The 56,632-nt window shown below is 62.8% G+C and carries 54 protein-coding genes (1 of these 54 running past the window's edge); 22 read left to right on the top strand and 32 right to left on the bottom strand.

Annotation, left to right across the window (positions count from 1 at the left end; all coding sequences use genetic code 11):
- Positions 1-648 carry the 3' portion of a DUF899 family protein gene (locus BLT65_RS34030; RefSeq protein ID WP_042314838.1) on the top strand. It extends 63 nt beyond the left edge of the window, so 648 of the gene's 711 nt are visible here — the last part of the coding sequence; its start codon lies off the left edge, out of view; its stop codon occupies positions 646-648.
- A 120-nt stretch (positions 649-768) separates the two neighbouring features.
- Here BLT65_RS34030 and BLT65_RS34025 read toward each other — a convergent pair whose 3' ends face one another.
- Positions 769-1,134 (bottom strand): hypothetical protein, encoded by a 366-nt coding sequence (locus tag BLT65_RS34025; protein WP_042314839.1) that lies wholly within the window; start codon positions 1,132-1,134, stop codon positions 769-771.
- Between the two features lie 212 nt (positions 1,135-1,346).
- A complete protein-coding gene (locus BLT65_RS34020) occupies positions 1,347-2,483 on the bottom strand; it encodes an MBL fold metallo-hydrolase (RefSeq protein ID WP_091786535.1) in 1,137 nt (378 codons plus the stop codon).
- Between the two features lie 417 nt (positions 2,484-2,900).
- Here BLT65_RS34020 and BLT65_RS34015 point away from each other — a divergent pair, with 417 nt between their 5' ends.
- The 3 genes from BLT65_RS34015 to BLT65_RS34005 all read left to right on the top strand — a co-directional run bounded on the left by BLT65_RS34015 (position 2,901) and on the right by BLT65_RS34005 (position 8,342).
- On the top strand, positions 2,901-5,144 hold the full coding sequence (locus BLT65_RS34015; protein WP_091786532.1) for an NADP-dependent isocitrate dehydrogenase: 2,244 nt from the start codon (positions 2,901-2,903) through the stop codon (positions 5,142-5,144).
- Positions 5,145-6,244: 1,100 nt separating this feature from the next.
- Positions 6,245-7,483 carry an MFS transporter gene (locus BLT65_RS34010; protein ID WP_091786529.1) on the top strand — a complete coding sequence of 413 codons (1,239 nt, stop codon included), beginning with the start codon at positions 6,245-6,247 and terminating at the stop codon, positions 7,481-7,483.
- Between the two features lie 46 nt (positions 7,484-7,529).
- Positions 7,530-8,342: an alpha/beta fold hydrolase gene (locus tag BLT65_RS34005; protein ID WP_091786526.1), complete on the top strand. Its 813-nt coding sequence runs from the start codon at positions 7,530-7,532 to the stop codon at positions 8,340-8,342.
- 6 nt (positions 8,343-8,348) lie between these two features.
- Here BLT65_RS34005 and BLT65_RS34000 read toward each other — a convergent pair whose 3' ends face one another.
- The 10 genes from BLT65_RS34000 to BLT65_RS33955 all read right to left on the bottom strand — a co-directional run bounded on the left by BLT65_RS34000 (position 8,349) and on the right by BLT65_RS33955 (position 19,082).
- Positions 8,349-9,848, bottom strand: coding sequence for an efflux transporter outer membrane subunit (locus tag BLT65_RS34000; RefSeq protein ID WP_042314489.1), 1,500 nt, complete (start codon positions 9,846-9,848; stop codon positions 8,349-8,351).
- On the bottom strand, positions 9,845-10,858 hold the full coding sequence (locus BLT65_RS33995) for an efflux RND transporter periplasmic adaptor subunit (protein WP_091786523.1): 1,014 nt from the start codon (positions 10,856-10,858) through the stop codon (positions 9,845-9,847). The genes BLT65_RS34000 and BLT65_RS33995 overlap by 4 nt, the downstream gene beginning before the upstream one ends.
- Positions 10,855-11,064 carry a DUF1656 domain-containing protein gene (locus BLT65_RS33990; protein ID WP_007746336.1) on the bottom strand — a complete coding sequence of 70 codons (210 nt, stop codon included), beginning with the start codon at positions 11,062-11,064 and terminating at the stop codon, positions 10,855-10,857. The genes BLT65_RS33995 and BLT65_RS33990 overlap by 4 nt, the downstream gene beginning before the upstream one ends.
- Before the next feature lie 34 nt (positions 11,065-11,098).
- Positions 11,099-13,261: an FUSC family protein gene (locus BLT65_RS33985; protein ID WP_091786520.1), complete on the bottom strand. Its 2,163-nt coding sequence runs from the start codon at positions 13,259-13,261 to the stop codon at positions 11,099-11,101.
- A gap of 5 nt (positions 13,262-13,266) precedes the next feature.
- Positions 13,267-13,776 (bottom strand): MarR family winged helix-turn-helix transcriptional regulator, encoded by a 510-nt coding sequence (locus tag BLT65_RS33980; protein ID WP_042314485.1) that lies wholly within the window; start codon positions 13,774-13,776, stop codon positions 13,267-13,269.
- Positions 13,777-13,932: 156 nt separating this feature from the next.
- Positions 13,933-14,514: a YdeI/OmpD-associated family protein gene (locus BLT65_RS33975; protein ID WP_091786518.1), complete on the bottom strand. Its 582-nt coding sequence runs from the start codon at positions 14,512-14,514 to the stop codon at positions 13,933-13,935.
- A gap of 79 nt (positions 14,515-14,593) precedes the next feature.
- The gene (locus tag BLT65_RS33970; RefSeq protein ID WP_091786515.1) at positions 14,594-15,826 is read right to left on the bottom strand and encodes an NAD(P)/FAD-dependent oxidoreductase; all 1,233 of its coding nucleotides are present in this window, start codon (positions 15,824-15,826) and stop codon (positions 14,594-14,596) included.
- A gap of 25 nt (positions 15,827-15,851) precedes the next feature.
- On the bottom strand, positions 15,852-16,205 hold the full coding sequence (locus tag BLT65_RS33965; protein ID WP_091786513.1) for a RidA family protein: 354 nt from the start codon (positions 16,203-16,205) through the stop codon (positions 15,852-15,854).
- A 16-nt stretch (positions 16,206-16,221) separates the two neighbouring features.
- A complete protein-coding gene (locus tag BLT65_RS33960; RefSeq protein WP_091786509.1) occupies positions 16,222-17,748 on the bottom strand; it encodes an amidase in 1,527 nt (508 codons plus the stop codon).
- Positions 17,749-17,795: 47 nt separating this feature from the next.
- Entirely contained in the window at positions 17,796-19,082 is a 1,287-nt protein-coding gene (locus BLT65_RS33955) for an MFS transporter (RefSeq protein WP_091786506.1), read from the bottom strand.
- A 123-nt stretch (positions 19,083-19,205) separates the two neighbouring features.
- Here BLT65_RS33955 and BLT65_RS33950 point away from each other — a divergent pair, with 123 nt between their 5' ends.
- The 3 genes from BLT65_RS33950 to BLT65_RS33940 all read left to right on the top strand — a co-directional run bounded on the left by BLT65_RS33950 (position 19,206) and on the right by BLT65_RS33940 (position 21,268).
- Positions 19,206-19,859: a helix-turn-helix domain-containing protein gene (locus tag BLT65_RS33950; protein ID WP_042314480.1), complete on the top strand. Its 654-nt coding sequence runs from the start codon at positions 19,206-19,208 to the stop codon at positions 19,857-19,859.
- 61 nt (positions 19,860-19,920) lie between these two features.
- On the top strand, positions 19,921-20,316 hold the full coding sequence (locus BLT65_RS33945) for an ester cyclase (RefSeq protein WP_091786503.1): 396 nt from the start codon (positions 19,921-19,923) through the stop codon (positions 20,314-20,316).
- 46 nt (positions 20,317-20,362) lie between these two features.
- Positions 20,363-21,268, top strand: coding sequence for an NHL repeat-containing protein (locus BLT65_RS33940; protein ID WP_244186846.1), 906 nt, complete (start codon positions 20,363-20,365; stop codon positions 21,266-21,268).
- A 23-nt stretch (positions 21,269-21,291) separates the two neighbouring features.
- On the opposite strand, the gene BLT65_RS33935 is transcribed toward BLT65_RS33940, so the two are convergent.
- Positions 21,292-21,717 (bottom strand): TOBE domain-containing protein, encoded by a 426-nt coding sequence (locus BLT65_RS33935; protein WP_091786497.1) that lies wholly within the window; start codon positions 21,715-21,717, stop codon positions 21,292-21,294.
- 252 nt (positions 21,718-21,969) lie between these two features.
- Between BLT65_RS33935 and BLT65_RS33930 the strand changes: the two genes are divergently transcribed.
- The 3 genes from BLT65_RS33930 (at position 21,970) to BLT65_RS33920 (ending at position 24,947) form a co-directional block, all read left to right on the top strand.
- On the top strand, positions 21,970-22,629 hold the full coding sequence (locus BLT65_RS33930; protein ID WP_091786494.1) for a M24 family metallopeptidase: 660 nt from the start codon (positions 21,970-21,972) through the stop codon (positions 22,627-22,629).
- A 6-nt stretch (positions 22,630-22,635) separates the two neighbouring features.
- A complete protein-coding gene (locus BLT65_RS33925) occupies positions 22,636-23,553 on the top strand; it encodes a LysR family transcriptional regulator (protein WP_091786491.1) in 918 nt (305 codons plus the stop codon).
- 191 nt (positions 23,554-23,744) lie between these two features.
- The gene (locus BLT65_RS33920) at positions 23,745-24,947 is read left to right on the top strand and encodes an NAD-dependent formate dehydrogenase (protein WP_091786488.1); all 1,203 of its coding nucleotides are present in this window, start codon (positions 23,745-23,747) and stop codon (positions 24,945-24,947) included.
- A gap of 68 nt (positions 24,948-25,015) precedes the next feature.
- On the opposite strand, the gene metE is transcribed toward BLT65_RS33920, so the two are convergent.
- Entirely contained in the window at positions 25,016-27,307 is a 2,292-nt protein-coding gene (metE, locus tag BLT65_RS33915; protein WP_091786485.1) for a 5-methyltetrahydropteroyltriglutamate--homocysteine S-methyltransferase, read from the bottom strand.
- 64 nt (positions 27,308-27,371) lie between these two features.
- Here metE and BLT65_RS33910 point away from each other — a divergent pair, with 64 nt between their 5' ends.
- Positions 27,372-28,325: a LysR family transcriptional regulator gene (locus tag BLT65_RS33910; RefSeq protein WP_208545848.1), complete on the top strand. Its 954-nt coding sequence runs from the start codon at positions 27,372-27,374 to the stop codon at positions 28,323-28,325.
- A 42-nt stretch (positions 28,326-28,367) separates the two neighbouring features.
- On the opposite strand, the gene BLT65_RS33905 is transcribed toward BLT65_RS33910, so the two are convergent.
- A complete protein-coding gene (locus BLT65_RS33905) occupies positions 28,368-28,682 on the bottom strand; it encodes a putative quinol monooxygenase (RefSeq protein ID WP_091786478.1) in 315 nt (104 codons plus the stop codon).
- Between the two features lie 57 nt (positions 28,683-28,739).
- On the opposite strand from BLT65_RS33905, the gene BLT65_RS33900 reads away from it, so the two are divergent.
- Entirely contained in the window at positions 28,740-29,153 is a 414-nt protein-coding gene (locus BLT65_RS33900) for a hypothetical protein (RefSeq protein WP_244186845.1), read from the top strand.
- 31 nt (positions 29,154-29,184) lie between these two features.
- Here BLT65_RS33900 and BLT65_RS33895 read toward each other — a convergent pair whose 3' ends face one another.
- The 7 genes from BLT65_RS33895 to BLT65_RS33865 all read right to left on the bottom strand — a co-directional run bounded on the left by BLT65_RS33895 (position 29,185) and on the right by BLT65_RS33865 (position 35,535).
- The gene (locus tag BLT65_RS33895; RefSeq protein ID WP_042314465.1) at positions 29,185-29,988 is read right to left on the bottom strand and encodes a family 1 encapsulin nanocompartment shell protein; all 804 of its coding nucleotides are present in this window, start codon (positions 29,986-29,988) and stop codon (positions 29,185-29,187) included.
- Positions 29,981-31,051 (bottom strand): Dyp-type peroxidase, encoded by a 1,071-nt coding sequence (locus tag BLT65_RS33890; protein ID WP_091786475.1) that lies wholly within the window; start codon positions 31,049-31,051, stop codon positions 29,981-29,983. Before BLT65_RS33890 ends, BLT65_RS33895 begins: the two co-directional genes overlap by 8 nt.
- Before the next feature lie 246 nt (positions 31,052-31,297).
- The gene (gene fae / locus BLT65_RS33885) at positions 31,298-31,831 is read right to left on the bottom strand and encodes a formaldehyde-activating enzyme (protein WP_007746889.1); all 534 of its coding nucleotides are present in this window, start codon (positions 31,829-31,831) and stop codon (positions 31,298-31,300) included.
- A gap of 158 nt (positions 31,832-31,989) precedes the next feature.
- A complete protein-coding gene (locus tag BLT65_RS33880) occupies positions 31,990-32,292 on the bottom strand; it encodes a hypothetical protein (RefSeq protein ID WP_091786472.1) in 303 nt (100 codons plus the stop codon).
- 90 nt (positions 32,293-32,382) lie between these two features.
- Positions 32,383-32,838, bottom strand: a complete 456-nt coding sequence (locus tag BLT65_RS33875) for a response regulator (protein ID WP_244186844.1) — start codon at positions 32,836-32,838, stop codon at positions 32,383-32,385.
- Positions 32,839-32,923: 85 nt separating this feature from the next.
- Complete coding sequence (locus tag BLT65_RS33870; protein WP_279634505.1) at positions 32,924-34,438, bottom strand: sensor histidine kinase; 1,515 nt, start codon at positions 34,436-34,438, stop codon at positions 32,924-32,926.
- A 233-nt stretch (positions 34,439-34,671) separates the two neighbouring features.
- Complete coding sequence (locus BLT65_RS33865; protein ID WP_091786462.1) at positions 34,672-35,535, bottom strand: STAS domain-containing protein; 864 nt, start codon at positions 35,533-35,535, stop codon at positions 34,672-34,674.
- A 378-nt stretch (positions 35,536-35,913) separates the two neighbouring features.
- Between BLT65_RS33865 and BLT65_RS33860 the strand changes: the two genes are divergently transcribed.
- Both BLT65_RS33860 and BLT65_RS33855 read left to right on the top strand, forming a co-directional pair.
- The gene (locus BLT65_RS33860; protein ID WP_042314460.1) at positions 35,914-36,204 is read left to right on the top strand and encodes a hypothetical protein; all 291 of its coding nucleotides are present in this window, start codon (positions 35,914-35,916) and stop codon (positions 36,202-36,204) included.
- 193 nt (positions 36,205-36,397) lie between these two features.
- Entirely contained in the window at positions 36,398-36,661 is a 264-nt protein-coding gene (locus BLT65_RS33855) for a hypothetical protein (protein ID WP_042314459.1), read from the top strand.
- A 133-nt stretch (positions 36,662-36,794) separates the two neighbouring features.
- Here BLT65_RS33855 and BLT65_RS33850 read toward each other — a convergent pair whose 3' ends face one another.
- From BLT65_RS33850 to rbsK, 6 genes are all read right to left on the bottom strand, one after another.
- Positions 36,795-37,811, bottom strand: coding sequence for a substrate-binding domain-containing protein (locus BLT65_RS33850; protein ID WP_042314458.1), 1,017 nt, complete (start codon positions 37,809-37,811; stop codon positions 36,795-36,797).
- 179 nt (positions 37,812-37,990) lie between these two features.
- On the bottom strand, positions 37,991-38,959 hold the full coding sequence (rbsB, locus tag BLT65_RS33845; RefSeq protein WP_091786459.1) for a ribose ABC transporter substrate-binding protein RbsB: 969 nt from the start codon (positions 38,957-38,959) through the stop codon (positions 37,991-37,993).
- 108 nt (positions 38,960-39,067) lie between these two features.
- The gene (locus BLT65_RS33840; RefSeq protein ID WP_091786456.1) at positions 39,068-40,024 is read right to left on the bottom strand and encodes an ABC transporter permease; all 957 of its coding nucleotides are present in this window, start codon (positions 40,022-40,024) and stop codon (positions 39,068-39,070) included.
- Positions 40,025-40,128: 104 nt separating this feature from the next.
- Positions 40,129-41,634, bottom strand: coding sequence for a sugar ABC transporter ATP-binding protein (locus BLT65_RS33835; protein ID WP_091786453.1), 1,506 nt, complete (start codon positions 41,632-41,634; stop codon positions 40,129-40,131).
- 10 nt (positions 41,635-41,644) lie between these two features.
- The gene (gene rbsD, locus BLT65_RS33830) at positions 41,645-42,043 is read right to left on the bottom strand and encodes a D-ribose pyranase (RefSeq protein WP_035989742.1); all 399 of its coding nucleotides are present in this window, start codon (positions 42,041-42,043) and stop codon (positions 41,645-41,647) included.
- Positions 42,040-42,930: a ribokinase gene (gene rbsK, locus BLT65_RS33825; protein ID WP_091786450.1), complete on the bottom strand. Its 891-nt coding sequence runs from the start codon at positions 42,928-42,930 to the stop codon at positions 42,040-42,042. The genes rbsD and rbsK overlap by 4 nt, the downstream gene beginning before the upstream one ends.
- A gap of 328 nt (positions 42,931-43,258) precedes the next feature.
- Between rbsK and BLT65_RS33820 the strand changes: the two genes are divergently transcribed.
- From BLT65_RS33820 to BLT65_RS33810, 3 genes are all read left to right on the top strand, one after another.
- Positions 43,259-45,154: an FAD-binding monooxygenase gene (locus BLT65_RS33820; RefSeq protein ID WP_091786446.1), complete on the top strand. Its 1,896-nt coding sequence runs from the start codon at positions 43,259-43,261 to the stop codon at positions 45,152-45,154.
- Between the two features lie 20 nt (positions 45,155-45,174).
- Positions 45,175-45,615, top strand: coding sequence for a MarR family winged helix-turn-helix transcriptional regulator (locus tag BLT65_RS33815; protein ID WP_091786443.1), 441 nt, complete (start codon positions 45,175-45,177; stop codon positions 45,613-45,615).
- A gap of 185 nt (positions 45,616-45,800) precedes the next feature.
- Complete coding sequence (locus tag BLT65_RS33810; RefSeq protein ID WP_091786440.1) at positions 45,801-47,465, top strand: ankyrin repeat domain-containing protein; 1,665 nt, start codon at positions 45,801-45,803, stop codon at positions 47,463-47,465.
- Between the two features lie 36 nt (positions 47,466-47,501).
- Here BLT65_RS33810 and BLT65_RS33805 read toward each other — a convergent pair whose 3' ends face one another.
- A complete protein-coding gene (locus tag BLT65_RS33805; protein ID WP_091786437.1) occupies positions 47,502-48,044 on the bottom strand; it encodes a carbonic anhydrase in 543 nt (180 codons plus the stop codon).
- 81 nt (positions 48,045-48,125) lie between these two features.
- Positions 48,126-49,112: a nitrilase-related carbon-nitrogen hydrolase gene (locus BLT65_RS33800; RefSeq protein WP_042314449.1), complete on the bottom strand. Its 987-nt coding sequence runs from the start codon at positions 49,110-49,112 to the stop codon at positions 48,126-48,128.
- 212 nt (positions 49,113-49,324) lie between these two features.
- Between BLT65_RS33800 and BLT65_RS33795 the strand changes: the two genes are divergently transcribed.
- Both BLT65_RS33795 and BLT65_RS33785 read left to right on the top strand, forming a co-directional pair.
- Positions 49,325-50,281, top strand: a complete 957-nt coding sequence (locus BLT65_RS33795; protein WP_091786434.1) for a GlxA family transcriptional regulator — start codon at positions 49,325-49,327, stop codon at positions 50,279-50,281.
- 605 nt (positions 50,282-50,886) lie between these two features.
- Positions 50,887-51,735: a hypothetical protein gene (locus BLT65_RS33785; protein ID WP_091786432.1), complete on the top strand. Its 849-nt coding sequence runs from the start codon at positions 50,887-50,889 to the stop codon at positions 51,733-51,735.
- 66 nt (positions 51,736-51,801) lie between these two features.
- On the opposite strand, the gene BLT65_RS33780 is transcribed toward BLT65_RS33785, so the two are convergent.
- Positions 51,802-52,809, bottom strand: coding sequence for a zinc-dependent alcohol dehydrogenase family protein (locus BLT65_RS33780; protein ID WP_091786429.1), 1,008 nt, complete (start codon positions 52,807-52,809; stop codon positions 51,802-51,804).
- A 199-nt stretch (positions 52,810-53,008) separates the two neighbouring features.
- Here BLT65_RS33780 and BLT65_RS33775 point away from each other — a divergent pair, with 199 nt between their 5' ends.
- Entirely contained in the window at positions 53,009-53,422 is a 414-nt protein-coding gene (locus BLT65_RS33775; protein ID WP_042314444.1) for a winged helix-turn-helix transcriptional regulator, read from the top strand.
- Positions 53,423-53,852: 430 nt separating this feature from the next.
- On the opposite strand, the gene BLT65_RS33765 is transcribed toward BLT65_RS33775, so the two are convergent.
- Positions 53,853-54,731: a hypothetical protein gene (locus BLT65_RS33765; protein WP_091786425.1), complete on the bottom strand. Its 879-nt coding sequence runs from the start codon at positions 54,729-54,731 to the stop codon at positions 53,853-53,855.
- A 198-nt stretch (positions 54,732-54,929) separates the two neighbouring features.
- Here BLT65_RS33765 and BLT65_RS33760 point away from each other — a divergent pair, with 198 nt between their 5' ends.
- Complete coding sequence (locus BLT65_RS33760) at positions 54,930-55,991, top strand: catalase family peroxidase (RefSeq protein ID WP_091786422.1); 1,062 nt, start codon at positions 54,930-54,932, stop codon at positions 55,989-55,991.
- Positions 55,988-56,521, top strand: coding sequence for a cytochrome b (locus tag BLT65_RS33755; protein WP_042314441.1), 534 nt, complete (start codon positions 55,988-55,990; stop codon positions 56,519-56,521). The genes BLT65_RS33760 and BLT65_RS33755 overlap by 4 nt, the downstream gene beginning before the upstream one ends.
- Positions 56,522-56,632: the final 111 nt, after the last annotated feature.

Here is a 56,632-nt window from a genome sequence, read left to right as displayed (position 1 = left end):
CCGAACGAGAGCGTCGAATACCGGCGCGCCCGCGACGCGTTGCTCGCGGAGGAAATCGAACTGCGTCGTCATATCGAACGCGTCGCGGAACAGCGCCGCGCGCTGCCGCCGGGCGGCGACGTGACGGGCGATTACCGCTTCATCGGCGAAGCGGGGCCCGTCGATCTCGCCGGGCTGTTCGGCGACAAGGACACGCTGGTGATCTACAGCTACATGTTCGGACCGCAGCGCGAGCGGCCTTGTCCGATGTGTACGTCGCTACTGAGCGCGTGGGACGGCGAGGCGCGCGACATCGCACAGCGCATCGCGCTGGCCGTGGTCGCCCGTTCGCCGATCGAGCGGCTCGTGGCGTTCAAGAAGGAGCGCGGCTGGCGCGATCTGAAGCTGTATTCGGACGTGAATGGCGAGTACAGCCGCGACTTCGACGCGATCTCCGACGACGGCGGCGACGACGCGGCGTTTCAGGTCTTCACGCGCCGCGACGGCACGATCCGGCATTTTTATGCGGCTGAGATGGGATTCCCGACCGTCGATCCCGGCCAGGACCCGCGCGGCGCGCCGGATCTGATGCCGATGTGGACGATCTTCGACATGACGCCCGAGGGGCGCGATCCGCATTGGTATCCGAAGCTCGATTACGCGCGGTGACGCGAACGCGCGGCGGGTCGTTGGGGACGCCACCGCGTGCGCATGGAGACAGGCATGAAGGCGAACGCAATCGCGCCGCGACCAAGCGGCGCTCGTACCGTTCGCAGGTGTGCGCTGGTATCAGTCGGCGAGGCGCTTGTCGGCGAGTGCGCGTTCGCAGTCGCCGAGCACGGTGACGACGAGGCGCGCCTGAGCGTCGAGTTCGTCAGTGTCGAGAATCTCTTCGACGGCATCGCGCGCCCAGTCGGCTTCGACAAACGATGCATGCCGCTGCGCGATGTCGAGCGCGAGGGCCGACAGCCTCGCGATGCATAACCAGTCGGCTGTGCGCCCGTGCCGGTCGAGCCACTTGTGCGCGGCCTCTACGTGAAAGGACGGTGTGGGCCAGGTCTCGTTCAGATACCAGGCACCCAGGCTTCCGCACGTGAGCCAGCACAGCAGCTCCACGCGGTCGCGTTGGCTTAGAAGATGGCGTACATCACTCATGGCGACGCTCGCGAAGGTAACGGATATGACGTGAGTTCCGCGTAGCAAAGCTCGAACCCGTGTGTGTACGACAATAACACGACGTTGTGCCTTGCACGACAGGGTTTAACCGAATTAGGGGTGTCTCGCGTGATGTTGAATGTGTGCTGACCGACAATCGGGTGTTCTTGCTGCGCTGCATTGCACAGGCGCAGTGCAGCGCGGCTCGCGTTTTAGCGCGAACACGTCGAGTGTGAATCGGCCGATGCGTCGAGGCGGATCATCTGGCCGTGATGGAGAACCGTGAATGCGTCATCGGGCAGGCCGGCTTCATGGGTCGCTTCGGCGAGTTTTTTCGGCGGTTCGTCGAGCGCCTCGTCGGTCATTTCGAACGTGCCCCAGTGAATGCCGATCGCTTTTTTCGCGTGTACGTCCTCGAAGATCTGCACGGCCTGCTGCGGGTCCACGTGCTGAGGGCCCATGAACCAGCGCGGCTCATAAGCACCAACGGGAATCAGCGCGAGATCGACGCAACCGAATGCGGCGCCGATCCGTTTGAAGTCGTTCGAGTAGCCGGTGTCGCCCGCGAAGTACACCGAGACCGGATGCGCGGCGCCCGCTGGCGTCTTCAGCACCCAGCCGCCCCACAGCGTCTCGTTGCGATCGGTCAGGCTGCGCGCGGACCAATGCGTCGCCGGCACGAACCAGAAGTCGAGGCCGGCCACGCTGGTTTCGTCGCCCCAGTCCAGTTCCTGCGCATCCGTGATGCCTTTTTTCGCGAGCCAGTCCTTGATGCCGAGCGGCACGAGAAAGAGCGGCGGCCCGCCAGGCTGCGCGTTTAGTGCTTCGACGCTCGCGGTGTCGAGGTGGTCGTAGTGGCTGTGCGAGATCAGCACGACGTCGATATGCGGCAACTCGTCGAGCGCGAGACCGGGCGGCACGCGCCGCTTCGGCCCGGCGAACGTGAAGGGCGACGCGCGCTCGGAAAACATTGGATCGGTGATCACGTTGACGCCGTTGATCTGCAGCAAGGCGGTCGCGTGGCCGATCCACGTCATCGTATCGTCGCTGCGGTTCGCCTGGATCCACGCGACGTCGGGGTGATCGACGGGAAACGCGTAACCGTTCGCGGGCGGTGGCGGCAAGCCGTGCGTCCAGCGGTTCCAGCGCCACTTCCATACCGAGCCGCGCGCGAGTGGTCCGTCGTTGTTCTCGTAACCGTGCTCGGTGCGCGGCGCGTGATGGATGCCGCTTTCGGCGAGCTTGTCGGGCGATGGATCGGGCTGCTGCGCGCCGACGGCGCAATGCGCCGACGCGGCGCTCAAAACGATGGCGGCGCAGACGAGGCGCGAGCGGAGCGGAAAGGGCATCGTGTATCGAATGAGCGGCAGCCGTAGAATCGATGGTGCAACAGTGTAGACCGGACGCCGCGTGCTACGCCCGCGCGGTGGCGGAACGAGCGTCACGTTCGATCGCGTCCTCGCTGCGGAATCGTTCATCCTCACGCCATCTGTCGGGCGCAATCTCGATCTGCGTCCGTTTGTCGCGAACACCGCTTAGCGGAACAATTGTGCCTGTGCCTGAATTGAAAAATGCAATGAAGTGCCGTTCGAAGCGACGAAAAAGCAGCGAAGCGGCGCAGTTCGTGCATTTTTTTGCCTTAAACGCGTTTCGACCGGCACGATTCAAACCGTCAAAATCCAAAATAAGGCAAAATTCGGGGCATTCGCGTCGGCCGTGGCGTCGCCGGCGGCATTTCCCAACCTTTCTCGACCAAGAGCAAAGCGATGAGTAACAAGCAACCTACGATCATCTACACCCTGACCGACGAAGCCCCGCTGCTCGCGACGAGTGCTTTTCTGCCGATCATCCGTACGTTTACCGCTCCGGCTGGCGTCAATGTCGAGACCAGCGACATCTCCGTGGCCGGCCGTATCCTCGGCGAGTTCGCGGAATTCCTGACGGAAGAACAGCGCGTGCCGGACAATCTGGCCGAGCTGGGCCGCCTCACGCAAGACCCGGACACGAACATCATCAAGCTGCCGAACATTTCGGCGTCGGTGTTCCAGCTGATCAGCGCGATCAAGGAACTGCAGTCGAAGGGCTACAAAGTTCCGGATTATCCGGAAGACCCGAAGAACGACGAAGAAAAAGAGATCCAGAAGCGTTACTCGAAGTGCCTCGGCAGCGCGGTGAACCCGGTTCTGCGCGAAGGCAATTCGGACCGCCGCGCGCCCGCCGCCGTCAAGAACTACGCGAAGAAGCACCCGCACAGCATGGCCGAGTGGAGCATGGCGTCGCGCACGCACGTCGCGCACATGAAGCATGGCGACTTCTACCACGGCGAAAAGTCGATCACCAACGACAAGGCACGTGAAGTCCGCATGGAACTCGTCACGAAGCGCGGCGAGACCATCGTGCTGAAGCCGAAGATCAAGCTGCAGGACGGCGAGATCGTTGACAGCATGTTCATGAGCAAGAAGGCGCTGGTCGAGTTCTATGAAGACCAGATGGAAGACGCACGCAAGACGGGCGTGATGCTGTCGCTGCACGTGAAGGCGACGATGATGAAGGTCTCGCACCCGATCGTCTTCGGCCACGCCGTCAAGGTGTTCTACAAGGACGCATTCGCGAAGCACGCGAAACTGTTCGACGAACTTGGCGTGAACGTCAACAACGGCCTCGTCGATCTGTACACGAAGATCGAAGCGCTGCCGGAATCGCAGCGCGATGAAGTGATCCGCGACATGCACGCGTGCCACGAGCACCGTCCGGCGCTGGCGATGGTCGATTCCGCCAAGGGCATCTCGAACCTGCACGCACCGAACGACGTGATCGTCGACGCATCGATGCCCGCGATGATCCGCGCGGGCGGCAAGATGTGGGGCGCCGACGGCCGTCCCGCCGACACGAAGTGCCTGATCCCGGAAAGCACGTTCGCGCGCATCTACCAGGAAATCATCAACTTCTGCAAGACCAACGGCGCATTCGATCCGAAGACGATGGGCACGGTGCCGAACGTCGGCCTGATGGCGCAGAAGGCGGAAGAATACGGCTCGCACGACAAGACCTTCGAGATCGCCGAAGACGGCGAAGCGCGCATCGTCGACAACGCGACGGGCGAAGTGCTGAGCGGCCTCACGCAGCAGGTCGAGCAGGGCGACATCTGGCGCATGTGCCTCGTGAAGGACGCGCCGATCCGCGACTGGGTCAAGCTCGCCGTCACGCGCGCGCGCAACTCGGGCATGCCCGTGGTGTTCTGGCTCGACCCGTACCGTCCGCACGAAAACGAGCTGATCCACAAGGTGCAGGCATACCTGAAGGATCACGACACGGACGGTCTCGAGATTCATATCATGTCGCAGGTTCGCGCGATGCGTTACTCGCTGGAGCGCGTGATTCGCGGCCTGGACACGATCTCGGCGACGGGCAACATCCTGCGCGACTACCTGACCGACCTGTTCCCGATCATGGAACTGGGCACGTCCGCGAAGATGCTGTCGATCGTTCCGCTGATGGCGGGCGGCGGCATGTACGAGACGGGTGCGGGCGGTTCGGCGCCGAAGCACGTCAAGCAACTGGTCGAAGAGAACCACCTGCGGTGGGATTCGCTGGGTGAGTTTTTGGCGCTGGCTGTGTCGCTTGAAGAGCTTGGTATCAAGTCGGGGAATGCTCGCGCCAAGGTGCTGGCGAAGACGCTGGATGCTGCTACGGGCAAGCTGCTCGACAACAACAAGAGCCCGTCGCCGAAGACTGGCGAGCTCGATAACCGCGGCAGCCAGTTCTACCTGGCGATGTACTGGGCGCAGGAACTGGCCGCGCAGACGGATGACGCGGAACTTGCTGCCAAGTTTGGCCCGCTGGCCAAGGTGCTGACGGAGAATGAGAAGACTATCGTCGGTGAACTGGCGGACGTGCAGGGTAAGGGTGTTGATATCGGTGGCTATTACCAGCCGGATTTCGCGAAGCTGGAAGCGGTGATGCGGCCTAGCAAGACGCTGAATAACGCGCTCGCTGCTGTTACTGTCTGAGTTTTTTGACTGCAGTGGTTTAGGCGGAGCCCGCGCATTCTGGTTTGGATGTGCGGGCTTTTTGCTGCGCAGCCGGTTTGGTTTGCTTGTGTTTGCGCTGGCATTCGCGGTTTGGCTTCGTTGCGCGGTCGGTTTGGTTTTTTGGGGTTTTCGCTGGCATCCGCGCTTTGTTAGCGTGCTTCACGCGTCGCCCCTGTGCGGGGCGGCACCTACTTTTCTTTGCCGCCGCAAAGAAAAGTAGGCAAAAGAAAGCGGCTAACACCGCTAATTCTTGTGTTTGCCTGAGGGCCCCCAACCGGTCTTACGCTTCACACGGCAATCACGTGACTCACGTTCGTTGCCAGCGCTCTTGCGGTGCGCCTCACCCGCTTCACACCCCCGCGTTTCAGCATGCCATGCCAGATAGTCCGCCGCCGCCCAGGTGGCAAACTGTGTGTAGGCTTTCAGGCCGTACGCGCACCACTCCGAACTGAAAAACACAGGCCGTCGCAACGCTTGCTCCACGAGCATTACCTGCTTCACACCCCCGCGTCGCATCCATACTGCGTCAAGCTTCCCACCTTCTAAAGTGGCAAACTGTGTGTCGGCTTTCAAGCCGTACACGCATCACCCCGGACTAAACAGCAAGGTCGGTGTCTCTGATAAGAGCCCCCTCGCGTACGATGCGACAACCTACACACAGTTTGCCACCTGGGCGGCCGCAACCGTTCGCTGTCGCTGGCCGTTGTACGGGTGCCTGAAGTGGGGGAGGCGCTTATTCAGAGCGATGGCAACGGGCGGGGAACAGCGCGTTATCATCTGAAGTGTGGGACCGGTTGGGGGCCCTCAGGCAATAACAAGTGCTGGCGGTGTTAGCCGCTTTCTTTTGCCTACTTTTCTTTGCGGCGGCAAAGAAAAGTAGGTGCCGCCCCGCACAGGGGCGACGCGTGAAGCACGCTAACAAAGCGCGGATGCCAGCGAAAGCAAACCCAAACCCAAACCCAAACCCAAACCCAAACCCAAACCCAAACCCAAACCCAAACCCAAAACACCAACAACGCCTGCACGAGCCAAAACGTCAAACGTGAGCCGCGTGCAACGCACAAACATCAACCAACTGCATGCGCGCTCAACATCAGGCGTTCTTCGCTTCGCTGTTCTTCTCACGGCTCGCGGACCAGATACTGCTTTTTCTAGTGCCGCTCGTCGTCTTCCAGACGACCCAAAAAGCGACATGGTCCGGCATCGCGTTCTTCATCGAGGCGTTCCCGCGCTATATCGTGTTTCCCGTGTGCGGCGCGCTGTGTGATCGCATGTCGCCCGTTACGGTGCTGCGCGCAAGCCAGCGCTTTCGCGCAATGGCGTGCGCGGCAGGCATCGCAGGCTTCGCGGTGGCAGGCGGCATCGGCTGGCTGATCGCGCTGTCCGCCGTCTGCGGCACCCTGACCAGCCAGGGGCTCGTCGCGCGCGAAGTGCTGCTTCCGCAGGTATTCACGTCCGAGCGCTTCGAGAAGGTGCTCTCGTATGCGCAGATCGCCGATCAGGTCGGCGTGGTGCTCGGCCCGATGCTCGCAGGTTTGCTGCTCGGCTGGTGGCGTTGGGAATACGTCGTCGGCGTCGCGGCCGTGCTGTTCTTCGCCGCCGATGGCGCGACACTCTTCTGGCAGCGCGCGAGCGCTTTCGAATGGACGCCGCACGGGCATGGAGGCGGCGACTGGTTCGCGCCCGTAAAAACGGCGCTGGCGCATGTCGTGAGGCTGCCGGGGCTGAGCCGGCTGGTCGCGCTGGCCGCCGCCGAAAATCTCGTGATCGGCGTGACGCTCGCCACCTCGGCGGCAATGGTCACTGGGCTGCATCGCCGGCCGGATGCGTTCTATGCGTTCGTGCAGACGGCGGGCGCAATCGCGACGATCGTGATCCTGCTGCTGATCGCGCGCGTGCGGATTCCGCGCAAGGCACTCGGGCTCGTGTCGTTTCTCGCGATCTTCGCGGGCGGCCTGCTCGCGGGCGTGAGTCCTTCCGTGTGGGGCTACGTCGCGGGCTTTCTGCTGATCGTCGGCTTCGACAAGATGTTCAGCATCTATATCCGCAGCGTACGTCAGGCGATCATTCCCGCGAAGGACTACGGCAAGACGCTTGGCGTCGTCATCATGCTCAACAACCTGACGCAGCCGCTGGCGGGCTTGCTGGTCGGCATGTTTTCGGGGAATGGACGCATGAGCGTGGTCGTTGTGGCGATCTCGCTCGGGATGGGTGCGCTAGGGCTGATCGTCGTGCTCGTGGGTCTCGGCGCGGAGCGGCGGCGATTGCATGTCGCGCCGCTGAGCAAGCAGACGCCCGACAGCGCCGACGGAGCGTGAACTGTCACAATGAACCGGTAGCTTTTCTTCACGGAGCGCGATCGACATGCAATCGGACGACGAACTGAAACACTTCGAAGCGCACGGCGCGGCGCCGCTGCCCGAAGCGCAGGAAGAAGGCTTTGTGGACAACGCGGGCGCACGCATCGCGTGGTCGACGTACGGCGCGGGCCACCCCGTGGTGCTGTTGCACGGCGGCCTCGGGCATCGCGGCAACTGGGGTTATCAGGTGCCCGCGCTGGTTGAGGCTGGCTACCGGGCGATCCTGATCGACAGCCGCGGACATGGCCGCAGCACACGCGACGCGCAACCGTACAGCTACGAGCTGATGGCGTCCGACATGCTCGCCGTACTCGACGCTCTGCACGTACAGCAAGCGGCATTCATCGGCTGGAGCGACGGCGCGTGTACCGCGCTGATTCTCGGTCGGCGCGCGCCGCAGCGCGTCGCAGGCGTGTTCTTCTTCGCGTGCAACATGGACCCCGGCGGCGCGAAGCCATTCGTGCCGACGCCCGTGATCGACCGCTGCTTCAGGCGGCATCGCGCGGACTACGAGGCGCTGTCAGCAACGCCCGGCGAGTTCGACGCGTTCGTCGCCGCCGTCAGCGAGATGCAGCGCACGCAGCCCGATTACTCGGCCGACGATCTCGCGCAAATCCGCGTGCGCGTGACCATAGCGATCGGCGAGCACGACGAGTTCATCAAGCAGGAACACGCCGTGTATCTGGCGCAAACCATCCCGGACGCCGAGCTGATCGTGCTGCCGAACGTCAGCCATTTCGCGCCGCTGCAGCGGCCTACACTGTTCAATGGCGTGATCGAGCGGTTCGTCGGAACCGCTTTCGAAGCGGACGACTGAAGCGGCTCAGTCGGCCTTGGCGCCGACTTTCTCGCTGGCGCTGCTGTCGTTCTTTTCTTCTTCCCAGCCGCCGCCGAGCGCGAGGAACAGATTCACCTGATCGACCGCAACCTGGCCTTCGGCCGCCGACACCTGCGCGGCGACGCTCGTGAGCGTGCGCGTCGCGTCGAGATCGTCGATGAAGGTGTCGCGGCCCGCGGCGTACAGGCGATGCGTTTCATCCGCCGACTGCACGGCCGACTTGTACGCGGTGCGCAATGCATCGGCGCGCGTCGTATCGGATGCGTAGGTCGACAGGCTCGTCTGCGTTTCGCGCAGCGCATTCAGCACGACGCCGTCGAAATGCGCGAGCGCGCCGCCCGTCGCGGCTTCCGCTTCGTGGACGCGGGCGCGCTGGCCGTTGATCGGGAATGTCCAGCTGATCAGCGGGCCGAACGCCCAGCGGTTCGTGGTCGGGCCGAACAGATCCTCGACGACGCCGACCGAGCCCGCCGATGCGCCAATGCTCACGGTCGGATACAGCGCCGCCGTCGCGACGCCGATGCGCGCCGTCGACGCCGCCAGCAGCCGTTCGGCCTGGCGCACGTCCGGGCGGCGCTTGAGCAGCGCCGCGCCGTCGCCGACGGGAATTGGCTGCTTCAGATGCGGCAGCCGGCTGCAGGCGAGGGCGGCGGGCGGCAGATCGGACGGCGCGCGCGCGAGCAGCATCGCGAGCCGGTACTGCGCGGCGCGGCGGCGCGCGACGAAGCGCGGAATGTCGGCGGCGAGCGTGTCGGCCTGCGTCTGGCCGCGCGTCACATCGGGCTGGTTGCCGCGGCCCGCGTCGCGCAGACGTTGCGTGAGCTTGACCCGTTCCTTTTGCAAGGCCAAAGACTTCTGCGCGATCTCCAGTTCTTCCGCTGCCGAGCACGATTCGACGTAGGCGCGCACGACATCGGCGACGACCGTGATGCGCGCGAGATCGCTTGCGGCCTCGACGGCTTCGTCGTCGGCCTTCGCGGCTTCCACGCCGCGCCGCAGCTTGCCGAACAGATCGATCTCATACGACACGCTCAGATCCAGCGCGCCTTCGTTGACGACGGGAATCTTTTCCGTCAGCAGGTACTGTTCGGCGGATTCCTGCGCGCGCTGGAAAGCCGCCGACGTCTTGCCGGAGAAGCCGCCCTGTTCGTTCGCGAAGTCGAGCTGGGCGCGCGAGCGCGCGAGATTGGCGGCGGCGACGCGCAGATCGGTGTTCGACGACAGCGCTTCTGTGACCAGCTGATCGAGCACGGGGTCGTCATACAGACGCCACCACTTCGACGGCACGGCTTGCTGCGTGACGGGCGCCTTGTCCGCGCCGTCGATGGCCGCGTTCGCATACGGCGCGTTGACGGCCGCGTTCTCCGGCAGTTTGTAGTTCGGGCCGACCGTCGTGCAGCCGTTCAAAGCGAGCGCGATGGGCAACAAAGCCGGCAGCAACGCCAGGCCGGCGCGCGTTGCCGTGAGGGACGGAAAGCGTTTCATTGCGATGCGCCCGATGCAGAATGCGTAGCGCTAGACGGCGCGGTGCCGACGATAGCCGCGCCCGCGGTCGAAGCCCCCGCGCCTGCCGAAGCAGCCGAAGCAGCCTTCGCATCCGATACCGCCGGGCGCCGTCCCATCGAAGGCCCGATGCCGCGCACCGACACCGTCGCCGTGCGGCCCGCGATCATGCGGAAGTCGGCGGGCACTTCGTCGAGTGCGACGCGCACGGGAATGCGCTGCGCGAGGCGCACCCAGCTGAATGCCGGGTTCACGTTCGGCAGCAGGTTCTGGCTCTGCTGGCGGTCGCGGTCCTCGATTGCGGCGACGATGCTCAGCACATGGCCGCGCAGCACGCCCGGTTCGCCCATCACCTTGATGTCGACAGGCTGGCCGATATCGATGCCGTGCAGCTTGGTTTCCTCGAAATAGCCGTCGACGCGGAACGAATGCATGTCGACCACCGACAGCACCGCGCGTCCCGCCGAAATGTACTCGCCCACACGCGGCGCGCGATCGTTCAGATAGCCGTCCACAGGACTGACGATCACCGTGCGCTGCAGGTTCAGGCGCGCCGTGTCGATCGCGACTTCGGCGTCGGCGAGCGCGGCCGTGGCCGTTTCGACACGCGAGTGCGTCTCTTCGACGACTTCACGCGCGACGAGATTGCCGAGCGCGCGGTTGCGGGCATCTTCGCGGCGCGCCTGATCGAGCGTCGCGCGGCGCTGCTGCGCGGTGGCCTGTGCGTTGCGCAGCGCGAGCGCATAGCGCGCCTGGTCGATCACGAACAGCACTTCACCTTGCTTGACCTGCTGGTTGTCGACGACCTTGACCTCGGTGATGAGGCCGGATACGTCCGGTGCAACCTGGATCACGTCCGCGCGCACGTGACCGTCGCGCGTCCACGGCGCGAACATGTAGTAGTCGACCAGCTTCCACAGCACGGCCGCTGCGATCACGACGACGATAAGAGTGAGCAGGATCTGCCCGACTGAGAACCAGGTTTTTTTCACGTTATGAACCGGTGCGAAACGATGACGACAAGCCCCAGCACCAGAACATAAATGCCGAGATCGAAAATGGAACGGTGCCAGATGAAACGGTAAACGCCGATGCGCGCGAACACGTTGCGCAAGACCAGGTTCACCAGATAGGCGATGAACATCAGCACCAGCACGGCTGGCACGAAGACGCCGAGAATGTCGATTTCGCCGATCATTTGCGTCGACAGAAAGTAAGAGATGGGTTTCGCATCAGGCTGCGGTCTCCGGTTGAGGCGGCGGATTGCTGCCGGGCGCGGGATGCGGCGGAAACAGCGACAGGCGCATGCCGACCAGCGCGTGCAGCGTCTCGCGCAGCCAGCGCTCGCCGGAAGGCGCAGCGGGGGCGGGCGCAGAGCCTTGTTCCGCCGCCTGTCCCTGCTGTCCCTCTTGCCCCTGCTGCGTGCCGCCTTGCGTCTGCGCGATGTTGCGCGTGGTCACTTGCGCGACGGCGGCATCGATCGTTTCGATCAGCGCGGCGGGCACCGGCTGCCGTTCGCGGCGCGCGATACATTGCTCGAAATACTGCCGCACACCGGAAAGCACGTCATCGATGGAGCCTTGCAAGTCGGCTGTCAGCTTGCGGCGCGTGCGTCGCAGGTCGAGCGCGTTCAGCGCGACGCGGAAGTCGCGGAAGCTTTCAATCGACGGATGACGGTTCGAGTCCGAGGCCGCGTGGCGCGGCAACAGTTGCATCAGCCGGTCGAGCATGCGCGAGTACAGATTGCGCTGGTCTTCGATGGCGGCCGTCGACGCGCTCACCACGACGTCGGCCCATGCGGAACGCGTGAGCCGCCCGGCGGCAAGTTCGGCGCCGAACGGCCGCGTGATGCGTGTCCAGATGAAAGCGAACAGCAAGCCCGCGACGCCCGCCAGATTGCTGTTGATGAACACGAAGAAGTCGGCCTCGTAAGCGCTCTGAATGCTGATGAAGGTCGCCGTGTTGACGGCCGTCAGCAACGTCACGAGTGTGAACTGCGGGCTCGGGATCAGCGTGCCGATGATCAGGAACGGCCCGGAAAAGATCAGGACCAGCATCGCGAAATCGTGGACGTGCGGCAGCACCACGAACACGTACAGCCCGGCCAGTACGACGCTCGCGCACGTCGCAAGGAAGAACTTGAAGACGGAGGGCGCGGGATCGTCGAGCGCCGCGAAGAAGCAGCAGGAGACGGCGGCGAGCGTGACGGCGGCTGCGCCGTCGTTCCAGCCCGACGTGATCCACAGTCCGCACGCGACGATCACCGCGCCGACGGCCGAAGCCGTCGAGAACAGCATCATGCCGTAGTCGAAGAAGCGCTCGGTGCCACCCAGCCGCCAGTGGCGAAAGTGCGGCCGCCACAGGACCGTTTCGTGAACGATGGCCGCGCGCAGGCAGCGGATGTCGCGCCAGACGTCGATGACCTGGCCCAGACGCCACAGCGCGTTCGACAGCAGCGCGCCGTCCCAGCTTGTCAGCGCCTGTGCGGAAGGCCGCAGCGCATCGACGCGGGCGCGCAGCGCTTCCGCTTCCTGATCGGGCTCGTCGGCGTATTTGGCTTCGAGCGCGGGCGCCTTGATCCACTTCGCGACGTCCGCGAGCAGCGCCTCGACTTCAGGCGAATGCGCGCCGCGCTGCCGTATCAGCTCGATCAGCGGATCGGCCATCGACGAAATCAGCGGCAGGAATATCTGCATGCGCCCTTGCAACGCGCGCGCGCGGCGCACGATATCGGGCCGTGTGTGATCGTAGGTCAATTGGCTCAGCAGGAATTCGAGCCCGTTGACCGTGGCCGCGAGGCGCTGGCGCGAAGCCGAGATCGTCGCGCCGGCAATATGGCCGGACAGCGTTTCGCTGGCGTAGAACGCGGCGTCGCGGAACCAGGCGTCGGTGCGCTCGATCAGCGTCGGCGCGAGCCGGCTCGGAAACACCACGCTGCCGACGATGCTCGCGACCACGATGCCGAGCAGGATCTCTTCCGTACGCGTGATGGCGAGATCGAAGACGGTGGTCGGATTGGTGACGGCGGGCAGCGCGATCAGCGGCAGCGTGTAGCCGGCGAGCAGGCACACATAGCTGCGCGCGGTGCGGTCGTTCAGCGACACATAGAGCATCGTGCCCGTCCACAGCCCGACGATCGTGCTGAACAGGAACGGCGACTCGACGAAGGGCGGCACGATCAGCACCGCGCCCGCCGCGCCGAGCGCCGTGCCGAGCGCGCGGTACAGCGCCTTCGAGCGGGTCGCGCCGACGAACGGGTTCGAGACGATATAGACGGTCGCCATCGCCCAGTACGGGCGGGGCAGTTCGAGCGCAAGGCCGATGTACAACGCGATCATCGCGGCCGCGAACGTCTTGGCGGAAAACAGCCAGTCGCGGACTGAGGGATAGGCCATGGCGGTTATGCGTTGCGTTTGCCGCCGGATCGTGCGGCAGCGGCTGGCTCGTCGGATACGCCCTTGTCGGAAGTGACTGTAGCATCCAGCGACGCGTTGAAGGCATTCAGCACCCGCAGCGTCGTCTCCAGGTCCTCGCGGCTCACGCCTTTGAGCACGCGCGCCCGCAGTTCCATCAGCCGCTCTTCCATGCGCGCGGTGACGGCGCGGCCTTCGTCGGTGAGGGTGATGGTCTTGGCGCGCTTGTCGTCGGGGTCTTCGTCGCGGCGCACGAGGCCCGCCGCGCATAGCTGATCGAGCAGCCGCACCAGCGACGGGCCTTCGATCCCCACATGTTCCGCGAGCGTCACCTGACGCACGGCTTCGCCCAGGCGGTTGGCCGTAAGCAAAGGACCCGCGCACGCTTCCGACACGTTGTAGGCGGACAACACGCTATGGCTCGTGCGGCGCCAGCGGCGCGCGGCGACGACCAGCGTGCTGCTGACGGAGCGGCGAAGAAGGTGGAGATTGACCATGGGCCGGGATTGTATGTCGATTTTTATTCGTTAGCATCCTATCGACCTACATTTTTTAAGGAAATGCTACAAAGTTCGCTTACCGTGTGTTTCATGGATGAGCGGCGGCGGGGCGTCCGCCCACCGCCCGCCGCTTTTAGAACTTTCCGGGCGGACTCACTCGTCGTTCAGACCCTTGCCTTCAAGAATCAACGGCATGCACTTTTCGATCCGCGATTCCCGCGTTTTCGATTGCTTCGCCGACGAGAAGTGCAGCAGATAGGCGCGTTGCCGTCCGGGTGTCAGCGCTTCGAAAGCAGTCTTCAGCTTGGGCAACTTGTCGAGTCTGGTCTGGAATTCCTCGGCGACTTCAAACTCTTCGGTCGATTTGTGGGCCACTTTCAGGCCGGCTTTTTCGACTTCGATAGCCGCGCGGATGTAGGTCTTCAGAACGGATTGCAGCTTGACGATTTCGTGCAGACTCGTGAATCGCACCTGCCGGGCTGACTGCACGTTCTCTGTCTGCTGGATCAGGATGCCTTTCGGGTCCTTCAGCAAAGCGCCCTTGACGAACAGAATCGCGCAGTATTCCTTGAAGCCGTGTATGAGCACGACGTTTTTGTCGTCGTGCGTGTAGCACGGAACGCCCCATTTCAACTCCTCAGTGACGGGGCATTCCAGCACGATCGCTCTGAGTTTTTCGGTTTCTTCACGCCACTGTTTGAGTTTGCCGATATAGGCGTCGACCTTGGGATTCATTTTTGTCCCTCAGAAAATAAGGCGAGCCTATGGTACCGCCCGGCGCCAGAGGCGGTAAACCGGGCTAGAGGCGATCGGGCTAGAAGCGATCGGCGCGGAACGGATGCGGGTCGGCGACGGGCGTGGCGCCCGTCATCATTTCCGCGAGCAGGCGCCCCGTGACGGGCCCGAGCGTCAGGCCGTGATGCGCGTGGCCGAACGCGAACCACAGGTCCTTGTGGCGTGTCGCGGGGCCGATGATCGGCATCATGTCCGGCGTGCAAGGACGGCGGCCGAGCCACGGACGCTCGTCGAGTCGCGCACCGAGCGGGAAAGTGTCGCGCGCGATAGGTTCGATCGCATCGAGTTGCACGGGAGTTGCCGGCGCGTCGCAGGCGGCCAGTTCCGCGCCCGTCGTCAGCCGGATGCCGCGCGCCATCGGCGTGATCATGTAGCCGATCTCGGTATCGAGCACGGGTTGATTCAGCTTCGCGCCGTCCTGCGCCGCGTAGTGCATGTGATAGCCGCGCTTGACCGCGAGCGGCAGCCGGTAGCCGAAGCGCGCGCTGACGGTATCCGACCAGGGCCCGAGTGAGATGACGGCCGACTGCGCGTCGATGCGGCCCGCCTCCGTGTCGACGCTCCAGTGCGGTTCGAGCGTCGACGCATCGCCGATGAAGATGCGGCCGCCAAGCTGCTCAAAGTAACGCGCGTAGGCCGTGACGAGCGCGTTGGGGTCGCTGACGGACTCGGCGTCGGTATAGCGCAACGCGCCCAGCAGCGCGTGGCTCAGCGACGGCTCCGCGCGCCTCAACTGCGTTGCATCGAGTGCGTCGAAGGTGACGCCGTACTCGGCTTGCCAGCGCTCGACGTCACGCAACGCGGCGTCCTGCTTGCGCGCGCTGCGAAACACTTTCAGCCAGCCGCCCGTGCGCACCAGCGCCTGCGCACCCGACGCATCGATCAACTCGCGATGCTCGCTCACGCAATGCTCGATCAGCGTCGCATACGAGCGCGCGATGGCCGTATGCCGGTCCGCACGCGAGTAGTGCCAGTAGCGGTACAGAAACGGCAGCAGCTTCGGCATCGCGCTGAAGTGATAGCGGACATCGAGCGAGCGGTTGCGCGCGTAGCGCAGCAGCGTGCTGGCGTCGCGCGGAAACGCATATGGGTAGACGCCTTCGCGCTGGATCAGCCCCGCGTTGCCAAACGACGTCTCGTTGCCCGGCGCCTTGCGATCGACGAGCGCCACAGTGAGCCCGCGTTTTTGCAGATGCACGGCAACCGACACGCCCACCATGCCGCCACCGAGTACGACGGTATCGAACTTCATTGCTGCTTATCCCCGCGCGATAACGTCATGCGAGCGCCGTCACGGCGATTTCGACATCGAGGCCCGGCTTCATCAACAAGGCCTGCACGCAGGCGCGCGTCGGCGCGTGGCCCGTCGGCACCCACGCATCCCACACGGCGTTGAATTCGTCGAAGTGCTTCGGGTCGCTCAGCCACACGTTCGCGGTGAGCACGCGCGTCTTGTCGACGTTCGCCGAGGCGAGCAGCGTGTCGATGCGCGTGAGGATTTGCGTCGTCTGGATGGTGATTGACGCGCCCGCTGTGTCCGGCACCTGGCCGGACAGATAGACGATGCCGTTCGCAATCACCACCTGGCTCATGCGGGCGTTGGTTTGCAGTCGCTGGATTTCGTTGGACATGATGGACTTCGCTGAGTTAGACGGATGACATGCCGGCCTGAGCTTCGCCGGTGGAATCGAAAATGGGCGGCGCGGTAACGATCGATTTGAGCGCCGGGTTCGGCTGCGTGAGACGCGACAGATCGGGACGCGGGCGGCGCAATGCGGGGTTCGTGTCGAAAGCCTGTTCCATCGCGCGCGCCACGGCCAGCGTCTTGAGGTCGCCGTGAAACGGCCCGACAATCTGCAAGCCGAACGGCATGCCTGCCGCATCGACGCCGCATGGCAACGACAGCGCGGGATGCGTCGTCAGCGTCACTACATACGTCAGCGCGAGCCAGCGGTAGTAGTTCTCCTGCGCGCGTCCGTTGATCTGCGCTGCGTAAAGCTCGCGCCACGGGAACGGCGAAACGGGCGTGGTCGGCGAGAGGATCACGTCGTAACGGTCCAACGCTGACTGGAAGCGCCGGAAAATGCGCGTCTGTTCCGCCTGTGCCCATGCGCTGTCGGCGAGCGTCATCGCGGCGCCCATCTCGTAGTTCGCGCGTGTGTTCGGACCGAGCGCGCCTGGGTCGCGCGCATACGCGTCGCGCAGGCCCGCGACGAAGCTTTCCGCGCGAATCACGTCAAAAGCCCGATGCGCGTCGCCGAGATCGAACTGGATCGGCTCGCAGGTTTTCACCATCGGCGCGAGCGCGGCCATGCGTGCGCGGAAGAGGGCACGGATGCCATCGTCGACGTCGCAGCAGCCGAAGTCTTCCGTATAGCCGACGCGCAACGTGGCGAGATCGAGAGCGGGCAGCGTGGCGAACCGGAGTGGATCGACTTCGTAGCTGAGGGGATCGCCTGTGGAAAGGCCCGCTGTCGCCGCGAGTTGCAGTGCCGTCTCTTCGACGTCGCGGCCCATCGGCCCGACCACGGAAATCGGCGTCCAGCCGAGCAGCCGGCGCGAGTTGGGCACGAGCCCAGCGGACGGCCGGAAGCCGACCACGCCGCATTTCGACGCTGGAATGCGCAGCGAGCCGCCTGTATCCGAGCCGGTGCAGACGGGCAGCATGTCGCAAGCGAGCGCCGCCGCCGAGCCGCCCGATGAACCGCCCGCGTTCAGGTCCGGATTGAACGGATTGCCCGTCGCGCCCCACACGGGGTTGCGCGTGTTTGCGCCCGCGCCGAGTTCGGGCACGTTGGTCTTCGCGACGAGAATCGCACCCGCCGCGCGCAGCCGCTCGACCAGCACGACATCGCGCGATGGCACATGGCCGCGCGACATCGGCGAGCCGTACGTGGTCAGCAGGCCCGCCGTGTCTTCGAGATCCTTCACGCCGAGCGGCAGCCCGTGCAGCAGGCCGAGCGGCTCGCCGTCCAGCACCTTGCGCTCGGCCGCCTTCGCGGCCTTGCGCGCGTCGTCGTAACAGGTGGCCGTGATCGCATTGACGGCAGGGTTGAGGGCTTCGATCCGCGCGATGCAGGCGTCGAGCAGCTCGACGGGGGAAATCTCTTTCGCGCCGATCATCCGGCGCAACTCAACGGCGTTGCGGGCGACGAGGTCGTCGTTATCAGACATGGTTCAGGTTCCGGGTTGTTCCTGCTTGTTCGTGATATCGAATGAGGTCATTCAAGCGCTTCGCCCGTGCGGTCGCGCAGCCAGATCACGGGCACGAGCGACACTGCGCAGGCCGCCGCGACGTAGCACGCGGGCGCGAGCGGGTTGCCCGTCAGCGCGACGAGCCAGCTCGCGACGAACGGCGAAAAGCCGCCGAAGAACGACGCGCTCACCACATAGGTTAGCGCGATGCCCGTCGCGCGCACATGTTTGGGGAACAGTTCGGGGATCATCACGAGCACGGGCACGATCTGCCCGGCGACGAACAGCGCGAGAAACGCGGACACGGCGCACAGCATCAACGTCGAAGGCTGCGCGGACAACCATGCGAACGCGGGATACACGGTGAGCAGCAGCGTCACACGCGATATGACGAGCACGCGCTTGCGGCTGAACCGGTCGGCGAGCTTGCCCGCGATGGGCGCCGCGACGAACAGCACGAGCGAGCTGATCACGCCCGAAGCAACCGACGCCGTCGACGACAGATGCAGCGTGCGCACCGCATGGCTCGGCAGAAAGAACGCGGTGATGTAAACGGAAACCGAGCCGCCGAGTTCGGCGAAGGTGCCGAGTATCGTCAGCTTTAGATGCGTGGTGAGCGCGGCTTTCAATGCGCCGCTCCGATGCGTGCGGGCGGATGATGCATCGCTGAGCGTTTCTTCGAGACGCCGGCGGATCAGCATGCCGACGGGCGCCGCGACGATGCCGAGCACGAACGGAATGCGCCAGCCCCAGGCGAGGATCGCGTCCTTCGGCAGCGAGACATTGACGAGCGTTGCGACGGCGGCGCCGAGTGCGAGACCGAGCGCCGTCGCCGCGAAGTTCCAGCTGGCGAAGAACGCGCGCGTCGAGTCCGATGCGTATTCGACCAGCAGCGTCGTGCCGGGTCCGAATTCGCCACCCGCGGCAAAGCCCTGAATCAGACGCGCGGCGAGCACGATGAAAGGCGCGGCTATTCCGGCGACCGCGTAGGGCGGCGCGCAGGCGATCAGCGCGCAGCTCAGCGCCATCAGCATGATGGTAAGCACCATCGCCTTCTTGCGGCCCGCGCGGTCCGCGTACGCGCCGATCACGATGCCGCCCAGCGGCCGCACGACAAAGCCGACGCCGAACACGCCGATCGACAGCAGAAACTGGTTCACGGGCGACGCGGATGGGAAGAACAGTTGCCCGATCTGGATCGCGAAGAAGCTGTAGATGGTGAAGTCGTAGAACTCCAGCGCCGTGCCGAGCGTCGTCGCGGCGATGACCTGGGTTTTCGACAGACCGGCTTTTTCCAATGCAAGCGTTGACACGTCGACCGCTCCTGAGTGGAACTGCGTGGGACTGGAATCGATGCGAGTTATCATATACGAGAAAAAATAAATTCTCGTATACGACAAAACCCTTTGTCATCCCTTGAGATTCCGAGCATTGCCATGGCCAGATCCGTCGCGCGCAAACAACCCGAACCTGTCGAGCCCACGTCACAGATCGATCACCAGGCGGTCGGCGCGCGGCTGCGCGACGCGCGCAAGGCACGCGGGCTGACGCTGATGCAGTTGTCGGAACAGTCGGGCATCGCCGTGTCGACGATCTCGAAGGCCGAGCGCGGCGACATCGCGCTGACCTACGACAAGTTCGCGGCGCTCGCGCATGCGCTGCAACTCGAGTTCGATGCGATCTTCGGCCGCACGAAGCACACACGGCGCGCGGGCGCGAACGCTATCGTGCCGACGTTCACGGCGTCGGGCCAGCAGATGATTTACGACACGCCCAACTACGAATACGGGATGCTCGCGAACGATCTGACGGGCAAGCGCATGGTGCCGATGCGCGCGCACGTGCGGGCGCGCAAGCTCTCCGATTTTCCCGACTACATTCGCCATAGCGGCGAGGAGTTCGTGTTCCTGCTGGACGGCACGCTCGAACTGCGCTTCGAGACGGGCGCGGTGTTTCAGTTGAAGCCGGGCGATAGCCTGTACTTCGATAGTTCCGTTGGGCACGTGTATCTATGTACGGGGAAAAAGCCGGCGGAAGTGCTCGTGTGTTGCGTGGACACGGACGCGCACCGGCCCGCCGACGCGATCTGAGCGCAACGCCCGGCGCGGGTAACATGGCGGCTTGAGCGATCTTCGGCGAGGGCGATGCGTGATGAACGCGAGCGATCTTTCTGACGTGTACCGTGGTTATATCGACTGTCTGAACCGGCAGGATTGGGCGGCGCTGGGGCGTTTCGTCGATGACGATGTGACGTATAACGGTGAGCGCATCGGCTTGTCGGGCTACCGGGCGATGCTTGAGCGGGACTTCCGTGAGATTCCGGATCTTCGCTTTGACATTGCGTTGCTGGTTGCGCAGCCGCCTGTGATCGCCAGCCGGTTGCAGTTCGACTGTTCGCCCAAAGGGACGTTTCTTGGGCTTGCTGTCGATGGAAAGAAAGTCGCCTTCACCGAGAACGTGTTCTATGAGTTTCGCGGCGGAAAGATCGGGCAGGTGTGGTCGGTGATCGACAAGGCGACCATCGAGGCTCAACTCGCGCAGCGCTGAAGCGGAAGTCACTCAAGGAGATTTCATGTTCCGGCTATCGACAGCTATGTCTGAACGTCTTGTTCGCTGCTTGATTGCCGGCGTGATCGCGCAGACGTTGGGTTGCGCGTCGAGCAGCACGGCGACGGATGCGACGCCGGTCGCTCTGGAAGGCGTACGGCCCAACGGCGTCGCGGTCGACGCGAGCAACGGCGCCGTCTATCTGACCGACGATGCGAAAAGCAGCGTGCTTCGATCGTCCGATGGCCGTACGTTTGCCCCTTATGCATCGATCCCTCAATCGCCGGGCCAGGGCATCAGCCTGAGCCAGCTGACCCTCGACGATGCTCGCAATCTGCTGGCCGTGCGCTTTGGATTCGGCAGCGCAAGCGCGGTGTTCGACGTCAAAGGCGCGAATGGCGCAATCATGCTGTCGGGGCCCAATCCCGCTCGCCGCAGGCTCGGCATTGCGGCGATTGGCTCGCAGCAAGCGCTGTCGACGTGGTTCGTCAAGGAAGGCAGCGCACCCGCGACGGGCGGCGTGAGCCTGTTGACCTACGATGCGACTGCGGGCCGCGCCACCGAGCGCGATCTCATCACGGGAATGGGCAAGCCGGTGGGTGTCGTCGTATCGGGCGATACGGTTTTCGTTTCGGATCAGGCGCGCAACGTGATCGTGCGCGCGTCGCTGGCGAACTTGCTGCAGTCAGCGCAGCCGGTTAGCGTTGCCGATACGTTCGCGAAGATTGAGAACCCGGATCTGATGGCGGGAGATGGTGACGGCGCGCTCTACACACACTGCAAGAGCGCATCGTTGTGCAAGGTCGCGCCGGACGGCAGCGTGAATGAAATCGCCACCGACTTTCACGACGCGCGCGGCGTTGCCGCCGATCCGGCGCGACACCGTCTTTATGTCGTCGATCGCGCAGCGGCAGGTGGAACCAGCTACTTGCGGATTCTGCCGCTGCGTTGACGTTGCGTAGAAACGCGGCGTTATCAGTCGACGCCGATAATCACGCTCGATGCCTTGAAGATCGCCGACGCCGCTGCGCCGCTCGAAAGCCCGAGCCGGTCGACGCTTTCATTGGTGATGGTCGCGGCGATCTCCGCACCGCTTGCGGACGCAACGATCACTTCGCTATTCACGGCACCCTTCGTGACGGCCGTGACCGTGCCAGCGACGCGGTTGCGCGCCGACACCTTGCCGTTGCCGTCATCGACCATCACGAGCACCGACGACGCCTTCACCAGCGCAAAAGCCGGCTTGCCGGCTGCGAGGCCAAGCGACGACGCGCTGCCGTGCGTGATCACCGCGACGATGTCGAGTCCGTCCTGGGTGCGCAGCGTGACTTCGTCATTGACGGCGCCGGGTTTGACCTCGGTGATCTGTCCGGTGAAATGATTTCGGGCGCTGGTTCGCATGATGATGTTCTCCTCGAATGGGTCCCGCGTTCGTGCCGCGGAAACCCGTAGTGTTAAGCCAAGCCGAAGTCTAGCGTTTATACCTATGACGCTGCCGCCGGTGTTTACGCGGTGTGTAAGGCGCTATATCGCGCGACGTAAGCGGCTTCAACACGGCCTTGATATGTATGACGCGCCAAACACGATATATTGACGCGTATATATCGAGCGCACATTTGACATTTTCAGCTAACGACAACGCGGAGCAGTACGTTGAATTCGACACATAAAGAAGCCGTCGGCGAGCATTTCTCGCTGGACGCCATGCAGCACGCAAGAGTCATGACATGGAAGGCCGTCAACGCCATCGCCGCCGACGTGCGGCCGGGCATGCGGGAATCGGAGGCGAATGCGCTGGCGCTGCGCATCCTGAAGGAACTCGGGATGGACCGGATCTGGCATCCCGTGCTCGTGCGTTTCGGCGAAAACACGCTGAGAACATTCAAGCAGCGATCGAACGGCGACCCCGTGCTGGCGGACAACGACATTTTCTTCATCGACCTCGGCGCCGTCTGGGCGAAGCACGAGGGCGACGCGGGCGCCACCTTCGTCTGCGGCGACGACCCGGACATGCAGGCGTGCGCGCAGGCGGCGCGCACGATCTACGACGAAGTCGAGCAGCACTGGCGCGCGACGGGCTGCGCGGGCGTCGACCTGTACGTGTACGCGGCGCAGCGGGCCAATGCGCATGGGTTTCGCCTGAACGTCGACATCAAGGGGCATCGTGTGAGCGATTTTCCGCATGCCATCTACAAGGCGGGCGATCTCGGCGACTTCGACGCAAGACCCGCAGCGGGCGTGTGGATTCTGGAGATCCAGATTGCGCATCCGACGCGGCCGTTCGGCGCGTTCCATGAAGACCTGCTCGTCTGACTGGCCATGTTCATCCGGCAGCTCGACTACCTCGTCACGTTGGCGCGCGAAAAGCACTTCGCGCGTGCCGCCGACGCATGCCATGTTTCGCAGCCAGCCTTGTCGTCGGCGATCCGGGCACTCGAGTCGGAACTCGGGCTGACGATCGTCAATCGCGGGCGGCGCTTCGTCGGCTTCACGGAAGACGGCGAGCGCGTGCTGGGATGGGCGCGGCAGACGCTGGCGACGCTGCAGAACATGCGGCAAGACGCATTCTCTGCACAGGACCGTCTGGTCGGCAAGCTGCGAGTCGGCGCGATACCGACCGTGATTCCCGTCGCGTCGCGCGTGCTTGCGCCTTGCCTGCTCGAACATCCACAGATCCGCTACGACGTGCATTCGCTCAGCTCGGAAGCGATTCATCGGCAACTCGACGAACTCGAACTGGATATCGGCCTCACGTATCTCGACTCGGGTGTGCAGGCGGGCTTTGCCGTGCTGCCGCTGTATCGCGAGCGCTCCATTCTGCTGTCGCCACCGGGCGATCATGCGGACCTCGTGGAGGGCGCATGCAGCTGGCGCGAGTTGTCGGGCCTGCCACTCGGCCTGCTGCCACAGACGATGCAGAACAGGCAGGTCATCAACGCCGCGTTCCGTCGCGAGCAGGTTCAACCAGAAGTGCTGATCGAATGCGACTCGCTGCTCGCGTTGTACGGACATGTCTTGCACGCCGGCATATCCAGTATCTTTCCGCACAGCCTGCTGAGCGTGCTGCCCGCCGGCGATGACGTGCGTCGCGCGTTGCTGATGCCCGAACTGACGCGTGAAATCGGCCTCGTCGCGCGTAATCGCGAGGCGATGCCGCCGCTCGTTGCCGCCTTCTGGCGCTGCGCCGAAGGACTTCGGTTGCAGGACGAATTCGACGCGCTGCTTCCCGTTTGCTGAGTCGTCGCAACACGACTGCACCGCTCGAACACACTCGTTGATAAGCGACGCTTATCAGACCATTCGCCCAAACGATTGGACGCACATAGCCGCGCCATCGACACTGCTTCACATCGTATGTGATGTATCACGTCGATATGTCGATAGAGCGCCGGCATGAAAATGCGCTCGACCAGACTGGAGCGAGACGAATGGCTAAGGTTCTTTGTGTGCTGTATGACGATCCCGTCAAAGGAATGCCGAAACAGTACGCCCGCGACGGCGTACCCGAAATCACGCGTTATCACGACGGTCAAACGGCGCCGACGCCGAAGGCCATCGACTTCACGCCGGGCGAGTTGCTGGGCAGCGTATCGGGCGAACTGGGGCTGCGTAAATACCTCGAATCGCTAGGGCATACGCTCGTCGTGACATCCGATAAGGATGGTCCGAACTCGACGTTCGAGCGCGAACTTGCCGACGCCGAAGTCGTGATCTCCCAACCGTTCTGGCCTGCGTACCTGACGGCCGAGCGCATCGCAAAGGCGCCGAAGCTCAAGCTCGCGCTGACGGCGGGCATCGGCTCGGATCACGTCGATTTGCAGGCGGCCATCGAGCGCGGCGTCACGGTAGCGGAAGTGACGTACTGCAACAGCATCAGCGTCGCCGAACACGTCGTGATGATGATTCTCGGGCTGGTGCGCAATTACCTGCCGTCGCATGAATGGGTGAAGAAGGGCGGCTGGAATATCGCCGACTGTGTCGAGCGCGCTTACGATCTCGAAGCGATGCACGTGGGCACGGTCGCGGCCGGCCGGATCGGTGCGGCCGTGTTGCGCAGGCTCAAGCCGTTCGACGTGAAGCTGCACTATACGGATCGTTACCGTCTGCCGCTGGATGTCGAGAAAGAACTCGGCGCAACGTGGCACCCGAATGTCGAATCGATGGTGAAGGCGTGCGACGTGGTCACGATCAACTGTCCGCTGCACCCCGAAACGGAAAACCTCTTCAACGAAAAGCTGATCGCGAAGATGAAGCGCGGCGCGTACATCGTGAATACGGCGCGCGGCAAGATCGTCGATCGCGATGCGATCGTGCGGGCGCTCGAATCGGGGCAACTGGCTGGCTATGCGGGCGACGTGTGGTTCCCGCAGCCGGCACCGCGCGATCATCCGTGGCGCACGATGCCGCACAACGGCATGACGCCGCATATTTCGGGCACCACGTTGTCGGCGCAGGCGCGTTATGCGGCTGGCACGCGCGAGATCCTCGAATGCTGGTTCGAGAAGCGGCCCATCCGCGACGAGTATCTGATCGTCGATGGCGGCAAGCTGGCGGGCGTCGGCGCGCATTCGTATAGCGCGGGCAATGCGACGTCGGGATCGGAAGAGGCGGCGCGCTTTAAAACGGCGTAAGGGCGATAACGTTGAAGGCCACCCGCGGGTGGCCTTCAATTTTCGTTACGCGCGGGTCGACGAAAACGTTAGACGCTTTGGCGAAGCGTTTGCGCAGCCGCCACCATGTTCTTCAGCGCGGGAATCACTTCATCCCATGCACGCGTCTTCAGCCCGCAATCGGGATTGACCCACAAGCGTTCCGCCGGAATGCGCCCGGCCGCCTTCTTCATCAGGTTCACGATGTGGTCCTGGCTCGGAATGTTAGGCGAGTGAATGTCGTACACGCCCGGCCCGATCTGGTTCGGATAGTCGAAGTCGTCGAACGCATCGAGCAGTTCCATATCCGAGCGCGACGTTTCGATCGTGATCACGTCGGCATCCATGTCGGCAATCGACGCGATGATGTCGTTGAACTCCGAATAGCACATGTGAGTGTGAATCTGCGTTTCGTCCTGCACGCCGTTCGCGGTGATGCGGAACGACTCTACCGCCCATTGCAGATACTCGCTCCACTGCGAGCGGCGCAGCGGAAGGCCTTCACGCAGGGCCGCTTCGTCGATCTGGATCACGCGCACGCCGGCCTTTTCGAGGTCCAGCACTTCTTCGCGGATCGCGAGCGCCAGTTGATGGCACGACACCGAGCGCGGCTGGTCGTCGCGCACGAACGACCAGTTCAGGATCGTGACGGGACCCGTCAGCATGCCTTTCATCGGCTTCGTGGTTTGCGATTGCGCGTACCGGATCCATTCGACGGTCATCGCCTTCGGGCGGCTGATGTCGCCGAACAGAATGGGCGGCTTCACGCAGCGCGAACCATACGACTGCACCCAGCCGAACTGGCTGAACGCGTAGCCATCCAGTTGCTCGCCGAAGTATTCGACCATGTCGTTGCGTTCGGCTTCGCCATGCACGAGCACGTCGAGGCCAAGGGCTTCCTGTTCTTTCACGGCGCGCGTGATCTCGCGCTCCATCGCTTCCTTGTAGCCTGCCTGATCGAGTTCGCCGGCCTTGTACTGGCTGCGCGCATGACGGATGTCGCCCGTCTGTGGGAAAGAGCCGATCGTGGTGGTCGGGAACGCGGGCAGGTTGAGAATCGCGGACTGCTTTTCTGCACGCTGCGGATAAGCGCTCACGCGCTTGCCGAGCGTCGCGTCGATACGCGCAATCGCAGCCTTGACGGCCGGGTTGTGAACGCGCGGCGATACGCGCCGGCTTTCGATTGCAGCGGTGTTCGCATCGAGTGCATCGGCCACCGACTCGCGCCCGTTGTTCAGCGCACCCGCCAGCACCGTCAGTTCGTCGAGCTTTTGCAGCGCAAATGCGAGCCACGATTTAATCTCGGCGTCGAGCTTCTGTTCGCTGTTCAGATCAACGGGTGTATGCAACAGCGAGCACGAAGGCGCAATCCACAACCGGTCGCCGAGCGAACGGTGCAGCGGTTCGAGCCATTCGAGCACCGCGTTCAGATCGGTCTTCCAGATGTTGCGGCCGTTGATCACGCCAACCGACAGCACCGCTGCGTCGGAGAGCTTCGCCGCGACCTGAGTGACTTCATCGCGCGCATTGATCGCATCGATATGCAGGCCGTCGACGGGCAGCTTGCACGCGAGTTCCAGGTTGTCCTGCAACTGCCCGAAGTAGGTGGCGAGCAACAGCTTGACGCGGCGTGCCGACAGCGCATCGTAGGCGGTGACGAACGCGTCGCGCCACTTCGCGTCGAGTTCCGTCACGAGCACGGGCTCGTCGATCTGCACCCAGTCGATGCCTTGCGCCGTGAAGTAATCGAGCAGCGCTGCATACACGGGCAAGAGGCGCGGCAGCAGCGCGAGCTTGTCGGAGTCGTCTTTTGCCTTGCCGAGCCACAGATACGTAACGGGCCCGATGATGACGGGCTTCACGTTGACGCCGAGCGCGCGGGCCTCGTTGATCTGCTGGAGTAGACGCGAAGGGTCGAGCGAGAACTGCGTGTTCGCGTCGAACTCGGGGACGATGTAGTGATAGTTCGTGTCGAACCACTTGGTCATTTCGCCCGCCGCCACGCCTCCGCAGCACGCGCCGTGCGCGTCGGCGTTCTGAGCCGAGCGGCCACGCGCGACGCGGAATGCGTTGTCGAGCGCATCGCCGTGAAAGCCACGCACGCGCTCGGGCAAATTGCCGAGCGTGAAGCTCATGTCGAGCACCTGGTCGTAGAACGCGAAATCGCCGACGGGCACGAAGTCCAGACGCGCCTGATCTTTCCAGTGACGTTCACGAAGCTGCGCGCCGATGGCCTTTAGCTCGTCGCGCGTCGATTCGTTCTTCCAGTATTTCTCAAGTGCGAATTTCAGTTCGCGTTTCGCGCCGATGCGCGGAAAACCCAGATTGTGTGTCGTGACCATCGCTATTCCCCGTTCGGATAATGAATCTGGAAGCGATGATAGAATTTTCGATGTATGAATAAAAATGGATTTATTTCATACATCGATTAATTCTGTTCATGGAGCCGCAATGCTGGAGCGCAGTCATCTGATGGTCGTCAGGGAAGTGGAGCGGCAAGGTTCGCTCACAGGCGCCGCCGACGTGCTGAATCTCACGCAGTCGGCGTTGAGCCACACGGTGAAGAAGCTCGAGCAGCAACTGGGCACGCCTGTGTGGACCCGCGAGGGCCGATCGATGCGTCTCACGCAGGCGGGCCAGTACCTGCTCGGTATCGCCAACCGGCTGCTGCCGCAATTCGAGCTCGCGGAAGAACGCATGAAGCAATACGCGCAGGGCGAGCGCGGCACGTTGCGCATCGGCATGGAATGTCATCCGTGCTATCAGTGGCTGCTAAAGGTGGTTTCGCCGTATCTCGCGCGCTGGCCGGATGTCGATGTCGACGTGAAGCAGCGCTTTCAGTTCGGCGGCATTGGCGCGCTGTTCGGCTATGACATCGATGTGCTCGTCACGCCGGATCCGCTGAAAAAACCCGGCTTGCGCTTCGAGCCGGTGTTCGACTACGAGCAGGTGCTGGTCGTCGCGGACGAGCATGCTTTGTCCAGCGAGCCTTATGTCACGCCCGAGCAACTCTCGGCGGAAGTGCTGATTACCTATCCCGTCGAAACCGACCGGCTCGACATCTACACGCAGTTCCTGACGCCCGCGAACGTCGTGCCGAGACGGCACAAGGTGATCGAGACCACCGACATCATGTTGCAGATGGTCGCGAGCGGACGCGGCGTCGCGGCGCTGCCGCGCTGGCTCGCGGAAGAGTACGCGGGATGGATGCCGCTCACGCCGCTGCGCCTGGGCAAGAAGGGCATCGCGAAGCAGATCTTTCTCGGCACGCGCGAGGCGGACGATGCGATCGATTATCTGAGCGCGTTCGTCGCGATGGCGCGCAAGGCGGATTGGACCGGGGCGCGGTTTCGGGAGTAGTGCTTACAGCCGCGTTCGCCGGTTCATGAGGTGCAGCTTGATTTAGCGCCCGTAGCCTTTGACGGGTTCGAGCCATTCGATGGTCCGTTCCGCCTTCAACAGGCTCTGGAGCTTGCCCTCATAGTCGACCCGATAATCCTTCTTCAGGTGATAGTCGACAAAGTACTGCGCGCTGCACGCCCAGGTTTCATACAGGACCAACGTATCGGGATCTTCCGTCGACCGATGGAGGTACGTGTTCACGAAATCCGGCTCATGCGACATTGCATCGAGCACCTTCACGAGGCTCGAATACAACTCGTCGCGCACCTCAGGCTTGCCGGGAAGACGGACGATGAACGAAATCGTTTCAGACATGGACAGACTCCTGAGTCAAAGAAGGAATGAGGCTTATTCTGGAACGGTCGGTTTCAAATGACGTTCGAAGGTGTTGGCGGCAACGTTCGGTTGCATCGAACGGGGGCGGCCGTCGTTTTCTTCACATTTCATCCGCGCTTTCGCGTGCATGCGCTGGCGCAACCGACGCCGAAGCGGATCGTCGAGCTTCATACGGGAAAGGACACGCCGTCCGGTTGCCTGGTGACGCTGGCGGCGCTGGCGTGCAGCGCGGACGCGCGCCCGCTGGGCGATGAACGATCGGAAAGCCGTAACGCATTCGAGGCCGTGAAGGATGCGGGCCCGCTGCCGGCAAGTATGACGAGCCATGATGCGGCCGCGTTCATATCGACGTTCATTCAGGGCCTGGCTGTGCAGGCGCGAGGCGGTGCGACGCGGCGCCAGCTTCGTCAACTGGTCGCCGCCGTGCTGAAGAGCTGGCCTGACAAGTGAAGCTCAGCGCATCGCGCGCTGAGCCTGGCGCTTACTCCGCCGGCACCACAGATACCGACGCCTCGCCCGTCAGCATCAGGAAGGTCAGCGTTTCGCGCAGATAGAGGCGCACGGCCGAATCCGTATGGCTTTGATAGCCAATCGACACGTCCTGCCCGAGATGCAGCTCGTAGTCGCCGCCGCGCATCGACAGCACGCTGCCGCCTTCGATCGCCGGCGCCCAGATGATGTCGCCGTTCACGAGCCTTTTGATGTGCTCGAGCACGGGATAGCCCTGATCGCGCGCTTCGCCGAGCGCCGTGTATGCATCGGCGCCGAGCAGCACGGAGTAGGGCCCATCGACGCCCGCCAGCCGCAGCTGCTGCAGCGCGCCACCGATTGCATCCGGGTAGTCCGCAACATCGGCGGGCAGCGTGAGCGACGCATTCGACGAACCCTCGCGAATCCCGACGATACCTGCCGCCTTGTAGCCGTCGAAGATCGCGCGGTCTTCGGCGTACGCGAGTTCCTTCGCGGCATCCTTGGCGGGCTGCCAGTCCGAGTCGTTCGCGCCGCGCTCGACGGCATCGATCGCATCGCGCGACAGTTCGAACGGCACGTTCAGCTGCACGAGCGCCTTGACCTCGGCCAGCTTCGCGATGACGCCGTGATGCGGGGCCGCGATCGTCGTCTGATGGCCCGTGCCGACGCTGGACAGATCGACGCCGCCCGGGCCCTTCACGTCGACCACGCGGCGACCCGCGACCGAGCGCTTGAACGTACGCGCCACTTCTTCTTCGATTTGCGACCAGGCTTCGCTGGAGATCGGGGCAAGCTCGCGATGCAGGTTATTCATATTGAGAAGTTCCTTTCAAAGAGCCAATATTCAGCGAGCCGTCGTGAGTCGGCTCGGCGGATGCGGGGAGGTCGGCGGGCACGTTCGGACTCGCGTCGGCAGCATTGCTCACCGCTTGCGGATCGCGCTCCGCGAGCGCTTCGAGCAGCGGCGCCGATGGCACGAAGAACAGTCCGCCCGTGGCCGCGCGGCTGAAGTCGAGCAGCCGGTCGTAGTTGCCAGGCGGGCGTCCGACGAACATGTTCTCGAGCATCTTCTCGATCGGATCGGGCGAGCGCGCGTAGCCGATGAAGTACGTGCCGAACTCGCCGGAGCCCGGGCGTCCGAACGGCATGTTGTCGCGCAGAATCTTCACTTCCTGTCCGTTCTCGACGAGCGTCGTCAGCGAACTGTGCGACGAGGTCGGCTTGACGGCGTCGTCGAGCTCGATGTCGGAGAGCTTCGTGCGACCGATAATGCGCTCCTGCGTCTCGACGGACAGCGCGTTCCAGCCCGTCATGTCGTGCAGGTACTTCTGCACGAGCACGTAGCTGCCCGATACGAATTCGGGGTCTTCGTCGCCGATCATCGTGAAGTCGACGGCCTCGCGTCCCGTCGGATTCTCTGTACCGTCGACAAATCCGACCATGCTGCGCAGATCGAAATAGCGAAAGCCATGCACTTCGTCGACGACCTGGACCGACTCGCCGAGCCGGTTCACCAGTTGCGTCGCAAGCTCGAAGCACAGGTCCATCTGGTCGGCGCGGATATGCAGCAGGACGTCGCCCGGCGTGGCGATCGCGCGGCGCTCGCTCGGGCCGAACTCACGAAACGGGTGCAATTGCGCAGGGCGGGGCGCGCCGAACAGCTTGTCCCATGCGCCGGAACCGAAGCCGACCACGCACGACAGGTTGCCGGACGGAACGCGCTTGCCGACCGAGCGTACGAGCGCGGCGACGTCCGCGCACCAGGCGCGCACGGTGTCGGCGTGCTCTTCGCCGTCGACGAGCGTCGCGACGATGAAAATCGCGCTGCGGTTGATGGGGGTGGTGACGGCCTGGGGTTCTGGAATGTCGTTGGGCATCGGACCATGTCCTGTTGAAACCATTGCGGAATGCGTCGTGGCAGAAAAGGTGCCGGATTAGGAGAGTACCGCGAACATGGGGTGTTTGTCGTACGAGAGGACGGGGCGGCCGCGTCGAAAACGCGGCGCTGCGTTCACGTCGGACCGACGTGACGTTATGGTGCTGTAATCCGCCTTGTTATGCTTTTGCGGAGCGCGCGCGATTTTGCAATCGCACGGCGGGTCGGGTCACCGGACGCACGACGTTCAACTCCAGTCGTCCATGTCGTGTTTGATCGTATGACGGTTGGCGATCAGCGTGTCCACGCTCGGCTCGTTGCTCATCGCGCGCTGGATCGCAAGCTTGGTCGCTTCGTAGTTCGTGCGGTACATGTCCTTCTTGTCGAGATTCGCATCTGTGACGCAGCGCGGATCGATCCATACCAGACTGACGATGCATAGCTCGTTCGCCTGGTCTTTCGGCAAGATCCCTTCGATCAGGCAATCGACGATCGCATCGGCCGTGGCCGACTGCACGACGCCACCGAACAGTTCTATGGTCGCCATGTCTCTTAGCGTCACCTTGGGGACGATCATCGTCGCGGGTCGTACCATCTGGTTGCAGGCGCGAATCGCGAACATCGCCGTGTGGCCTTTGCTCTGCGCCATCATGTTCGCGAACGCATGCCCGACCGGGCCGTCGACGCGGCCGATCAGAATCTCTGGCATGGCGTCCGTCACCTGGCCGGGCGCCGCGAAGACGGTGGCTTCACCGGCGCGGAATGTCAGATCGATGCTCATCGTGGACCTCCTCTTTGATTGGACGACGTTGGAGGTGCGATGAACGCAAGGAAGGTGCCATTGATTTTGCCGCGCCAGAGCAGGGCGGCGGCCGTCGCGCGGTTATGCAATATGTCCCGGGTTCGTGACAGAGTGACAAATAAAAGCGGAGCGCGTGCCTACCCCGTGGCGAAGACAGTCGCGCCTCGATCCTCGAAGTGCGCGGCGCTGCGAATGAAGCGGTACTTCTGGCCGCCAATATCGAGGTGGTTACGTCCGCAGCGGGTCAGCCTCAGAATGTCGTCGACAATCGAAGCGCTGATCGCGCCGTGATAGCGCCAATGATCCTGGGCTTTCGTTGCGTCGCCGACGTATATCGCACAGAGGCCGTCGCACATTTGCATCACAAGCACGCTGCCGCCGTTATCGAGCGATATTTCCAGATACTCGGCCAGCGTCAGCAGTGAGTCCGTCGTCGCCATGATGACTTCCCCAAGAAGAGCGCAGCTTTGCGGGTGTCGTTCGGATTCACCCATCAACCGATCTGCCTGGTGGAGTTGACCCGGTACTTTTCAGGGCCCTACGAGCAACACGCGGATATGCTCGAGAAGCGTATCGAGTAGAACGGGTTTGACCAGGAAGCGATCGAAAACCGGTTCGCCGACGCTGATCATTGCCGCCGTCCAGAGAATGATCGGTATGAATTCGAGCCTGCTATCGGCCTTTAACGCGCGGCACAACGCAAGTCCATTCATGCCGGGCATCATCAGGTCGGTAATGACGAGCGCTGGCGGCGACTGCTGGACTTTATGCCACGCGTCCAGACCACCCGTCGCCGTCACGACCTCGAAACCTTCCATGCGCAGAAGCAGTGCCCATGCTTCCAGCGCATCGGTCGCATCGTCAACGAGAAGGATGGCGGGTCTCTCATCTGTGCTGCGGGAAGAAACGTTCACATTGGCCTTCGGTAGACCTGCCGGCTGAATTGCCCGCAGCCCGGAAAGCGCTGCTACATGGTCTTCTCGCACACTGCGTACCCGCGCTTCAAAGATAGGCGATCACGCGCGAATGCACCAAAAAACAGTGAAGATTGCGCGATGATGCGCCAGTCTGTCACAAACGGAACCGCACGTCGATCTTGCTGTACGGCACCGATCGGTCCACGCTCAGCGCGTCACGGCCGAAACCCGAATAGGTTTGCACGAGCCGCAAGCCCAGCCCTGTTCCCTCGGGCGACGGGAAGGTATCGGGTAGTCCGTGCCCTTCGTCCAGGACGCTCAATAGTGCCGAGTCTGGGGCGTCGGCACGTAGCGATACAGAGATCTTTCCGCGCCCATATTTCACCGAGTTCGTGACGAGTTCCGCCGTAATCAGACCAAGCGGGCTCAGGCGCACGGCAGGCACGATGATGGGATCGGCAAGCAGTTCGATCGGCCGCTCGCCGATGACTGCCTGCAGGTCGGTAATCAGCCCCTGCAGATAGCGCGCGGCATCGGTCGCCGCGGAGCCGTTGTCCTGATACAGGCGTTGATGGACCGAACCGACCGTCATGACGCGAACAGCCGCGGCCTTGAGTTGTGCCTTGACGGCGGGCTCGGGAGCCAGATTACCTTGCAGGCCGAGCAAGGTCTGGACGAGCTGAAGGCTGTTGCGCACGCGATGATGGACTTCTTTCATCATTGCCTCGTTCGCGCCGAGTTGCTGCTCCTGATCGCTGATCAGTGCCGCGAGCCTGGCTTCCTGCTCATGACGCTCGGTGACGTCGCGCGAGACGGCAACGAGACGCCCCGGCACGCCATGCTGCGGCTCGATCTTCGACACGGAGACATCCCACCAGGTTTGCGCTCCGTCAGCGGCAACGATGGGCGCCTCGAAGCGGGCGGGTGAGTCTGTCCGGGCGTGGGCGAGGGCCGCTTCAACGGCGGATTGAAATTGCGCCGGCCAAAGCGTCGCCCATTTCACGCCTTGCACGGTGGCAACGTCGGTCACGCCGACATGCGACATCGCGCGAGCATTCATCGACTGCACGACGCCGTCTTCCGTCATCACTGTGACGGGGTCGGGGCTTGCATACAGGATGTCGGTGGACAGTTCTTCGGAGCGTCGTTCTCCGGCTTCGGCGGCCAGCCGCTCAGCCGACATGGCGATGATGTTCGCAACACCTTCGACGAAGGCGATGTCGCTTGCGATGAACGCTTCTTCGTCGGGACTGTCGGCTTCCAGCACGCCGAACGGAGAAGGCACGCCGCGGATCGGCACGTTGATCGCCCGTTTGATGCCGTAGCGCTCGAGCAGTATTGGTGTGCGAAAGCGCAACTCCGACGCGAGGTGATTCGACAGCACGGCCTTGCCGTTGGCGATTGCGTAGCCCGCAGGGCTGCCATTGTCCGCCGACAACCTTGCAAAGCCGATTTCAGCGGGTGACCAACCCACGCCCGCTACGAGCAGAAGATGATCGTGCTCGGGCACGTAGCGCAGCACCTTGACGAAGTGGGAACCCAGGCCGTCGGCCACTGTGCGACACGCTTCGTTCAGCACGGAAGTGAGATTATGTGCGGCGAGGGCGGCCTGACCAAAACAAACGACGAGTTCATGCTGACGCGCAGCCCGAGACGCGGAGCTTCCCATGGACGTCAGGAGGATTTCACTGCTCGGCAATTTTTCCATCTACCGTCTCGCGGACCAGAATGTCTGTGGCGAATTCCCCCGCCAAATTACCACGTGGAAAAGAAATTATCTGCATTCTGCGCGAGTGGATGTGAATCGGTAAAAAGTCCTGTACAGGTTTTGATGGAGGCGATCGGGCGCAGGTTGTTGCAGCGAGAAGAGGTTGCTTGATGTTGTCGCGGGTCAGGCCGCCGTTAAGCGTTGCGCGCCGTGATGCCGGTGCTGGTCGCCTGCGCGATGCGCAGCGCGACGACGAATGCATCGGAAAGCGACGCGCGAGTCGTGATGCCGGACAGATCGACGCCAAGATGCACGACTGTCAGTGCAATCTGCGGGCGAATACCGCTGATGATGCAGTCCGTTCCCATCAATCGCGCGGCCGCCACCGTTTTCATCAGGTGTTGCGCAACGAGGGTGTCTACGGTCGGCACACCCGTGATGTCGATGATCGCGACGGCGGCACCCGTTTCGACGATTCTCTGCAGCAGGTTTTCCATCACGACCTGGGTGCGCGCCGAATCGAGCGTGCCGACGAGCGGCAGCGCGAGGATACCTTCCCACAGCTCTACGACGGGTGTCGACAGTTCGAGCAGTTCTTCACGTTGCCGGGCGATGGTTGCTTCACGGCTGCGCTGGAAGACTTCTGTCGTATAGAGGCCCAGCGCGTCCAGCAGCAGATTGATGGACCAGTTGGCGTCTGCGAGCGCGGTCATGTCATCGCCGAACGCCACGCGCAATTGCGTATAGAGCGGATGCTTCAGCGAAAACACAAACGCCGCGGTTTCGACGGGCGTGAAGCCTTGCCTCGTGCGCTGCTCCGATATCTCGCACAGGCGCACACGCACGGGCTCCCACTCGGGACGGTTTGCGTCAAGCGTGTCGCTCGACCTTAGCGTGTCGAGAAAAACTTCCATGAACCCAGCGAACTGACTGCGCATCTCGGCTTCTGTCGTGAGGCCTCGCCTCAACGAAACGGGAAGATGCTGGTCCAACCAGTTATCGAGCAATTCAGGTTCGTTCAGGAAGCCCGCCAGCGCCTTGCCGGTGAAGTTGTTCATCTGAGCCTGATGAGTGAAAGACCCGCGTGGGTGGCGTCCGATGAGCTGACGGATTGATGGGTTGCCGCGCCATGGTACTCCACGCGTGGTCCTTGCGCTGCGCATTCCGGCGGGCATCGGCCGCTACCGGAAACGCCCGCTTCAAGCGGTTCGGAAAGCAAAGTTTCACTGTACAAATGCACTAATGCGCGTACGATGGACTGAGTCCTCGCACCTCGCGCTCATTTCGGTTCTCATTTCGGTTATATCGCCCGCCTGAATGCACCGCAACGCTGTCGCCCGACAGTCGCGTGTGCGTCGATCGTGATGCGGCCGTCTGGTCCGCGCTCGTCCCACCTGCATAATCTTCGCCGCACATCGCGGCAACAGAGGTGTCTCATGGAAGCCGCTGCATATCTATACAGGGGACTTGAAGTTCGTCTGCTCGTTTATCCGCGTCAACGCACCATGTCGGGAACGGGTCACAGCTACGATCAGGGCTTCGATGCCGCTGTCCGGATCAACGAACCAGGGCAGAAGGAAGTGGAAGGGCGCAGCCGTGTTTTTCAACTCAAGGTTGAACGCGGCTTTGAAAACATCGGCGATGCGAGAAGGGCGTCGACGGCTTATGCCGAACATCTCATTGATGCGTGTCCGTCGGGTCGAACCATCTGGGATGCCGAGGTGTGAGAATCCGATGGTCCGCAGTGTTCGATGGTTTCATCGCGCGTCCCGGAAGTGATCGCCTGTGATAGCGATCGTGGTGTGCTTCGATTGACGATCGAGGCTTAGCGTATTTGGTTCGGCTGCATCCACGACACGCACGGTACAACTTCACTGAAAGAGAACTTTATATTCGCGCAACGCGCGATGGGAGCGTCGTATGCATTTCGATCCTGCAGTGTTCCGAATAGACCCTACGCCGCGTCGCGCCGATGGCGAATACATGGCTCACGCGATGATCAGTGGGCCGCTGCCGGACGGAGAATCGTTCATCCATGTGAGCGGTGATCTGGCGGGTTTCGATCTTCGCCAGGATGCTATCCAGTATGCGACCGACTGGGCGAACGACTGGCTGCAGAAATGCTTCGACGGGTCGTGGAATGCGCCTCGGGCCTCAATGGCGGCTGAAGGACGTGTGAACTGAAAGCGGGGAATTGGCCGTCTACAGGCTGCGTTTGTGATTTTACATAAGATAAATTATCAACGTAAAATCGAATTTTAAAAAATAGGGCCTGATAGCATGGATGGCGCACTAACAAGCCACGCGCGGCAACAACTCATCCACCCGACCTACGATATCGAATCCGTGCCGGCACCAGCCGCGAGTCCGGCGCGCCGTCACCCTCAAGCAGAGAAAACACGCAACGCAGACTGTGCTCAGCCAGTTGCGCGCTGTCCTGGATGATCGCGTCGATCTTGAAAGGCAAACAGTCGAGCAGCTTGTGATCATCGAACGTCATCAGTTGGCCTGGCGCCTGCGCCAGTTGATGCGCATCGTTCATAAACTGCAGAACGCCTTCGAGCAACGTAATCGAGCCTGCGAACAGCGCTTGCGGATATCGCTGGTGTTCAGCGAACCATGACTTCATCAACTCGTAGCCCGATTCACGCTGGTAGTCTCGCTCGAACACCCAGTCCGGTTGCTCTTCGAGACCATGCTGACGAAGCGCCTGCCGGTATCCAGCCAGACGATCGCGACTTGCGGACAACTCTGGTTGACCGCCCAGATACACCACCTCACGCGCGCCTCGCGCAATGCTCTCGCCGACCAGTGTCGCAACCGTTTCAACCGCATCGGTGACGACGTACGGAATGCTGCTCGACTCGACGCGACGATCGGCAAACACGAGAGGCAGACGCTTCATCCATTTCTCGTAGCGCTTCGCATCCCCCGTGCATGGCACCACGATCAGGCCATCGACCTGATGAGACACGAGGTGCGCAATCCCCTCCGTCTCGCGTGTCGGGTTTTCATCGCTGGTGACAAGAACGAGCTGATATTGATAGCGTTCGCGGCACTGCCATTCCATCGCCTGTGCGAGCGCCGCGTGCGCAGAGTTGGTCAAGTCGGGAATCACCAGACCGATCGTATTGCTGCGTCGGGTGCGCAACGCCCGCGCCGACTGCGACGGCGTGAAGTGATGGTCCTTTGCGACCTGCAACACTCGTTCGACGGTCGCCGCGGATATCCGGTAGCGCTCGGCATAGCCGTTGAGCACCATGCTGGCGGTAGTACGGGAAACCTTCGCGAGGCGGGCAATGTCGTCGATGGTCAGACGCTCGAACTGAGTCACGCGGGCTTCCTGCAGGTCAATGAGTCAAGCGCGAGCGCACCGCTTCGGTGAGCGGTGCGTGCGTACGATACAACTTCGTCGGGGATTCGCCGGCCAATCTCGATCGGAGGCAGAGGCAGGCGCACAGCGACGTGAGTCCTGTGCGCCTGATGGTACTACGGGAAGGGACAGATGAGAACTTACTGCTTGTAGAGGTTCAGCGGTACCGGGATGAACTTGTCGACCGACTGGCCATCGACCAGCTTTTTCGCCGTCTGCACACCATATTGGCCAATCAGCTCCGGCTGCTGCTGCACGGTCGCCGACATCTGGCCGCCCTTGACTGCCGTGATGGCGTCGCTGGTTGCGTCGAAGCCGACCACCGCCACGTTCTTCAGACCCGCAGCCTGCAACGCCTTCACTGCGCCCAACGCCATTTCGTCGTTCTGTGCGAACACGCCCTGGATGTCCTTGTTGCTCTGGATGATGTTCTCCATCACCGAAAGACCCTTCGCACGGTCGAAGTCGGCAGGCTGTTTCGTCGCGATCTTCACGCCGCCCTTCGCCGTCACTTCGTCGTCGAAGCCGGCACCACGCTCATTCGCCGCCGACGAGCCCGGAATGCCCTGAAGCTCGACGATATTGCCCTTGCCGCCCAGCTTGTCCGCGAGGAACTCAGCCGCCATCTTGCCGCCGGCCTTATTGTCCGAGGCGATGTGCGAGCTGACATCCGCGCCGTTCACGCTCCGGTCGAGCGAGATGACCTTGATGCCCTTGCTGGTCGCTTCCTTGACGACGTTCGCCACGGCCGACGAATCGGTCGGGTTGATCAGGATCACGCTGACTTTCTTTTCGATCAGGTCTTCAACGCTCGCCTGCTGCTTCGCGGGATCGTTCTGCGCATCGACGGTGATCAGCGTCACGCCGTCTTTTGCGGCTTCGTCTTCCGCGCCTTTACGCAGCGAGACGAAAAACGGATTGTTCAGCGTCGAAATCGACAGACCGACCGTGATCGCGGCGTTTGCAGCGGGTGCCGATGCCGCGCTGGCTCCGGCGTCTGCCGACGTCGCCGGACCTTCCTTCGAGCACGCAACCAGACCGGCCATCAGCGTGCTTGCGCACAGCGCGGCGAAAAGCTTCGAGAACCGCGGCGAAACGGGTTTCTGCATTGTCTTCCTCTTCTTCCTTGTGTGGTGAAACTGGGTTTTGCTGTCCAGCAATCGGTAATCGATAAAGCTATAGGGAAAGGGCCTACGCCCTTCCCTCGTCAATCTGCGTCACGCCTTCTTGTTGCCGCGATCGATCAGCACGGCGAGCAGGATCACGCCGCCCTTGATGACCTGCTGATAGAAGGACGAAACGTCCAGCAGATTCAGACCGTTGTTCAGAACGCCGATCAGCAATGCGCCAACGAGCGTGCCGAAAATCCAGCCGCGTCCGCCCGTCAGACTCGTTCCACCGAGCACGACGGCGGCGATGGCATCGAGTTCATAGCCGGTGCCCGCCGTCGGCTGTGCGGAGTTCAGGCGGGAAGTCAGCACGACGCCCGCGAGCGCGGCCATGACGCCCGAGATCGTGTACACGTAGAGTTGAATGCGATCGACCTTCACGCCCGAGAGCTTTGCCGATTCAGCGTTGCCGCCCGTCGCATAGATGTGGCGGCCGAACACGGTCTTGCGCAGCACCACCCAGAAGATCGCGAACATGACGAGCATGAGCACGACGGGAATCGGCACGAGGCGCGCGATGTAGCCGCCGCCCAGCAGCGAGAAGAAATCACTGTTGAAGCTGCTGAGCGGGCTGCCGTTCGACAGGACCAATGCCAGTCCGCGAAGTACCGTCATTGATCCAAGCGTCGCGATAAACGGCGCGACTTTGCCTTTGCTGATCACGAGCCCATTTACGAGGCCCATCAGGCCGCCCGCAACGAGTCCGGCGAGCGTCGCAAGACCTGCCGGCATACCCGACGTCAGAAGGCTCGCGATGATGACGGACGACAGCGCCAGCACAGAACCCGCAGAGAGATCGATGCCGCCCAGCAGAATCACCAACGTCATGCCGAACGCGATCAGCGCATTGATCGACGCCTGACGCATCACGTTCAGCAGATTGTCGACGGTCAGAAAATTGTGACTGACGATAGAGAGTCCCACCGCAATGACAAGCAGGGCGATAAACGGCCCAAGCTTCTGCAGCGTCGCGCGGTTGGTCGGTGTGATGCTCAGTTGCGCCATGATGTGTCTCGCGTGTTTTCCTGTCGCCAGCGACAGGACCGTTCAATTGGGATGCACGGCGCGCTGCCAATCGCGCTGCCGTCATGAATCAGGTTGTGGGGTGTCTATGCAGCAACCGAAACAGGCGCCGCATTGCCGCCCGCCGCTGCCGTCATGATGAGTTCCTGCGTTGCGCCTTCCGCATCGAACAGGCCGCTCTGACGACCTTGATGCATGACGAGGATGCGGTCGCTCATCGCAAGGACCTCGGGAAGCTCCGACGACACCATGACGATTGCGACGCCGCGCTCCGCCAGCTGATTGATGATCGTGTAGATTTCGGCCTTGCCGCCCACGTCGACGCCGCGCGTCGGCTCGTCGAGCAACAGCACCTTGGGCGGTCGCGCAAGCCACTTGGCGAAAACCACCTTCTGCTGATTGCCGCCCGACAGTGACTTCACGTCCAGTTCGGCATCCCGCGTGCGCACGCGCAACTGCTCGATCAGACCATCGACCGCCTGGCGCTCGGCCTTGCTGTCGACGAAACCAAGCCTTGCATAGCTCTCGAGATGGACGAGTGTCGCGTTCTCGCGCACGGACATACCCAGCACGAGCCCCTGCCCTTTACGGTCTTCCGTGACGAAGCCGATGCCCGCCGCGATGGCACTGGACGCATCGCGCACTTCGAGCGGCTTGCCATCCAGCGTGACCGTTCCCGCCGTCTTGCGGTTGGCGCCGAACAGCGTTCTGAGAATTTCGCTGCGCCCCGCCCCCATCAATCCGGCGATGCCGAGCACTTCGCCCGCACGTACGTCGAACGAAATGTTGGAGATGTTGCCGTGATCCGCGAGACCTTTGACCTGCAAGCGTACCGCGCCGGGCTTGTGTTGCCGCTTCGGGAAACGCTCGCCGAGTTCGCGCCCCACCATCAGCCTGACGATCTCATCGAAATTCGTGTCCCTGATCGCGCGTTCGCCGACGAAGTGACCATCGCGCAGGACGCTGATCTTGTCGCAGATGCGGAAGATCTCTTCCATCCGGTGCGAGACATAGACGATCGCGACGCCGCGAGCCTTCAGCGACAGCATGATCTCGAACAGCGTGTCGATCTCGCGATTGGTGAGCGCGGCCGTCGGCTCATCCATCACGACGACGCGCGCATCCAGTGAAAGCGCCTTTGCGATTTCGACGAGTTGCTGGCGGCCGATCGACAGTTGCCCCGCTTCCGTCTGCGGATCGATGTCGCGCGCGCCAACCATGTCGAGCCACTTGCGTGCCTCGCGACGCATCTTCGCGTTGTCGACGATCCCGAACCGGCTGGGTTCGCGGCCCAGAAAGAGGTTCTCCATCACCGTCAGTTGCGGGATGAGGTTCAGTTCCTGGTGGATGATCGCGATGCCGGCATGTTCGGCCTCGACCGTGTTGCGAATCTGCGCGGCGCGGCCATCGATCAGGATCTTGCCAGCGTCGGCCTGATAGACCCCGCACAGAATCTTCATTAGCGTCGATTTGCCGGCGCCGTTTTCACCCATCAGCGCGTGGATCTCGCCCGCGCTGATGTGAAAATCGACGTCCTCGAGCACGCGTACCGGTCCGAAGGCCTTGCCGATGCCCTGCATCAACACTTCCATGGTGTGCCTCTCAGAAGATGACGCCGGAATGCAAGATCACATTCGCGTAAGGACTGCACTCGCCCGTGCGGATAATGGCTTTGGCCTCGCGCGAGCGCTGCTTGAACGTCTCGTGCGGCACCTGTTCGACTTCAATCTTGCTGGACGCCATCTGTGCAATGCGCTCCACGACAGCCGCGTTGTGTTCGGCGCTCTCGCTCGCAAACACCGCGCGTTCGACCTTGAAATCGGCGAGCACACTGTCGAGCACGTCGAAGAAACCCGGCACGTTGAGCGCAAGCGATACGTCGATGCACTCCACGCCTTCGGGAATCGGCAGACCGCAGTCGGCAATCACGAGGCTGTCGGTATGGCCCATCGATGCCAGCACGCGCGCGATATCGCGATTCAGATGTCCAAGCTTTTTCATGATTGAGCTTCGAGAAACGTGTCCAGTTCGGCGAGCGTCGGCATGCCGCCTTGCGCGCCTGCGCGCGTGACGGACAGCGCTGCCGCAGCATTGGCGCGACGTACCGCCTCGCCGATCCCGAGACTCCAGAAGGCCGCGAGTGCGCCGTTGAACGTGTCGCCGGCGCCCGTCGTATCGACCGCATCGACCGCGAAGCCGGATTGGTACACGAGCTTGCCGTCCATGTCTGCGTAGCACACGCCGTCCTCGCCACGCGTCATCGCGATCTGGCCGGGACGTCGCGCGAGTTCGTCGGCCCACTGCGCTTCACTCGTTTGCAAGGCAGTCGCGAGTTCATGCTGGTTGGGCGTAAGCAGCGTGACGAGATCCAGCAGTTCGTCGCTTAGCGCGACGGCGGGAGCCGGGTTCAGAAAGAACGGCTTGTTGAGCGCGCGGGCGCGGCGCGCTGCATGCAGGACGGTCGCGTACGGCACCTCGAGTTGGGCCAGCACGACATCGGCTTGCTCGAATGCATCGGCGGCGCGGTCGATATCGTCGGGCGACAGTTCAGAGTTGGCACCCGGCACGACGACGATCGCGTTGTCGCCACCCGTCAGCGTGATCGATGCGATACCCGTCGCCTGGCGCGCCGTCGTGACGTAACGCACGTCCACGCCTTCACGCACGAGCGTCGCCTTCATGTCTTCACCGAAGGCGTCGGCGCCTACCCGGCCAACCATCGTCACCTGCGCGCCAAGTCGAGCCGCCGCGACGGCCTGATTCGCGCCTTTGCCGCCAGGGCTCGTCGAAAAGCCCGTGCCGAACAGTGTCTCGCCCAGACGGGGAAACGTGTCGGTGACGACCACCATATCCATGTTGATGCTGCCCACCACAACTACGCGCGCCATGCCATTCCTTTCAAACGGTCCCGCTGAACCTTGCCAATCTTGCAAGAAATCGCCGTGCTAAAACGTCATCAGCTACGGAGCGCAATTTATAGCAGAGTCGGCGGTCGCGCGGAATAGGACTTAGGGTTTTACCCGATATGGCGCCAGATACCTCGCTGCGGCGTCCGCGTGCCTGATATAGGCAGCTTTTTCGGACGCGGCCAGGGCCACGCTTTCGAAATCCTCAGTCCAGGGTAAACATCCACTGCCGCACGAAGTGCTTTGAACTGGTTGGTGTACGGAGTATATTCGGCATCACGATGACACGCACACCCTGGAGGAAGACACCATGCAATTTCATCTCAACGGTTTCCGCGTCGGCGATCCGACCATCGAGCCGGCTGCCGACAACGCGCCTCACGTCGAGATGCCCGACACGGTCGATGTGCTGATCGTCGGAAGCGGTCCTGCGGGACTCGTGCTGGCAGCACAACTCTCGCAGTTCCCGACCATCCGCACGCGCATTGTCGAGCGGCGCTCAGGACCGTTGCAGATGGGACAGGCGGACGGTGTCGCGTGCCGCACTGTCGAGATGTTCAATGCGTTCGGCCTCAGCGACCGCTTGCAGCGGGAAGCGTATTGGGTCAACGAAACCGTTTTCTGGCGCCCGGATGCAAAGGATCGTGGCGCCATCAAGCGTACCGGCCGTGTTCAGGATACCGAAACAGGTATGTCGGAGTTTCCGCATGTGATCGTCAATCAGGCGCGCGTGCAGGACTATCTGCTCGATGTGATGCGTCGCTCCGCGCAGCGGCTCGAACCGGACTACGATCTGGAACTGGTCGACGTGCAGCGCGACGATACCGGCGACTACCCCGTGCGCGTGACCTTGCGCCGCACGGATGAAGCGAGACTGGATGAGGAAATCACTGTACGTGCGCGCTACGTCGTGGGTTGCGACGGCTCCCGCAGCCGCGTGCGTACGGCCATCGGACAAACGCTGCGCGGCGATGCCGCCAACCATGCGTGGGGCGTGATGGACGCGCTCGCCGTCACGGACTTCCCGGACATCCGCCTGAAAGCCGCCATTCAGTCTGCGAGCAAGGGCAATCTGCTCATCATTCCGCGCGAAGGCGGATACCTGGTGCGCTTCTACGTCGATCTGGGCGAGGTCACGCCCGAGAATCGCGACAGCCTCAAACAGACCACCGTCGATCACATCATCGAGACGGCTCGGCATATCCTGCATCCTTATACCCTCGATGCGAAGGAAGTCGCGTGGTTCTCCGTGTATGAAGTGGGACAGCGCCTGACCGACCGCTTCGACGACGCCCTCGCCGCCGACGGCACGTCTCGCGCCCCGCGCGTGTTCATCGCGGGTGACGCCTGTCATACGCATAGCGCGAAGGCCGGCCAGGGCATGAACGTGTCGATGCAGGACGGCTTCAATCTCGGCTGGAAGCTCGGCGCGGTGCTGCAAGGACGCAGCGACGCCGATCTGTTGCGCACGTATTCCGACGAACGTCAGCCCATCGCGCAGGAGTTGATCGACTTCGACAAGGAATGGTCGGCGATGATGGCCGCGCCGCCGAAAGATCCCAACCGGCCCGAGGCTGGCGGCGTCGATCCGGCTGAACTGCAAGCCTATTTCGTTCGCGCGGGCCGATATACGGCGGGCGTCGCAACGCATTACCGGCCGGGTGTGCTGACAGGCGAAGCGACGCATCAGGCGCTCGCCAGCGGTTTCGTGATCGGCACGCGTTTTCATTCATCGCCCGTCGTTCGTGTCGCCGATGCAAAGCCTGTCCATCTCGGACACGCGGCATCCGCGGACGGCCGCTGGCGCCTGTACGCGTTCGCGGACGCGAAACGGACTGCGCTCGATGCACTGTGCGAGCATCTCGCTACATCGCCCGATTCCGTGTTGCGGCTCACCACGCCAGAGGATGCCGATGTGGATAGCGTGTTCGATCTGCGCGCGGTGCTGCAGCAGCCGCATCGCGAAGTGCGTCTCGACGACCTGCCCGCGCTGTTGCTGCCGCGCAAGGGACGCTACGGCCTCATCGACTACGAGAAAACATTTACGAGCGACGCAGCGACTGATATCTTCGACGCGCGCGGCATCGATCGCGAACGGGGCGCGCTCGTCGTGGTCCGTCCGGATCAATACGTCGCGCATGTTCTTCCACTCGATGCATACACGGAACTGAAGGCCTTCTTCCAGCCGATATTCCGCATGCGCTAACCCGTTCCGAAACTGCGAAATTGCCGACCAGACACGACAACCCCGAAGCGCTCTCGAAATTTACGGGCAGTCTCGTGCGCCGCGCCCAGCAGCGCCACGTAGCGGTATGGCTCAGCGAAGTCTCCGCCGAGGTCACGAGCGTCCAGTATGCGGCGCTCGAGATCTTGCATAAAACACCCGGCGTCAACCAACGGCAACTCGGCGATGAACTCGACGTGGACCGTTCGACGATCGCCGATCTCGTCGCGCGCATGGTGCGCAATGGCCTGATCGAACGGTCCGACGATCCCGTCGACAAGCGCAGTTATGTGCTGTTTCTCACCGCGGACGGCAAGAAGCAGCTTGCGACCTTGCGTCCGCGTGTCGAGGAAGTCGAGCGCATTCTCACGGCGAGGCTGACACAGCGGGAATCGCTGGAGTTGCGGCGTCTGCTTCTGGCGCTGCTGCCTCCGCAGGAATAGATCCGTGCATGTGCGTGGGAGTTGACGGCGCCGCCCGTCTTCTCCTAGCATCTCGTCAGCGGTACAGGCCGCTTCCGGGTCCGCGGAAAGAGTTGAACTCACCTGCGATAGCCAATGCGTTATCTCACCATCCTTTGTGCAGGCGGTGTTGCGGACCGACAGCCTCCAATGCACGAGGATCCGCAATGAATACGCTGCCTTCCAGGGCCAATCTCGACCATCTGAAGAAGCAGGCGAAAGAACTGCTCCGCCTCTATCGCGATGGCGATGCAACGGCTACTTCGCGCTTCATCGACAACCTTCCTGCTGCCGCGCATCGAACGCCTGACGACGTCATCGCACTCGGATTGCGTCTGCACGACGCGCAGTCGTGCATCGCGCGCGAGTACGGCTTCGCTTCATGGGCAGAGCTTCGCCTGTATGTCGAAACGCGTGCCGTGCAGCGCGAGCAGCAGGATTTGATTCGCCACTGGCTTGGCCTTGCTTACGGCGGTGACGTCGTCGGCGGATACGACGCCGCGAGGCCGCGCGTCGCGGCGCAGTTGTTGCGCGACCATCCCGGCTTGCCTTCAGCGGATGTGTCGGTGGCGTGCGCTGCGGGACAGCTCGACGTGATAACCCGCGCAGTCTCAGCCGATCCGGACTGGATCAATCGGCCGGACGGACCGCTGAATCTTCCGCCGCTCGTCGCCGTCACGCATTCGCGCCTGGGACAACTGCCGCAGTTCGCTGAACGGCTACGCGAGTGCGCGCGGTTTCTGCTTCAGGCGGGCGCCAATCCCAATCAGCGTATCGGCAACCGGTACCCGCCCGCTTCACTGGCGTCGCCCCACGAGTCGGAACCACTGTCCGCGCTCTACGGCGCAGCGGGCGTCAACCGCGATACCGTTCTGACGGAGATGCTGCTCACGGCAGGCGCGAATCCCAACGACGGCGAATCGCTTTATCACTCGCTGGAAGAGCCTGCTTGCACACGCTTGCTGCTGCAGCATGGCGCGCGCGTCGGCGGAACGAATGCGCTGCGTCGGGCGCTCGACATGCCGAACCCTGTTGCACTGGAACTGCTGCTGGCACATGGCGGCGATCCGAATGAACCCGTTGCAGCAGGTCCGACGACGACGTGGGGACCGCCGCTGCTGCGCGCCATCGCCGTGCGACGATCGGCTCGTCATATCGCCGCCCTCCTCGCCGCCGGTGCCGATCCGCAGGCGCGCACGCCCGGTGGCGTCAGCGCCTGGCGACTGGCGATGCAAACAGGCCTGCGCGAGGTCGCGGACCTGTTGCACGCCGCCGGGGCAAACGACTCAATCACCGCCGAGGACGAGTTCGTAGCGGCCTGTGCGCGCGCCGATGCCAGTGAAGCGCGTCGCATTCAGGCACGGCGTCCTGATCTTCCTCGTTCGCTGCCGGCGGATCAGTTGCGGCTATTGCCGGATACAGCCGCGTGGGGATCGGGCGACGCGATCAAGGTCATGGTCGAACTCGGCTGGCTGATTGCTGCGCGCGGCGGCGATTGGGACGCGACGGCGCTGAACCATGCCGTGCTTCGGGGCGATGCCGAATTGACCGCGTTCCTGCTTGCGCATGGAGCAAGTTGGCGAGAGACACATGGCTTCGGTGCTGACGTGCTGGGCACGTTGTCGTGGGCTTCGATCAATGAACCTGCCGGGGTTGAACACGGCGACTGGATCGGCTGCGCTCGCGCGCTCGTCGCGCATGGATTGCCTGACATAGCGCGCGATCCAGCGGATGCGGAACGACTGTTGATCGACGGCCGGTCAATGCGATTTTCGGAAGGCGTCGCGCAAGCGTTGCTGCCAGACGATCGCGCGACTTCGAAACCGGATTGACCGCACCTGCCGTGTACGATGACCGATACGCCGCCGTCAAGCGGCGGGCGCCCGCAAAGGTGCCGGCGGGACGACGGTTTCGATCTTGCCGGTTTTAACGTCGTAGACAAGACCTGACACCACCAAACCATCGGGCAGCGCCTTGTTTGCCTTGAGCGCCGCGACATCGAGCGCGACCGCCTTGTAGGGCTCGGTGATCGAGAGATCATCGAGCGCGTCCGTCTCGACATCGAGATGCTTGGCGAGCAATGCGGGCGCATGCCGGTGACAGCCGATGATCCCGCAATCGGTGTGCTGGAGCAGCACGAGATTGCGCGCACCATCCGGGCGTCCCGCCGATGCCGCGACGACGCTCAACACCGCCAGCGTTTCGAGCAACGATTTGTTGACGCGCCCGCCGACGTTCCGGATCACGGCCGCTTCGCCTTGCTTCAACCCCAGCACGTTCACGGGATCGACACGCGGATCGACGCAACCGACGACAACCGTCCCCGTCGACGGAAGCATCTTCAGTTCAGGCGCGAACTCGGTCTCGGCGAATCTGGCGTTGCGCTCCAGCATGACATCGTTGAAGTTCATTTCTGCTACTCCTTGATAACGGTGCAAATTCGAGTGGTCGAATTGCGCGCCTCATGCGCGCATGACCTCACGAGCCTTGGCTCAGGCGAGTACTTCGAGATCCCTGACAGGCTCTTCGCCAGGCGCGCGCAGCGAGCGCTCGATGACGTGAGTCTTCGGCGTACGGTCGATCACCAGCCCGAGCACGTCCGGTCGGCTGTAATGGCCACGCGAATCCATCATGCGTTTGCGCTTGTCGATCTGCCAGAAATCGAGGTCTGCGATGATCTCGCCCTCTCCTTCGCGCAGCGGCGCACCGCCCATGTATTCACCGTCGGGCGAAACGATTGCAGTGAAACAGCCGCTCGAGATCGGGCCGACCTGGGTGGTATTCGTATCTTTCAGAATCTGCTGCTGTTGTTCGGGAGTCAGCCACGCTGTCGCGTTGACAACGAAGGCGCCCGCCTCCAGCGCATGCTGGCGGATGTTGATGGAGATCTGCTCGGAGAACAGATCTCCAGCAAACGAACCCGGATACATCGCCGAATGGATTTCCTCGCCATCGGCCATCAGCGCATAGCGCGCAAGCGGGTTGTAGTGCTCCCAGCAGGCGAGCTGACCGACGCGGCCCACGGCGGTATCGATCGCGCGCAGACCTGAACCGTCGCCCATTCCCCAGACCATACGCTCGTGATAGGTCGGCGAGAGCTTGCGGCGGCGTTGCACGAGGGTGCCGTCGGCATCGAACAGCAGTTGCGTGTTGTAGAGCGTGCCGCCGTCGCGTTCATTGACGCCGATCGACACCACCATTTTTGCCTGACGCGCCGCTTCGCCAATTGCACGCGTCGTCTCGGACGGCACGACCACTGCCTGATCGAGAAGCTTGTAATGTTCGGCTCCCATCGCAAACGGAGATTCGACGAACGAGAAGTACGGATAGTACGGAACGACAGTTTCAGGGAAGGTTGCAAACTGGACGCCCTGCTTGCCGAGTTCCAGAATTTTCTTGACGACCTTATCGACGGTGCCTTCCCGGCTGTAGAGAACGGGCGCGATCTGAACGGCTGCGGCCCGGATGATCTTCGACATGATGGTGTTCCTTTCGCTGGTGCGAGACAGATGATGAAGTGCTTGTACCTTATCGCCTCCGCCCTTTACGATCTATGTCGTTGTTGCCACCATTCATGACGCGCGTCGCACGGACGTGCGAGGCTCGCTGCATCGAGAAAGAGTCCGCGAGTGCGGCCGTGGAATGTCGCTAATGCGCGGTCAGGCGAGCGCGCCGGACCTCAGGAATAGATATGCATCGGATTGGCTTTATCGTGCCGCAACGATTTCAGATGATGAGTCTTGCGGCGCTAACAGCGTTCGAGATCGCGAACCTGCCGCCGGCGGGTCCGTGCTACGACGTCCATGTGCTGTCTGCCCGTGGCGGTCCCGTCCGTTCTTCGGGCGGCATGACACTCGAAACCGAACCCTTCGGCGATCCGGCTTTCGATACGGTCATCGTGGGTTCGATCACCGAAATGAAAATGCCATCGTCCGACGCCGCAGTGATCGCGTTCGTTCAGGAGGCAGCCAAAGCATCGAGACGGATTGCCTCGATCTGCAGCGGCGCATTCGTACTCGCCGAGGCCGGACTGTTGAATGGCCGGCGCGCGACCATGCATTGGGCCCACGCGTCTGAATTCAGGGCCCGCTTCCCGGAAGTCATCACGGAAGAAGACCGGATTTTCGTCAATGACGGTCCCATCTGGTCCTCGGCCGGCATGACGGCCGGTATCGATCTCGTTCTGGCGTTGATCGATAACGATCTCGGTCCCGAGACCGCGAAAATGGTCGCGAGGCTTCTGGTCATGAATCAGCGTCGGCTGGGTGGGCAGTTGCAACATTCCGCGCTTCTCGACATGACGCCAAAGTCCGATCGGATCGAACTGGTGCTGGCGCACATCCGCCGGAACCTGCGCAATCCGCTGACCGTCGAGGAGCTTGCGGCTGTGGCGAACCTCAGCCCTCGCCAGTTCAGCCGCGCGTTCGTGGCCGAGACCGGTCAGTCGCCCGCCAAGGCCGTGGAGCAGCTACGGCTGGAAGCCGCCCGATTCATGATCGAACAGGGCCGGCACACGATCAACGTCGTGGCGCAGGAAACGGGTTTTGCGGATCGGGAGCGCATGCGCCGCGCGTTTGTCCGAACGTTCGGCGTGCCCGCCGATATGCTGCGCCGGAACGCTCGACGGGAACCCGTTGCTGGCAACTGAAACCCTCAACTACCCGCTTCAAAAACGCCAACAATCTGGCCCGAAAAAAATAATTGAAGCGGGATCTATTCTTTTGACAGCCGATGCCGATAAGAGCGCTCATAAGCCCCGCCTGAGAGAGCCTCCCGATGCGAATCGACCTTATTGCCAGCCGCCCCGCCCGATTGAAACGTTCGCTGATTATCCTGGTCGGCTGTGCCGGCGTACTGGCCAGCCTGTCCATCTGGGGACGGGTGCCCGCCGATGCACTCGCCGACGCCGATAGAGAGGTCGCCCAATTCGGCCCCGCGCTTCCCGGCGCCGCGTGTACGGCCGAAGGAGCGGTTTCAAGGGACGCCAAGGGTACCTTTCTCATGTGCTGGAGGCTGGTCTGGAGCAAGCCATAGCGTCTGCCTCCATAGCGGCGCTGACGCTACGTGTGATGCTCATCCCACGAGGCATGAGACCGCGCGCAACGCACGCATATCGCCGCGTGATGTTTCCGTTGCAAATGCATGCGGTTGAAGGTTCAGTTGGGAAGCGCACGCAATGGCATCGCTGGCGTTTTTTTGTCGCTGGAGACGTTGTACGATGATTCCCTATCAATAACCATAAAGGGAGGCCTCATGGACGCACGCTTGAGGCAGACGTTGACCGGCGCGTTTCTCGCCACAGGTTTCCTGTTTTCGGCATCATCCCACGCGTACAACGCGGCCGACGACGCCGAGGCCCAGGACCGGGAAGTGAAGGCGGCCTACGATCGCGGCTACAAGGCAGCGAAAGAGGAACTCGCGCGCGAGGCCGCTGCAAAGAGTACTGCCGCCACGACGCCGCCCGCAACCGAAGCGCGGGCGCAGAAACCGACGGTTGAGCCTGCTCGCAAACCCATCCTCGACATCAAACACGTCTACAGCGAGACAAGCGATATCGAGACCGTGCAAGAGGTGCCCGTCACGTCGAAGCCACTTGGGGAACAGCCAGGCACGCAAGCTCCCGCATCCAGCAGCACTCGCATCGCGCCACCAAAGCCGGTTGCTCGTCGCTCTCCAGTCGCGACAGCCGACGCCTGGACGGATACCGACTCGCTGCAGAACCCGCAACCGGTGCAACGCTCAAGCGCTCCGCCGAGAAATGCCGGCATCGTGCGGTCTACGGGACGCGCGCAACAACAGAGTGCAATGCCGCCCGAAGAATTCGCTGATGACGATGGCGACGACGCGGTCATGCCACGTACAGCCCAGGTCTACACGACCGAGCCGCAGTACGCGCGACCGCGAACTCAGTACGCGCCGCCGCCCGTAGCGATGCAGCCTCCGCCGCAAGCCTATGGCTACGTGCAGCGGCCAACCAGCGTGGCCGCCCGTCCGTACGCCTACTACGCGCCATCCGCTGCCTGGGGCGGCGAATACCAGCCGACGCCGTATGCTGGCCGCTGGTACTGGTCGCCGGAATACGGACGCTGGCTTTACTATTGACCTGTCGCGATCTTCACCTGAAAGGAGAAGATCGCCCACGGCGCCCGACCGCTACCGCCGCCCGCGTCAAACCGCCAGGCAAACCTTGCCGAAATGCTTGCCCGCCGCCTGATGGCGGAACGCGTCGGCGATCTCGCCGAGCGCGAACGTGCTGTCGATCACCGGCTTGATTCCGTTTGCATCGATCGCACGGATCATGTCGATCTGATGCCTCCGGCTGCCGACAATCAGCCCCTGCAGCTTCTGCTGACGACGCATCAGTTCAGCCGTCGGCACCTGCCCGGCCAGTCCCGTCAATACACCGATCAACGCGATATGACCACCGATCCGGCAAGCCTGGATCGACTGCCCCAGCGTGTCCGGACCGCCCACTTCGACCACGTTGTCGACACCGCGGCCGTCCGTGATTTCGAGTACCTTCGCGGCCCAGTCGGTGTCGCGCTTGTAGTTGATCAGGTGATCGGCGCCGAGCGCGCTTGCCTTCGCCAGTTTCTCGTCGGACGACGACGTCGCGATCACCGTCGCGCCCATCTGCTTCGCGAACTGCAGCGCGAAGATCGAGACGCCGCCCGTGCCCTGAACGAGCACCGTGTCGCCCGCTTTCAGCGCGTAATCGACGACTAGCGCGCGCCACGCGGTCAGGCCGGCGGTGGTCAACGTCGCTGCCTCCGCGTGGCTGTAGCCGCGCGGCGCGTGCGTGAACCATTGCGCGGGACGCACGACGCTTTCGCGAGCGTAGCCGTCGACGCCATCGCCCGGCGTTGTCGAGAAATCGGCCAGCGTCGGGCCGCCGTCGAGCCAAGAAGGAAAGAACGTCGATACGACGGCGTCGCCGACCGCGAATTCCGTCACGCCCTCGCCGATCGCTTCGACGACACCCGCGCCATCGGACATCGGAATGCGGCCGTCATCCGTGCGCATGCGCCCCGTGACGACACCCAGGTCATGGAAGTTGAGCGAACTTGCGTGAATGCGCACGCGGATTTCGCCAGGCGCCGGCGCGCCGGGATCGGCAAGCTCCACGTGGACGAGATTGTCCAGTCCGGCGGGCTGGCGCAAGGTAATGGCTTTCATCGAAGCAACTCCTGATAGTCGATTGGCGGACTGACGATGCGCGATGCGGCATCGCCGTCGAAAAGGCGGTCGCGCACGTTGGCCGGCGCGCAAGGTCGCGAAAGTTGCGCGACCACGTCGTGATTGTCAGGTCGCACGTCGATTGTCGCAAGAAGGTACAATTATCGCCGGTACTATCAATTATGTAGGTATAAAAGCCATGCGACCCAAACGCCTGGACAGCAAGAGCGGCTGCGCCGTCGAAGTCACGCTTTCGGTAATCGGCGGTTTGTGGAAGCCGGTGATCCTGTTTCATCTGATGCACGAAAAGAAGCGCTTCATGGAACTCACCCGGCTGCTGCCGAACACGACGCAACGCATGTTGACGCTGCAACTGCGCGAGCTGGAAGCGGACGGCATCGTTGCGCGCCATGTCTATCCTCAGGTTCCGCCGAAGGTCGAATACGAATTGACGCCGTTCGGCGAGACGCTTGCGCCGGTGCTGATCAGTCTCAGGGAATGGGGCGAGTCCTATCAGGCGCAGCGGGCGAGCGATGCCGCGCCCGTCGAGGAAGTGTCGAAGACAACGGGGACGCGGCGGCGGCGTGCGAACGCGGCCGGGCAAGCTGCGTGAGTGAGCGTTATCCCGTCGTTAAAGGTTTGCGTTGAATCTTCCCACGTCCGGGACCGCGATCGACGAGCCGTTCGCAAGGCTTGCTTCTGCCGATGATGGTTTTTCCCCTGGCGAACGCTCCAGGCGTTAAGGGTTCGAGCGGACAAGCCGAATCGCCACGTGAACATCGCGTCGAACAGCAGTAGGATAGACAATCGACCGATGAATTCTAGGAGGCACCATGAACGCGGTATGCCCGCTACACGGGCCGACCACCATCATCCGCACGAACGCATACGGTTTTCCCGTCTACGCGTGTTGCTGCAACGACGTGCCGTACGCAACGCCCCCAGACGCCTGCACAAGGGCACCAACGCAACGCGGAAAAGACCCGCAGCAGAAGCCCGAACAACCGAAGACAAAAAGAGAATGACGGGCACCCGGAGGTCTATCAATGCGGCGTTTTCCCTGCCAGCCACAGCGCGAGATTGATCGCATATCGATGCGCGTCCTGCAGCGCCTGTTGCTCCGTCTGCATCCCGTTGCCTGGCGGCTCGTCCACGAAGCTCGGACAACCGAGCCGCGCGTCCCAGTTGTAGTCGGCAAAATGATGAAACGTGCTTTGCGCGACAGCGGGCCCTCCGTCGCTGGACGGTTCAAAGGCGACGGCAAGATTGAAGCTCTTGCCTGTGATCTTGCTGTTGCCTCGCGCGATCACGCGGGCTGATGCATCGTCGGGCGCATCGACGGCGCCTTCGTGCGGGTGAGCCGGCAGGTAGCGAATCGCGCCCGTTGGAGAGTCGGCATTCGTCAGTACGGGATGCGTCGGCCCGACGATCGCAACTTGCTGAAAGTCTCCATTCGCGCCCGAGTGAAAATTGGGCCATGAAATATGCGTGGAAAACGGATCGTCGCATACGCATCGCGACTCGTCGGGATCGACATTGCGGGTATGAAAGTGATGTGCCTTGCCCACTGCGCCCAGGCTGCACAGCGAACAGCCCACATCCATGTGATCTCTCGTCACCATCAGACCACGGCCCGCCTGCCGGAATCGCGTGATGCCTTCGCAGTCTTCGGGTGTCAGGCCATCGCCGTTATCGACGGCAAATAGCCACAGCTCGTCGAACGCGGTTTCATCCAGACGCGAAAGCACCGGGTCCGGCTCTCCGGGTTGCTCGCGGTCTCTCGCGACGACGTCGAATACGGCGCGCCCCTCGGCATCGCGATGATTGCGCAGCAGTTCGGCAAGGCGGCCGAACCGGGCGATCGACCAGTCGTCGGCGACGGCAGGAATGGTCGTTTGAAGCAGGATCTTGATGGTATCCATGATGGTCACGCAGCACGCTGCGCTCGTTTGAGCATGCCGTCATGCTAGACGGATTCGAATGGGGACAGTAGACATGCGGACAGATACACGGTGTTGCCTCGTGGACACCTATCGCAGATTTGCCCGCTCCGCTCCCTTCTGCACGAATTTTATGATGCTGCTAGATTGTCGCCAGCAGAACTCTCGAGCGAGGCTTCCATGGCTGACAGACCCGGTTCACAAGCATCCGCTGCGCGCTCACTGGCCTTGATTGCGGTCATCGTCGGCGTCGTTGCGATTGCGTTTGCGTATACGGCAGGCTGGCTCACGCCTGGCCGGCTGACACCTCCGAAAATCGTCAACGCGCTGGCGCCGCCGGGCGGCCCTGCGTTGGGTTTCCGGCGTAATCACGCGAAGGGCATCTGCTTCACGGGCACATTCGAATCGAATGGAGCAGCGGCTGCGTTGTCGAAGGCGCCGATGTTCGCGCAGGGTTCGTCGCGCGTGACGGGACGCTTCAATCTCGCCACGCCTGATCCGAACGCGCCGGACCCGACCGTGCGGATTCGCGGCCTGAGCCTGCGAGTGGTCGCGCCGGATGGAACCGAATGGCGCTCCGCGATGATCGACGCACCCTTCTTCCCCGTCGCGACACCGCAAGCGTTCTATGCGTTGCTCGAAGCATCGGCGAAAAAGGACGATCCCGATGCGATGAAACAGTTCATCGCCGCGCACCCCGAGTTCGCCGCGTTCGGTGCGTGGGCGACGACGGCACCGTGGACGGGATCGTTCGCGCAGGATCAGTACAACAGTCTCAACAGCTTCGTGTTCACGAATGCGCAGGGGCAGGACCAGGTCGTGCGCTGGTCATTCGTGCCGGCGGCGAAGCCGGAGGCCGTGTCGCCCGACGTCCTCAAGCAGCGTCCCGCGAACTTCCTCGAAACCGACATCACGCAACGCGTGCAGAGCGCGCCGCAACGCTGGACGATGATCGTCACCGTCGCCAATCCGGGCGACCCGACGGCCGACCCGAGCAAGGCCTGGCCGGACGACCGCCGCAAGGTGGAAGCGGGCACGCTGGTGGTCAGCGCGATCGAGCCCGAGCCCGACGGCCCCTGCCGCGACCTCAATTTCGATCCAACCGTCCTGCCGGCGGGCATGCATGTTTCCGACGATCCGTTCCCCGCTGCGCGCTCGGCTGCCTATTCCGTTTCGTTCAATCGCCGGACTGCCGAAGACAAGTACTATCCGCACACGCCTGCCGAAGGAGCGAAGCCATGACACCGACTCTCCAGCGCTTTACACCGTTGCAGCGCGCGCTGCACTGGATCATGGCGATCTGCATTCTGGCGATGCTGTTCATCGGCGTCGGCATGGTGTCGACGGTTCGGCCTGACTATCTGACGCTGGTGTCGATTCACAAGCCGCTCGGCATCGTGATCCTGATACTCGCGCTGATCCGTCTGGTGGTGCGACTCACGCGCGGCGCGCCGCGACTTCCGCCGGACATGCCCGAGCCGATGAAACTCGCCGCTCATCTGTCGCACCTCGCTTTTTATGCGTTGATGATCGCGTTGCCGCTGATTGGTTGGGGGATGTTGTCGGCAGCGGCGTATCCCGTGATTGTGGCCGGCATCCAGTTGCCGTGGATACTGCCGCACAGCAACGAACTGCACACGCTGCTATGGAATGCGCACCGGTTCCTGGCGTTGTGCTTCTTTGCGTTGATCCTCGTGCATTTCGCGGCCGCGCTGTTTCATGCGCTGGTCAGGCGCGACGGCGTGTTTCAGGCGATGGCGCCCTGGCGGTGAGCGGTCGGGGTGGAACCTGGTTTGTCTGCGACGGCTGGTTGGTTTGCTTGTGGTTTTGCTGGCATCCGCGTTTTGTTATCGTGCTTCATGCGTCGCCCCTGTGCGGGGCGG

Origin of the sequence: Paraburkholderia steynii (assembly GCF_900100565.1) — a bacterium.
GTDB classification, from domain to species: Bacteria; Pseudomonadota; Gammaproteobacteria; order Burkholderiales; family Burkholderiaceae; genus Paraburkholderia; species Paraburkholderia terrae.
Note: the sequence above shows the minus strand (reverse complement) of the source record. Positions and strands in the feature narration are given on the sequence as shown.

Bases quoted from the DNA above. Each gene is read 5' to 3' on its own strand.
- BLT65_RS34025 (WP_042314839.1), bottom strand. From the start codon at position 1,134: ATGAGTGATGTACGCCATCTTCTAAGCCAACGCGACCGCGTGGAGCTG.
- BLT65_RS34020 (WP_091786535.1), bottom strand. From the start codon at position 2,483: ATGCCCTTTCCGCTCCGCTCGCGCCTCGTCTGCGCCGCCATCGTTTTG.
- BLT65_RS34015 (WP_091786532.1), top strand. From the start codon at position 2,901: ATGAGTAACAAGCAACCTACGATCATCTACACCCTGACCGACGAAGCC.
- BLT65_RS34010 (WP_091786529.1), top strand. From the start codon at position 6,245: ATGCGCGCTCAACATCAGGCGTTCTTCGCTTCGCTGTTCTTCTCACGG.
- BLT65_RS34005 (WP_091786526.1), top strand. From the start codon at position 7,530: ATGCAATCGGACGACGAACTGAAACACTTCGAAGCGCACGGCGCGGCG.
- BLT65_RS34000 (WP_042314489.1), bottom strand. From the start codon at position 9,848: ATGAAACGCTTTCCGTCCCTCACGGCAACGCGCGCCGGCCTGGCGTTG.
- BLT65_RS33990 (WP_007746336.1), bottom strand. From the start codon at position 11,064: ATGATCGGCGAAATCGACATTCTCGGCGTCTTCGTGCCAGCCGTGCTG.
- BLT65_RS33985 (WP_091786520.1), bottom strand. From the start codon at position 13,261: ATGGCCTATCCCTCAGTCCGCGACTGGCTGTTTTCCGCCAAGACGTTC.
- BLT65_RS33980 (WP_042314485.1), bottom strand. From the start codon at position 13,776: ATGGTCAATCTCCACCTTCTTCGCCGCTCCGTCAGCAGCACGCTGGTC.
- BLT65_RS33975 (WP_091786518.1), bottom strand. From the start codon at position 14,514: ATGAATCCCAAGGTCGACGCCTATATCGGCAAACTCAAACAGTGGCGT.
- BLT65_RS33970 (WP_091786515.1), bottom strand. From the start codon at position 15,826: ATGAAGTTCGATACCGTCGTACTCGGTGGCGGCATGGTGGGCGTGTCG.
- BLT65_RS33965 (WP_091786513.1), bottom strand. From the start codon at position 16,205: ATGTCCAACGAAATCCAGCGACTGCAAACCAACGCCCGCATGAGCCAG.
- BLT65_RS33960 (WP_091786509.1), bottom strand. From the start codon at position 17,748: ATGTCTGATAACGACGACCTCGTCGCCCGCAACGCCGTTGAGTTGCGC.
- BLT65_RS33950 (WP_042314480.1), top strand. From the start codon at position 19,206: ATGGCCAGATCCGTCGCGCGCAAACAACCCGAACCTGTCGAGCCCACG.
- BLT65_RS33945 (WP_091786503.1), top strand. From the start codon at position 19,921: ATGAACGCGAGCGATCTTTCTGACGTGTACCGTGGTTATATCGACTGT.
- BLT65_RS33940 (WP_244186846.1), top strand. From the start codon at position 20,363: ATGTCTGAACGTCTTGTTCGCTGCTTGATTGCCGGCGTGATCGCGCAG.
- BLT65_RS33935 (WP_091786497.1), bottom strand. From the start codon at position 21,717: ATGCGAACCAGCGCCCGAAATCATTTCACCGGACAGATCACCGAGGTC.
- BLT65_RS33925 (WP_091786491.1), top strand. From the start codon at position 22,636: ATGTTCATCCGGCAGCTCGACTACCTCGTCACGTTGGCGCGCGAAAAG.
- BLT65_RS33920 (WP_091786488.1), top strand. From the start codon at position 23,745: ATGGCTAAGGTTCTTTGTGTGCTGTATGACGATCCCGTCAAAGGAATG.
- metE (WP_091786485.1), bottom strand. From the start codon at position 27,307: ATGGTCACGACACACAATCTGGGTTTTCCGCGCATCGGCGCGAAACGC.
- BLT65_RS33910 (WP_208545848.1), top strand. From the start codon at position 27,372: ATGGATTTATTTCATACATCGATTAATTCTGTTCATGGAGCCGCAATG.
- BLT65_RS33905 (WP_091786478.1), bottom strand. From the start codon at position 28,682: ATGTCTGAAACGATTTCGTTCATCGTCCGTCTTCCCGGCAAGCCTGAG.
- BLT65_RS33900 (WP_244186845.1), top strand. From the start codon at position 28,740: ATGACGTTCGAAGGTGTTGGCGGCAACGTTCGGTTGCATCGAACGGGG.
- BLT65_RS33895 (WP_042314465.1), bottom strand. From the start codon at position 29,988: ATGAATAACCTGCATCGCGAGCTTGCCCCGATCTCCAGCGAAGCCTGG.
- BLT65_RS33890 (WP_091786475.1), bottom strand. From the start codon at position 31,051: ATGCCCAACGACATTCCAGAACCCCAGGCCGTCACCACCCCCATCAAC.
- fae (WP_007746889.1), bottom strand. From the start codon at position 31,831: ATGAGCATCGATCTGACATTCCGCGCCGGTGAAGCCACCGTCTTCGCG.
- BLT65_RS33880 (WP_091786472.1), bottom strand. From the start codon at position 32,292: ATGGCGACGACGGACTCACTGCTGACGCTGGCCGAGTATCTGGAAATA.
- BLT65_RS33870 (WP_279634505.1), bottom strand. From the start codon at position 34,438: ATGGGAAGCTCCGCGTCTCGGGCTGCGCGTCAGCATGAACTCGTCGTT.
- BLT65_RS33865 (WP_091786462.1), bottom strand. From the start codon at position 35,535: ATGAACAACTTCACCGGCAAGGCGCTGGCGGGCTTCCTGAACGAACCT.
- BLT65_RS33860 (WP_042314460.1), top strand. From the start codon at position 35,914: ATGGAAGCCGCTGCATATCTATACAGGGGACTTGAAGTTCGTCTGCTC.
- BLT65_RS33855 (WP_042314459.1), top strand. From the start codon at position 36,398: ATGCATTTCGATCCTGCAGTGTTCCGAATAGACCCTACGCCGCGTCGC.
- rbsB (WP_091786459.1), bottom strand. From the start codon at position 38,959: ATGCAGAAACCCGTTTCGCCGCGGTTCTCGAAGCTTTTCGCCGCGCTG.
- BLT65_RS33840 (WP_091786456.1), bottom strand. From the start codon at position 40,024: ATGGCGCAACTGAGCATCACACCGACCAACCGCGCGACGCTGCAGAAG.
- BLT65_RS33835 (WP_091786453.1), bottom strand. From the start codon at position 41,634: ATGGAAGTGTTGATGCAGGGCATCGGCAAGGCCTTCGGACCGGTACGC.
- rbsD (WP_035989742.1), bottom strand. From the start codon at position 42,043: ATGAAAAAGCTTGGACATCTGAATCGCGATATCGCGCGCGTGCTGGCA.
- rbsK (WP_091786450.1), bottom strand. From the start codon at position 42,930: ATGGCGCGCGTAGTTGTGGTGGGCAGCATCAACATGGATATGGTGGTC.
- BLT65_RS33820 (WP_091786446.1), top strand. From the start codon at position 43,259: ATGCAATTTCATCTCAACGGTTTCCGCGTCGGCGATCCGACCATCGAG.
- BLT65_RS33810 (WP_091786440.1), top strand. From the start codon at position 45,801: ATGAATACGCTGCCTTCCAGGGCCAATCTCGACCATCTGAAGAAGCAG.
- BLT65_RS33805 (WP_091786437.1), bottom strand. From the start codon at position 48,044: ATGAACTTCAACGATGTCATGCTGGAGCGCAACGCCAGATTCGCCGAG.
- BLT65_RS33800 (WP_042314449.1), bottom strand. From the start codon at position 49,112: ATGTCGAAGATCATCCGGGCCGCAGCCGTTCAGATCGCGCCCGTTCTC.
- BLT65_RS33795 (WP_091786434.1), top strand. From the start codon at position 49,325: ATGCATCGGATTGGCTTTATCGTGCCGCAACGATTTCAGATGATGAGT.
- BLT65_RS33785 (WP_091786432.1), top strand. From the start codon at position 50,887: ATGGACGCACGCTTGAGGCAGACGTTGACCGGCGCGTTTCTCGCCACA.
- BLT65_RS33780 (WP_091786429.1), bottom strand. From the start codon at position 52,809: ATGAAAGCCATTACCTTGCGCCAGCCCGCCGGACTGGACAATCTCGTC.
- BLT65_RS33775 (WP_042314444.1), top strand. From the start codon at position 53,009: ATGCGACCCAAACGCCTGGACAGCAAGAGCGGCTGCGCCGTCGAAGTC.
- BLT65_RS33765 (WP_091786425.1), bottom strand. From the start codon at position 54,731: ATGGATACCATCAAGATCCTGCTTCAAACGACCATTCCTGCCGTCGCC.
- BLT65_RS33760 (WP_091786422.1), top strand. From the start codon at position 54,930: ATGGCTGACAGACCCGGTTCACAAGCATCCGCTGCGCGCTCACTGGCC.
- BLT65_RS33755 (WP_042314441.1), top strand. From the start codon at position 55,988: ATGACACCGACTCTCCAGCGCTTTACACCGTTGCAGCGCGCGCTGCAC.